The sequence below is a fragment of the Sinorhizobium garamanticum genome (assembly GCF_029892065.1).
GTDB lineage: Bacteria > Pseudomonadota > Alphaproteobacteria > Rhizobiales > Rhizobiaceae > Sinorhizobium > Sinorhizobium garamanticum.
In genome coordinates this window covers 902,891-957,636 of sequence record NZ_CP120373.1, presented here as the reverse complement: position 1 = coordinate 957,636, position 54,746 = coordinate 902,891, and the positions used below count along the sequence as shown (strand labels likewise).

Here is a 54,746-nt window from a genome sequence, read left to right as displayed (position 1 = left end):
GCAAGCGTGCTTTCCTCATCGGAATAGAACGTCGTCACCAGACCCGCGCCGGCCATATAGGCATGCTTGGTGATAAGGCGCACGAGCGGCAGCGCCGCGATCGGCGCGGTCACCACAAGGTCCTGGCTCCTCTGGAGCTGCAAGCCGACCTTGATGGCGAGCTCCGCGAGCTTTTCGAGTTTTACCGGGTCGACGGAATTCTTTGCGGATTGAATGGGGGCGTTCATCGCGGCTCCTGCTGTCCCTCTCGCGCCGTTTCCGAAGGCCAACGGCAATTGCCGACGAAACGAGCGCATGGCTTTTGCGTGCCGTCGCCGCCTTGCACGTCCGGGACGCGCGCGGTCGAGCGGTGCGCCCGTTTTAGACTGGTTCAGGCGAAAACAGAAGGCCCTTGCGGTGTAGCCCGTGTCACGCGGCGGCGCGCCTCGACCGAAGCAGCGCCGCGTCATGTTTCCTGAGAAACGCCATCAATCGCTCGGGATAATCTTCGGTTACCGCGGCTTTCACACTTGGCCGTGCGGCAAGCGCCTTCCGCCAGGCGGTCACGCGCGGCAGATTGTCAAAGATGCCCGCATCCGAAATCGTGTCGAACACGTCGAAATAGCGAAAGATCGGTGCGAAGACGGCATCGACCAGGCTGAAATCGGCGCCCGCGAAATGGGGGCCGTCGCCGAGCTCGGCTTCGACGGTCGCGAATTTCGTCTTGAGCATGCCGCGCTTGGCTTCGAGTACCTCGGCATCCTGTGTCGTTTCATAGACCCAGAGATCGGAAAGGATCGCCGATCCGAACTCCATCCAGCCGCGATGGCGCGCCCGGGTCAGCGGATCGGCCGGGTGCAGCTTCGCTCCCGGCTGGGTCTCTTCCAGGTATTCGCAGATCACCGTGCTTTCGAAGAGGATCGCTTCGCCCTCGTCCTGCGGGATGCGGAGCAGGGGCACCTTGCCGAGCGGCGAGATTTTTAGGAACCAGTCCGGCTTGTTGGCGAGATCGATGTAGACGCGTTCGAACGGCACGCCCTTTTCAGTGAGCGCGATCGCGGCGCGCTGGACGTATGGGCAGAGGTGGTGGCTGATCAGGGTCAGTGGCGCGGTCATCGTTCATCTCCCGCTGTTCGCATGAATAGATGCAATTGCATATAAACTGCCTTGCCAAATCAGTCAAGATAGATGTAATTGCATCTATGGAAGATGAACGAATGTCAGAAGGGTGCGAACCGACATTGGCGACCACGCGGGCGTGGATCGCTCTCATGCGGGCGCAGCGGCGTGTTCTCTCGGCGATCGAGAAGGATTTCAAGGAGGCAGGCCTGCCTCCGCTTGGCTGGTACGATGTGCTTTGGGAACTGGTGCGCGCCGACGCGGGTAAGCTTCGGCCGTTCGAGATCGAGGCCCGCACGCTGCTTGCCCAATATAATCTCTCGCGCCTGATCGATCGGCTGGAAAAGGAAGGCCTGGTGCGTCGGGAAGCCTTCGACGAGGATGCTCGAGGCTGCTGGGTCGTCGTGACCGAAGCGGGCCGTCAGATGCGGGCGCGCATGTGGCAGACCTATGCGTGCTCGATCGAAAGGCATGTCGGCGCAAAGCTTAACGAGGTCGAGGCGGGCAAGCTCGCCGAACTGCTTTCGCGGCTGACCTGAGACAGCCGGATCAGGCTATCAGGGGAGCGGCGATCGCTTTCAGCACCGCCTGCGCATCCTTCGGGGCAAGCAGCACCTGCAGCCCCCGCTGCCCGCCATTGATATAGACAAGCGTTTCGGCAAGCGCTGCTTCCTCGATCGCAGTCGGAACAATCTTCTTCTGGCCGAACGGACTGATGCCGCCGACATGGTAGCCGGTCAGGCGCTCGGCGTCGGCGGGCTTCATCATGTTGGCCGATTTTCCGCCGAAGGCGGCCGCCAGTTTTTTCATGCTGACTTCCCGGTCGGAAGGCACGATGCAGCAGACCGGCTTGCCATCCACCTCGGCCATCAGCGTCTTCAGCACGCGGGAAGGATCCTCTGCAAGCGCCTCGGCGGCCTGCAGGCCGACGCGCTCGGCGCCGGGATCGTAGTCGTAGCTGTGCACGGTGAAAGAAATGCCGGCCTTTGCAAGCGTCTGCGTGGCACGGGTCGTCTTCGACATCGCTGCCTCCTACGCGCCGAACCGGGCTTCGTAGAGCTCCGGCTTGAAGCCTATCAGCAGTTTGCCGTCGGCATCGAGCACCGGGCGCTTGATCATCGACGGCTGCTTGAGCATGAGTTCGATCGCCTTGTCGGCCGTCATGTCCTGCTTGTCCGCCTCCGGCAGATTGCGGAAGGTCGTGCCCGAGCGATTGAGCACCGTTTCCCAGCCGAATTCGTCGCACCAGCGCTGAAGATGCGCCCGATCGATCCCTTCTGCCTTGTAGTCATGGAACCGGTAGGCAACACCGTAGCCTTCGAGCCAGCTGCGCGCCTTCTTCATCGTGTCGCAGTTCCTGATGCCGTAGATCGTAACCGTCATACCGAATCTCTTCCCCTCTCCACCGGTGCGGGAAACACATAGCGGGGCACCGCCTCGGAGAAAAGCCCGGAAGCGGTTGCCTCAGGTTACGCCGACGTAACGGCCAGGCTTGTGGTTGATCGCAAGGATCATGTTGACGACGGAAGCGCCAACGATCGAGAGCACGAGGTTCGCCGGCGGCAGCACGAAGAAAGCGGCTGCGAGGATCGCCAGATCGACGGCAAGCTGGAAATATCCGGCGCGGATTCCCCATTTCTCCTGCAGATAGATCGCCACGATGTTGATGCCGCCGAGACCGGTGCGGTGCCGGAAGAGAACGAGCAGGCCCATTCCCATCAACCCGCCGGCGGCAACGGCAGCGTAGACCGGATCTATCCGCGCGAACTCCACCCACTGCGCCGTCAGGCGGGAAAACAGCGAGACGAGGCTGACGGCGAGGAAAGTGCGCAACGCGAACGGCCAGCCGAGCCGCCGGACGGCAAGGACGTAAAAGGGCAGATTGACCAGAGAGAAAACCAGCCAGAACCCGGCTCCGGTTGCGTATTGCAGAAGCAGGGCGAGGCCGGCGGTGCTACCGGTCAAAAGCACCGCCTTGCTGTAGATCACCACGCCCAGCGAGACCACGAGCGTGCCGGTGAGGATGGCAAGCGCATCCTCGTAAAGGCTGTGGCGCTCGGTGGGCGCCACGGCAATGCGGGCCTCTCTGTCAACCTTCATCCCCACGGTCTCCGTCAGAGGCTCGTGAAATTGCCGACGACGCCGGCGACTTCCGCCGTCTTCAGCCCGGCGATGTTGATGCGGCCAGACGTCGGCATGTAGATGGCATGCTCGCTTCTGAGCCGCAGCACCTCCGCTTCCGAGAGCGGCAGCATCGAGAACATCCCCTCCTGACCGGCGATTGCGCCGAGCGCCTGCCAGCGGGTCCTGAGTCCTTCCGCAAGCGCCCGGCGGATGCCGGTCATGCGCAGGCGCATCGCCTCGAGCTCCTCCGCCCAGTCGCGTGCGAGGTCCTTGTCCGAGAGGATCGTGCGCACGACGGCGGCGCCATGATCCGGCGGCATGGAATAGCTGGTGCGGGCGAGCCCGGCGAGGTTGGACCTGACGGTATCGGCGGAACTCGGCGAGGCGGTGAGCGCGTAGATCGCGCCGGTGCGCTCGCGGTAGAGACCGAAGGATTTCGAGCAGGAAACGGCGACGAGCGCTTCGGGAACGACGCCGATGAGATGTCTCAGGCCTGCAACGTCCTCGTTGAGGCCGCGGCCGAAGCCTTGGTAGGCGAGATCGACCAACGGCAGGAGACCGCGCTCCGCGACGAGCGCGGCGATTTCCAGCCATTGCGCTTCTGTCAGCGCGCCGCCAGTCGGGTTATGGCAGCTTGCGTGCAGCAGCACCGCGTCACCGGCCGTCGCACCCTCAAGCGCGCTGACGACATTGTCGAAGAGCACCGCCTGCGACGGAATGTCGAAGAAATCGTAGCTTGCCGTTTCGAGGCCCGCCGCCTTGAAGATTGCCGCATGGTTCGGCCAGCTCGGCAGGCCGAGCCAGATCCGCTGGCCACCCACGCGGTGGATAAGGTCGGCCGCGAGCCTGAGTGCGCCCGAGCCACCCGGCGTCTGCACGCTTGCGATACGGCTTCGTTCGACCGTGCCGCCACCGACGAGCGTCCAGAGATGGTCCAGGAAGACGTGGTCCCCTTCAGGCCCGACATAGGCCTTGGTGTCCTGCGTTTCCAGAAGCCGCTTCTCCGCCGCCTTCACGGCCCGGAAGATCGGCGTGTGGCCGGTTTCGTCGCGATAGACGCCGACGCCAAGGTCCACCTTGCCGGGGCGCTCGTCGTTTCTGTAGAGGCCGATCAGGGCCAGTAACGGGTCGTCGGGTTGACGGGCGAGAGCATCGAACATGCCAGGTTCCCTCTGGTGCTAACAATTGAGGAATAGTCGTTTTGGGCAGGCGGAAAGGCAAGCCACATGCGCGACTTGTTTGTTCCTTCAGTAAAATAGTCTGCGCGCAAATTCGACGCTGCATTTGCGAGCATCTCAAAGATCACGTACATATTTTTGCGCGAAGAGGGCAATATTCTCTTCACGTTTGCGCATATATGGATCGGGGCGAATTCGCGATGGAGCGCGTAAAAACGGAACTGGACGCGATCGACCGGCGGATCGTCCGCCTGCTCATCGAGGATGCATCGAGAAGCAACAACGAACTGGCCGAAAAGGTCGGCCTCTCGCCGGCGCCATTGTCGCGGCGGTTGGCGCGCCTCTATTCGGCGGGCGTCATCCGCCAGACGGTTGTCGTGGATCCGCGGGCGGCCGGCATCGGCTTTCAGGCCTTTGTCGAGGTGACACTGGAGCGCACCGCCAGCAAGGTGGGACAGCGTTTCATCGAACTGGTCTCGCGCATGCCGGAAGTGGTCGAATGCCATACGGTTGCCGGCGATTTCGATTTCCTGCTGAAGATCGCCGTGCGCGATGTTGCGGACTACAAGCGCCTGCTCTGGAGCGAGTTCGAGCAGATCGCCGAAATCAAGACGCTCCGCTCGACCATCCTGCTCGACAGTCCGAAGATGCAGATGGGTGTCGCGCTGTAGGCGGTAAAAAGCGCCTGACTGGCCCCACATCCCGCTGCCGCGACCTTCTCCCCGTTTTGACGGGGAGAAGGAACGATGCCGCACGCCAGTCCCCTCTCATGGCGGCGGAGAACGGAGATTTGGGGAGCGGAGCGTTGCCGCGCGTCTCCTTCGCCCCGCTTGCGGGAGAAGGTGGCCGACAGGCCGGATGAGGGGCCATTTCGGAGGGTCACGCCTCCAGCGTGCCGGGCTTGCGTTCCGCGCGTGAAGGCTCCGCACAGGCGATCTTCATCAGGTCCGAGCGGCGGCGTGCGAAGCGAGTGGAGACGCGGGTGACGATCAGCCCGTCCTGCGGCGCCCGGACCCCGAGCGCGCCGTCGGGCGTGCCGGGATTTGCGAGGATCGTCGCCAGCAGGTCTCCCGCTTTCACGCTTTCGCCGATATCGCGGTGGAACAGGATCGCGCCGGCTTGAGGCGCGCGGATCATCTCGATGTTGTCGAGCGGCACGGCCTTGCCGGCGAAGACCGGAAGATCAGGTCGCGCGCCAGCAACCACGCCGCGAGCGAGAAGAAACTGCCAGACACCCTCGGCATCCTTGCGTGCAAGTTCCGGACAGACGTCGCGCGTGCCGCGCAGTTCAACGGTTACGGAAAGCCTGCCGGGCAGCGTGGTCTTCTTCCGGCCCTCGTCCTCGTTTTTCCAGGCATGGGCGACCGCTTCCTCGAATGCGGAGCTTTCGCCGTCGGAGAGAAACACCGCTTTCATATCGAGCGCCGCGGCGAGGTCCGTCGCCTCCGGCCAGAAGGCCTCGTCGATATAGGCGTATTGCAGACCCTCGTCATCGCAGTGGAGGTCGAGCACCAGCTCGGCTCCAAGCGCCACGTGGAGCAGCTGCCGCTTCAGCCGGTCGGCCGCCGAATATCGGTCGAGGTCTTCGAGCAGGCCGTCGCGTTCGCCAAGGGAAATCAGCGGGAAGTCACGGTTGAAATTGGTGCGGGAGCCCAGATCGAAGCGACCTTGCAACTCGCCGAAGTGCGACTGGGCCGAACCGATCGGGTTTGCTTGCGGAATGACGGTGATATCGCCGAGGATTGCTCCTTCGGCATCCGCCTGGCGCAGTTTCTCCAGAAGGAAATGCAAGAGCGCCGTGCCCGGCAGCTCGTTCGCGTGAAGCGCCGCCTGGATATAGGTCCGTGGTGCTTCCGGTTTTGTCCCCTTGAACCGGAACACCGGCAGCCGCCATTCGACGCCCGGCGTGTCGCCGGCGATGATGATGTCCGAAATTTCCACTTTTGCTGTCCCTCGATAGTGCAACAGGCGATCCGTCGGATGCGGTTTATGGGACTTTGAAATGCCCAGCGCAAGTTGGAAGCCGATGCGAAAAAATCGCGAGCGGCGCTTCAGGTCGTGAGCCGCCAGCGGTGAAGATGGCGATGGCGTCCCTGGCCGTAGAGGCTATGCACCAAGACAAACTCGTGCACGGTCCAGCTTATCGGCTCCAGAAGTTCGACGTCGGCCGCAAAGACACGATCGTAGAGCAGGGTGAGATGGGGCACGAAACTCTGCCGGGGAGCTTTGGCGATCGCGGCGATCTGCCGGTGCAGCGCGACCAGAGCCTCGACACCCTCGCAGAAGGAGAGAACTACAGCGCGGCTATGTCCCGCCGGAAAACCGAGCGCTCTGTCGAGGCGGACTTCGAATGGCGAGCCCTTGATCCTGTCGCCGATCTGCCGAGCAGCCCGGATGACCTCGTCGTGCAGGCCGTCGAAGCGGCCGATGCCAGCGAGCGAAACATGAAGCCGTTCAGCCGGATATAGCCGGCCGGAGAGGCGGTATTCCTCCTTCAACCTCCGCCCAGCATTCAGGATCTTGTCGGCGGCAGCTGGCTTCGGCAGGACGGCGAAATAGAGAAGATCGTTTTGCGTTCGAGCCGGAGCAGCAGAAAAGCCGAATGAAAGCTGACTGGACATGCCCCCTCCCGATCGCGCCGCCGACAGTCGCCAGGGCTTGTTGTCGGTGTGGGAATATAATCCTACATTGAGGGTATGGTAAATCCGTAAATCTCTTTTGGCGAATTCCGCGCCGTCGTTGGCACACGAAAGGGGCCGTTCGCACCGGCCGCCTTGCCCATGTCAGTCCCCTTCGACCGTGGGCAGATCGAGAGCCGAGCGCAGCAATCCGACGCCCCGCTCGTAGAGCATCGCGTATTCAGCAGGCGCAAGAAGATCGGCGCGCGGCGCAAATCCCGGAACGACCTTGTTGAAGTGGATCGCGCCGCAGCCGGGTGTGAGACAGTCGAATTTGCCTTTGGGACACTGGTTGAACTTACAGAGGCGGCCGAGATAGCGGTTGCTTCGTGGCTCGAACAGGAAGACATCGACCTCGTTGTCCGGGACGCTCATGCCGGCTCCCGCCTCGAAGGCCTCGCGCAGGGCGCGGGAGCACACCTTGCGCAACTCGCCGAGCCGCTCCTGCGAGTCGATCCAGAGCGCCATGTCGAGATCGCTGCACTCGTGCCAGACCTCGATGCCGCGACGGCGAAACTCCCTGAACCGCGGAACCTCCTTCCAAAGCGGCTTTGCGACCGAGCCGATCACGGCGACTGCCTGAACCTCCGGGAACGTCATCCAGGCGCGGGCGATGATATCCGCCGCCAGGCGGTAATCGCGCTGGCGTTTGAGAAGGTAGCGGTTCTGGCTATCGATCTCGGCGCGCCGCAGCTTCTTGCTCCTTCATGAAACGCGGGGTCAGTCGCCCAAGCGAAACGCTGGTAACGCCAAAAGGCGAACGGCCATGCTGATCGCGAAACTTGCATCGGCGCGCAGATGGTCCTCCGCGGGCAGCATAGTGTCTAGTACACGACGCGACAGGCTCGCTGGATTATCGATGCGGCGGTAATGGGAGAGTGGATTGCGAAGCGTCATAAGCCTCTTTAGGTCGTCGGCATCCTGTTGCGTGATTAGATTGCGTGTCAGGTTACGACGCAGCGTTTCTTGAAACGAGACGCGCTCCGGAAGTTCTTCGCCGTGAATTCCAAGTTCAAGGTGGGAGGCTAGCAAATGCTCCGCGAGTCCCTGACAGAGCATTACCGTCGCTACGTAGTTACCATGAATGAAGCTCGTTCTAGCTTCATTCCAAGCCGCATACGTTATCTCCCCACCGGTGAGCAATGTTCCGTTCGAGCCGAGAGCACCCGATAAGTCAGCAAGCTGATGAAATCGCGCGACTTTCCCCGAAAGGTCGTCGTGAAGGTCGCCTAAAAGAAATCGAACAAACTGCAAGTCTTTGATTGGAGACAGAAGGTCGCCCTGATCTTCTTCACCATGAAAAGCTCCTTCTCATTCTTCAACTGATGAAGAATGCGATGCTGCGCCTGAGCCAGGTACTATAAAATCCATTTGCTAAAATCCAGCGTCGCGAGGGCGGACATGCCAAACTCATGCCGGCTCTCAGCGGTGTCGACAGGTCTATGAACCTCTTTCGATTTCCCCCGCCGGATCCTTGCCCGTCACTCCCACTCGATGGTGCCCGGCGGCTTCGAGGTCACGTCGTAGACGACACGGTTGATGCCGCGGACCTCGTTGATGATGCGCGTTGCCGCGCGGCCCAAAAATTCCATGTCGTAGTGGTAGAAATCCGCGGTCATGCCGTCGACGGAGGTGACGGCGCGGAGCGCACAGACGAATTCGTAGGTGCGTCCGTCGCCCATGACGCCGACCGTCTGTACCGGCAGGAGCACGGCAAAGGCCTGCCAGATCGCGTCGTAGAGGCCCGCCTTGCGGATCTCGTCGAGATAGATCGCGTCCGCCTCGCGCAGGATTTCAAGCTTCTCGCGGGTGATGCCGCCGGGGCAGCGGATCGCAAGGCCGGGTCCGGGGAAGGGATGGCGGCCGATGAAGCTGTCGGGAAGGCCGAGCTCACGGCCGAGCACGCGCACCTCGTCCTTGAAGAGTTCGCGCAGCGGCTCGACGAGCTGCATGTTCATGCGCTCCGGCAGGCCGCCGACATTGTGATGCGACTTGATCGTCACCGACGGACCGCCGGTGAAGGAAACGCTTTCGATCACGTCCGGATAAAGCGTGCCCTGGGCCAGGAAATCGGCGCCGCCAAGCTTCTTTGCTTCTTCCTCGAAAACCTCGATGAAGAGGCGGCCGATGATCTTGCGCTTGGTCTCGGGGTCGCTGACGCCCTCCAGCTCGCCGATGAAGCGGTCGGAGGCATCGATGTGGAGGAGGTGGAGGTTGTAATGTTCCTTGAACATGGCGACGACGCTCGCCGCCTCGTCCTTGCGCATCAGACCATGGTCGACGAGGATGCAGGTGAGCTGGTCGCCGACGGCTTCGTGGATCAGGAGCGCTGCGACTGAGGAATCGACACCGCCCGAAAGCGCACAGATCACCTTCTTGTCGCCAACCTGTTCACGGATCGCCTCGACCGCCTTTGCACGATAGGCCGACATGGTCCAGTCGCTCTTGATGCCGGCGATCTTGTGCACGAAGTTGCCGATCAGCTTGGCGCCATCAGGCGTGTGGACCACTTCCGGATGGAACTGCACCGCATAATATTTGCGCTTCTCGTCGGCGATGAAGGCGAAGGGCGCGTTCGACGAGGTCGCGACGACCTCGAAACCTTCCGGGATCGCGGTGACGCGGTCGCCGTGCGACATCCAGACCTGATGGCGAGAGCCGACCGACCAGAGACCGTCGAAGAGGGCGCATTCCTGCTCGATTTCCAGGAAGGCCCGGCCGAATTCGCGGTGATGACCGCCTTCCACCTTGCCGCCGAGTTGGGCGCACATGGTCTGCTGGCCATAGCAGATGCCGAAGACCGGCAGGCCGCTGTCGAAGATAACCGACGGCGCGCGGGGGGACCCGATTTCAAGCGTCGAGGCCGGGCTGCCGGACAGGATCACCGCCTTCGGCTTCAGGCGCTTGAAGCCGTCCTCGGCCGATTGGAACGGCACGATTTCGCAATAGACGCCGGATTCGCGCACGCGCCGGGCGATGAGCTGGGTCACCTGGCTGCCGAAATCGACGATGAGGACGGTGTCGGGATGGGCTGTCTCAGTCATAGCGGGCCTTCAAGCTTGATCATGGCGAGCGTTTAATGAAAGCCCGCCCTTGGCGCAACGATTACATTGCACCCCGACAATTTAGGACTTTCAGGCCCTGATTTCTCCGGCTTCTATTGCCGCTTCGAGCCGGTCGATCGCGGCGGCGAGCTTCTCGTCGATCACGTGCAGATATTCCTTCCAGTCGTCGACGTGCTTCAATTCCGCCTTGCCGTCCGAAATGCCGCGCAGGCCGATCAGCGGCAGGCCGAAGGATTGGCAGGCGCGCAGGACCGCGAAGGTCTCCATCTCGACCATGTCTGCGTCGATGCCGTCATAGGTCTTTCCCGAGACGATGTTGGCACCGGTCGAAAGCCGCGCCTCCTTCACGCCCGGGATGCGCAACGGCAGTTTGACGACCGCGGGAAGATCGAGGAACGGTGTCGCTCCCTTCTCGAAGCCGAGCACGGACGCGTCCATGTCGCGATAGCCGACCGACGTCGCCTGGTAGACTTCGGTCTGTTCGAGTGTGGCGGACCCCGCCGAGCCGAGCGAAACGACGAGATTGGGCAGGCTGTTGGCCGCATCGAGTTTGGCGAGCGTCTTCGTCAATGTGACGGCGGCCTCGACCGGACCGACGCCGGTCATCAGCGGCGCAATCCGGGCGCTCAGGTTGGGTCCGTATTCCGCATCGACCGCCATCACGTAAAGGATCGTCTTGCCCGCTACGGGCTTCAGTTCAAAGCTCATCCCTCGATCCCCTCACGTCCGCGCACCACCATCATGGTTCCTGTCATCGAGGCGATCAGCTTCGCCGGTCCATCGGGCCGGATGGCATAAGCCCGCCCGTCCGAAACGATGATGGTCGTGCCGGGCTTCGTCACCTCACCGCGGAAAAGGAAGCGGTCGCCGCGGCCGGGCGACAGCAGATTTACCTTGAACTCGATGGTCAGCAGCGAGGCGTCGGGGTCGATGACGGAATAGGCGGCATAAGTGCCGGCGGCGTCGAGCGCGGCGGAAATCACGCCGGCATGCAGCAGGCCGTGCTGCTGCGTCAGCTTGGGGTCGAAGGGCAGCTCGATCTCGACCGTTCCCGGTTCGATGCGTGTCAGCTCCGCGCCGATGGTGTGCATCGCCGCCTGGCGATCGAAGCTTTCCCGGATGCGGGCGTGAAAATCATGCGGCTCGTCGTCGATCAATAGAAAAAGCCTTTCCGAGGGCGGGGCCGAGCGCCCGCTTCGGGCCGACAGTGGCATGTGAGTGGAAGCAGGACAAGCGCGGGCGAGGCGGAAAATCGCAGCGCTCGGAGGCCGCCAGCCCCGACATGCGGCGCACGAACCCCCATCCGGGCGAAATATGCGGCAGTTGCAATGCGCGCTTGCTTTCGCGAAACCCGGCTGAGCCATATATGTCTGGAATGAGGAACATCAGACGCATTGAAATCCGACCGGCCGAACCCGACGATGTCCTGATGATGGCTTCGGTGCTCGTCGAAACCTGGCGGTCGACGTTTCGGGGCATCATCTCCGACGCGTATCTCGATGCGATGACGGTCGAGGATCAGGCGATCCGGCATGCGCGCCGAATGCGCGCCACGGGCGTTTTCCATATGGTCGCGGCCGATATGGCCTCGAAGAAGGTGATCGGCCTTGCGAGCTACGGGAGAGCACGAGGGATGCCGCCGGCCTTCGACCGCGAGCTCTACACGCTCTATCTCATGGAAGAATTCCAGGGCGCCGGCATCGGCTCCGCACTGGTACGCACCGTTGCGCGGCATTGCCTGGACACAGGCGCCTCGTCGCTTTTTGCCTGGGTGCTGGCGGGCAACCCAAACCGCGCGTTCTATGAACGCCTCGGGGCGCGTGTCGTCGGGCGAGGACGCGTTAGCGTCGGCGGGGAAAGCTATGACCAGGTCGCCTATCGCTGGGATGATCTCGCAATGCTTTCAGGCGCCGGAAATGCCGCGATGTGACGTCGGCCGTTCTACAGCGCCGCGCGTCTTATTTAGACGCGCAAAGGACGCTGTAGCACTTTGAATTGCTGCATGTTTTTATCCTTAAATCGGCTGCGATTTAAGGAAATATGCAGCGGCCTAGTCTGACAATATGCTGGTCCCAGGCAACGGCGCTTGTGGGGCCGTTGAAACGGCCGTTATACGAGGAGACGGCGAAGCCGTGCGTGGCCGCGGCGACGCCTGCGGCCTCCGCGACGAACTCCTCATTCAAGACGGCGCCAGTTCGGGCATCGAGCGTGACGGCGACATTGCCCTTCGGCGATGTCAGTCCGACGAGCCCTTCGCGACGGTTTACGGCGATCGCGCCGACATAGTTGGCGAGCGCCTCGGTCGTTCGCTCGGGAAGGGTGAGAAAGACAAGGTCTTCACCTCGCGACAAGTGGCCGACGAGCGGTGGCAGGTCGTTGCGCGGCCCTTCGTATTGGCAGGCGAACCAGACCCTTCCGTCGGCGCCGATGTCGACATGCCGCGTCGATAGCCGGCTAAGCTCCTTCGGCAGCACGCGCTTTTCGATGAGCGCGCCCGTGACGGTGTCGACGAGCGTCAGACTCGGCTCCATATGGTCGAGATTGAGTTTGGTGCGGCCGAAGTCCGGATGGGTCTCGATGCCGCCATTGGCGATCGCCAGCGTCCGCCGGTCGGCGGCAAGGGTCATGTCGTGCGGCCCAATGCCGTAGGTCGGAAATTCGCCGATCCGGGCAAATCCCCTCGTGCCGTCGTAAATGCCGATCATGCCGCGATTGGCGGCAAAGTCGTTCTCGGTCGCATAGAGCAAGCGCCCGTCGGCGGAGAAGCAGCCGTGGCCGAAGAAGTGGCGGCCCTCGGCGGCTGTGATTACGACGGGTTCGGCGACACCATCGGTCGAAAGGATCATCGCATAGGTGCCCGGTCGGCGGGCAAAGGCGACAGTACGGCGGCTTTCCGGCGAGAAGGCCATGCCGTGCGCCCGGGCCGGCAGCAGCGTCCGGTCGATGATTTGACCCTCTTCCGTCAGGGTCGCGACGCCGTAACTGCCGTCCGGCGTCATGAAGGCCGAGGCGAAGACGGCGTCGGCTCTTTCAAGCGCAAAAGCGCCACGCGGCGTAAGCGTCGCCACCCAGGCGGCACCTGCCATTTTGACGAAGCTGCGTCGGTCGATGAGTGCTTTCGCGGTCATGCGCATCTTGCCATAAACGGACGATGACGGCGGCGATGCGGCCGCCGATCTCGACTGGGTTTACCAGATTATCGTCTCAGAGCCAGCCGCGGCGCTTGAAATAGAGAAACGGCAACAGCGCCGACAGCACCATCATGGATAGCGCATAGGGGTAGCCGAGCTGCCATTTCAACTCCGGCATGACGTCGAAATTCATGCCGTAGATCGAGGCGACCAGCGTCGGCGGCAGGAACACGACCGCGGCGACCGAGAAGATCTTGATGATCTGGTTCTGCTCGAGATTGATGAGGCCGAGCGTCGCGTCGAGCAGGAAATTGATCTTGTTCGACAGGAACAGCGCGTGATCACCAAGCGAGGCTGCGTCGCGCTGGATCAGCTTGATCCGCTGCCGGCTCTCCTTGGCTGCCTTGCGCTGTCCGCTTCCCTCGGTCGCGACGTGATAGGCGACGAGCCTGCCGACGCTCACCAGGCTTTCGCGAATGATCGTCAGCAGGTCGCCCTTCTGGCCGATCTGCTCGATCAGCGATTGCAGGTCGCGCGTCTTCTTGGTGGCGCTGGCGTTCGACTTGCGGAAAACTTCGCGCGAGATCGCATCGACCTCGTTGCCGGCGCGCTCCAGCGCGTCGGCGGTGCGGTCGATCATCGCCTCGAGCAACCCCAGCATCACCAGTTCACCCGTTTCGCATGCCGCCCCGTTCGACCTCTGGATCCGGTTGGCATAGACCTGGAACGGCTTCGGATCGGCATGGCGTACCGTGACGAGACTCGTGCCCTTGAGAATGAACGTCACCGGCACTTTTGCCGGATAGTCGCTATCAAGTTTCGCCGCGGCTGTCATCGTCATGAACTCGGCGCCGTCCTCCTGATAGAGGCGGTCAGAAAGCTCGATTTCCTGCATCTCGTCCCGTGTCGGGATGGCGATTGCCAGCTTCTCTTCGACCAGCCGGGTTTCCTCGGCGGAAGGGTTGAAGAGGTCGAACCAGATCACCGGTTCCTGGGATGCCAGGCCGTTGAGGAGGTCGACGAGCGCGAGATGGTTGTTCTGGCCTTTGTAGATGCGCAGCATATGGGGCTCCATGGGGCGAGTCATCCGACCGCCTGGAGCCCTGATCAATCAGGACCGGACGGCCGTGAGCGTGAAGGCTCGACTTCGACTGTCGGGGTTCATTCCGGTTGATCCTTATGGTGAAACATGCCCGCGACAGCGGACACGAATTGCGCTTTGCGCCCAAACGGGCGGCTTGTCAACCGCCGGTCGGCGGCCCCCCTTCACGTTGCCGTGTCAACTTGCCGTGTGAACTCGCCATGTCAATCGCCGTCGGCAAAGGAAAAACCGGCGCCGAGGCCGATGGCGCCGCCGAACTCGCGATTGAGCCGATCGAGCAGGTCGGCGGTATTGAGCGCGATGAAGTCGAGCGTGGCACGCTGGTTCTCGTCCACAAGCGCCGCGTCGATCGGTCCTCCGATGCGGTCCGCGGCGCGGATCAGCGCCTTGAAGAGGAAATTGATCGAGCCGGCGATCGAGCGGCTGTCAGCCGGAAGCAGGCTTTCCATGCCGGCCGTATTGAAGAGCTTCTGCAAGGCCCGCAGATTGGCGGAAATGGATGGCATCGTATTGACCGAGCGCCAGTAGATGGCGAGCCTTGGACGGCCCTTGTCGGGCTTTCCGTCAACCGTGCCGGCGTAGAAGGGCCGCAGCCGCTGGTCTTTCACCATCTCGACGCTGTGGACGAGCACGCCGAGGAGCTCGGTTGCTGCTTCCTTGCTGTTCCGGAAGAGCGGATTGTCGGGACCCGGCTTCTTCCAGGCGGCCTGGATTCCGTCCGGCCTCTCCCATTCGGCGAGGATCTCGCCGGCGATCGCCCTGAGGTTCTCCGATATCGCGACGCCGTAGCGGCAGCGAAAGGCACCGTCCTTCTCGGCAAGCGTTTCCGCCCCCGTGCCGTAGAGGACGTATTCGAGCGCTCCGAGGCCCTGGACCGCGACGCTTTTTTTCTTGAGGCTCTCTGCCTGCGTTGCGCTTTCGTCTTGCTTGGCAAGAATCGCCTGCACCTGCTTGAGACCGGTGCTTTTGCGGTCGGGATAAAACAGGAAACGCTCGAAGCGGTTCTGTTCGAGGGCCGGGCCAAGGCGGATGATCTCGATCGCCGACCATCTCTGCACGACGCCCGAAAAGGCCGAGCGGGAGGCCTCGAGCGCCGCGGCAGAAGGCGCCTTGCAAAGCGCGGCGCTCGTTTCCGCAAGACCGACCGTCGCCTCCGCTAGGCCGCGATAGCCGGGGATGATGAAGTCGTCCACGGCCTTTGCCATGACGCCCGGCACGGCGGCCTCGTCAACGACGCGCGGTGACAGCGCTTCCCCTTCTTGCGCGGCCGTCGGGGTGGCGATGGCCGTGAACAGGATGACGGCCAGGGTAAGGGGAAGGCTCGGGCGCATCAGAGTGACTCCAGGAACGTGATCAGGGCTTTCCGGTCGTCCTTCGGGAGGGCGGCAAAGGCGTTGCGAGCCTTCTCCGCTTCACCACCGTGCCAAAGAATGGCCTCGGTAAGATTACGGGCGCGGCCATCGTGAAGGAAGAAGGTGTGGCCGCTGACGGTTTGCGTCAGTCCGATCCCCCAGAGCGGAGGCGTGCGCCACTCGCGGCCATCGGCGACGCCGACCTGCTGGCCGTCGGCAAGACCTTCGCCCATATCGTGCAGCAACAAATCCGAATAGGGCCAGATCAACTGAAACGCCTGCTCCTTGTGCGGTGCATCACGCCGGGTCACGAATTTAGGCGCATGGCAGGCCGTGCAGCCGGACTCGTAGAAGAGCCGCTTGCCCCTCAAGGTTTCCGGAAAGCTCGCCTTGCGGCGGGCGGGCACGGCCAGGTTCGAGGCATAGAAGGTCACCAGGCCAAGCACCGGGTCAGGCGCCTCGACGGGGCCAAGCCGTTCCTGAACGCCGGTCGGAAGCGCCCGGCAGCCGGTCTGCGCCTCGGTGCAATCGCCATGGCTGCGGTCGTTGTCCGGGCTGGAGATGCCGATATCGATGGCGAATGCGTCGGCGGCCTGTCGCCGGAGCGTCGGGTTTTGGGCCTTCCAGCCGAAACGGCCGACCATCATGGCTCCGGTTTTGGCGTCGCGGATCAGCGCAGGTCGCCCGCTGATACCGTCGCCGTCGCGGTCCTCCGGATCCGAGCGCGCGAAAATGTCGGCCTCGTGGATCGCCTCGATCAGTCCGAGACCGATCATCGGGGAAGCGACGCGCGGCGAGAGCGTCGTTGTCGGATCGAGCGGGCCATAGCCGAGGCCGGCGACCGCGTAATGCGGCTTCCGCAGGGAAACCGTCTCGCCATCCGCAAGCCTCACCTGCTCTTCCGTATAGGTAATCGCGACGCGCCCTTCGGCGCTAAGCCCCGGCACGGCGCTGTCCTGAAGCTGCGCACCGTAGGCGGGATCGGGAAAATTGAGTGCGGTAAGGGAAGCGATCATCTCCCGTTCGGCGTCGTCACGCGGCGCACGCGCAAGGCGATAGAACATCGACGTCGAGTCGGACGCGCCTTCCGGCGGCCGGCCGCGCCCGTCGCGTGGATGACAGCTCTCGCAGGAGCGGGCGTTGTAGAGCGGGCCTAGCCCGTCGGAGGCTTGCGTCGAGGAGGGCGACGAAACCCAGAGCTTCTCGAAGAGCGCCTTGCCGAGCTTGAAGTTCTGCTCGGCCTCGAAGGGCAGGTTCGCCGAAAACTGGGAGAAGATTTGCCGATCGATCGGCGCAATCGTCGTTGCGGCGCCGGCGGAAAGGGCCTCGAACTGTTCGGCCTTGGAGAAATCCGTCGCCGGCCGCGTGACGGTCAGCACACGCTCGCGGTCGTGCTCGGAAAGGTCTTTGCGTGAGGGGCGAGAGGAGATCTGGCTGTCTGCGATCTGCCTGGCGCTGCACCCCCCTCTGCCCTGCCGGGCATCTCCCCCACAAGGGGGGAGATCGGCAAGCGGCGATGCCCCGCTCAAGCCATTAACCTGCGCGTCTGTCGTTGAATTCGACCCCGGCATCTGGGCGCTTACTGTCAGGCAGGATCTTGCTACTGGCCAATCTCCCCCCTTGTGGGGGAGATGCCCGGCAGCGCAGAGGGGGGTACCCACACCCGCGCTCCCGATTTCAGCGGTTGCAGTCTTGTTGGATTCCGCCCTAGCGACGAGATTTATATCGTCGCCTATCGCCGCTGCGGTGAGACCGAGGGCGGCGAGCGGCAGCGCTAGGAGGCGGGAGGTCACATGCATTGGACTTGGGCCGGGCCGCACCCCTTCGGAACGGCCCGCCTTTCGGCTTATTGGAAGACGGCGCTAGGATTATCCAGGCTGTCGGAACCTTCAAGCTCGATCGTGCCGAGATCGAGCGAGGCGATGACGCGTTCGACGGTCTTCGCCTGCGCGATCAGGCCGTCGATCGCGGCCTGGACGGTGGCGTTACCCTCGGCATTGCCTTCGCCAATCATCTGGTCATAGGCCTCGACCGTTTCGGCGCGCTTCGCCATCGCCTGCATCTTTTCGACGGTGGCGGCGAGGTTGTCTTTCAGTTCCTTGTCCAGCGCCGCGTCCTTCGCGGCGACGAGTTCGGAAAGTGAGGGACCGGTGAGCTTCGTGCCGTCGACACGGGTGTATTCGCCGGTATAGGCGGACTGAATGCCGATCGCGTCATGGAGATGCGAGTTGTGCGTGTTGTCCGAGAAGCAATCGTGCTCTTCTTCCGGATCATGCAGCAGCAGACCGAGCTTCATGCGCTCGCCGGCGAGTTCTCCGTAGGAAAGCGAGCCCATGCCGGTGAGGATGGCGGCGAGGCCGGCCTTGGGATCGGATTCGACCGCCTTGGTGGCGGCGCCATCCGGCGTCCAGTTGGCGACCATTTCCTTCAGATCGGAAACAAGCAGGCTGGAGGCTGCCTTCAGGTAGGCGGCGCGGCGATCGCAGTTGCCGTTCGTGCAGGCCTTGGTGTCGAAGTCGGTATAGGAGCGGTTGCCAGCGCCCGCCTCGGTGCCGTTCAGGTCCTGTCCCCAGAGCAGGAATTCGATCGCGTGGTAGCCGGTCGCGACGTTCGCCTCGATGCCACCTGCTTCCTGCAGCGCCCCCGACAGGAATTCCGGCGTGATATTCGTCGCGTCGACGTCGTTGCCGTCGATCTTGATCGTCTTGTTGGCGATCACGTTGGCGACGAAAAGAGCGTTCTCGTCGCTTTCGGTGCCGTAGCTCTGATCGACATAGTCGATCAGTCCCTCGTCGAGCGGCCAGGCATTCACTTTGCCTTCCCATTCATCGACGATCGTATTGCCGAAGCGGTAGACCTCGGTTTCCTGATAGGGGTTGCGCGCCTTGAGCCACGCCTCGCGCGCGGCCTTCAAGGTTTTCTCACTCGGGCTTGCGATCAACGCGTTGACGGCCTTGTCGAGTGCTTCGGCCGTCGTCAGGGCGTCTTCGTATTTGGCGTGGGCAACGGCAGCGTAGTGCTTGACGACCGCAGCGGCGTCGGTGGCGGCATTCGCCGGTTGCAAGGCCAGTGTAGACGTTGCCGTCATGAGCGCCAGCGCGGCGGCGCGGATGAAATTCTTGGTCACGACCCTCTCCTTTGCTTCTCCTGCAGCGCCGCGCGTCCCTATGAGGCGCACAAAGGTCGCTGTAGCACTTTGCATTGCTGCACGGTTCTACCCTTGAATCGGGTCCGGTTAGGAAACATGCAGTGGGCGGCGAGCAAACGTCTCGGAAGCCCGCAAAAGCCCACATGTCATGGACCAAAAGTAAACTTGTGTCAAAGTGTATAGTTTAGAATGTTTTCAATCTTTTCCCGGCGCGGCGCGCGGAAGCCGGCCGGCGGTCTGGCGCTAGCTCCTTCGGCCCATAAGGCAGAAGAAGAAGCCGTCGGTTCCCGTCGAGGCCGGCGTCAGCGTGACCGTCTTCATGTCCGCGGACCATGGTTGTGGCTTGTCACTACCGAAGAGCGTCGCCCATGTATCGGCGGCAGAGAGGATCTCGAATTCCGGATTGTCCTCGCAGAAACCGTAGACCTGCGACTCGTTCTCCTCGGGAAGCACCGAGCAGGTCACGTAGATTAGATACCCGCCCGGCCGGACGAAGTGGGCGGCGCTTGCAAGTGCTTCCTCCTGCTGGGCCAGCCTCTCCTCCAGGTTCTTCTGCGTAAGCCGCCATTTCGTGTCCGGGCGGCGGCGCCACGTACCGGTCCCGGTGCAGGGCGCATCCACAAGCACGCGATCGAAGCGCCCGGTAAGCGGCGCCAGGGATTCCGCCGATTCATGCACCTGCACATTGCGGGTGCCGGCGCGCTTCAGCCGCTCGATGATCGGCGCCAGCCGCTTGCGATCGGTATCGTAGGCATGCACCTGGCCCTTGTTGTTCATCGCTGCCGACATGGCGAGCGTCTTGCCGCCGCCGCCGGCGCAGTAGTCGAGCACCTGCTCGCCCTCCTGCGGGAAAGCGAGATCGGCGACGATCTGCGAGCCTTCGTCCTGAACTTCGAACCAGCCCTTCTGGAAGGAGATCTCCGCTGTGACGTTCGGAAGGCGCGAAGCGCCTTCGCCGGCCGGGATGCGCACGCCGTGGCGCGCAATCGTTGCCGGTTCGGCGCCGCTTCGTTCGAGCGCCTTCAAGACCTTCTCACGGTTCGCCTTCAGCGTGTTGACGCGCAGGTCCAGTGTCGGCCGCCCGGCAAGCGCCCGAGCCTCTTCGAGCCAATGGTCGGAGAAGTTCTCCTCGAAAGAGGCCTGCGTCCATTCCGGAATATCTGCCTGCACATGCTTGGGGGCATCTTCGAGCCGACGCTCGGCAAAGGCCTTCATCATTTCCGCCGAAGGCGCCTCGGGTGCGAACTTGTCGTCGGCGAGCTCCGCGGCAAGCGTGTCGGGGGTAAAGCCCCATTGCCGATACATGACCGCGTGGCCAAGCGCGGCGGCGCTGTCGCTGTCCATCAGATATGCGTGGGAGAGCTTCATCCGCAGCGCGTCGTAGACGATGTTGCCGATGGCGGCACGGTCGCCCGATCCGGCGAAGCGGTGCGATAGGCCCCAGTCCTTGAGCGCGTCGGCGACGGGTCGCTTCCGTTTCTCTATGTCGTCAAGAACCTCGATGGCTCCGGCGAGCCTTCCGCCCAATCGCATTTTCGATGAACTCCTTTTTCGCCGTGGTAGCGGCGATGGCACCGAAGAGCAAGACGGAAGCGGTATAAACGGGAGAGACCGCCTACTGCATGTTTCCTTAAATCGTAGCCGATCTGAGGACAAAAACAGGCAGCAATTCAGCGGCCTTTGCTTCTGGTAAGACGCGCGGCGCTGTAGTCTCCATAAACAAATCCGCCCGGTGCGAAAATCGGGCGGAAGTATTGGCGCATCAGGAATTGATGACGCGGTAACAGATGCTGGCGGTTCCGGAGCGGATCATGCCAATCTGCGAAGCTGCGGCCTTGGAAAGATCGATCACCCGACCACGAATGAAGGGACCTCGATCGTTGATGCGAACGACGACGGTCTTGCCGTTGCGCTTGTTGGTGACCGCGACCTTGGTGCCGAACTTGAGGCTACGATGGGCGGCGGTGAGGCGTGCGGCGTTCATTCTTTCGCCGGACGCGGTCTTGGAGGTCAGTGCGTACCAGGATGCACCGCCGCAAGCGGACCCTGCTGCCTGACTATCGGATGCCGAGACCAACCCCATCCCGACGGTGAATAGCACTGCTGCGGCAGCAGTCTTAATGTTCGCTGGTTTCAAGCGACGACCCCCACGGTTTGAAAGTTTAGTTAATTTCCCTGCTGATCGAGCTAATTGAGGCGAATAATGGCAAAACCGTGCTTCAACCGTTAACCGTCCATTAGGAATTGTTAAAAAGTAGTGAAAATTTAAAATGTAAGATTGTTTGAATTATTTTAAGGCTTCGTGCGAAGTTCTTTGGAATCAGGGATTAAACGTCAGATGGGGTCCCGCGCCGAGTGCAGACTCCCTGTGGCGGAAAAAAATCATTTAAAATTTCGATTTGTATGATTTTCCACGATTCTCGTTCGTCGAAATCCTTCGACTATCGCGTAGGTTGTATAAATGGGCGAAGTATAGGCCAAATATGGGCTAGCGTTAGGCAGTCAAACAAAAGTCGTGCTCACCGTTACTATCGGATGATCTGAAGACATGCTTTCATCCGAACGGAGGTATTCTGAATACACGAATTGTGGTGGAGTCTACTTCCCACGCCAGGCGCCTGTTTCCCACAACTGTGCAAGCGACGCGCGATAGTTCGGGAAGGCGAATTGGAAGCCGGCCTCGCGAAGGCGGGCATTCGAGACGCGCTTGTTCTCGCCGTAGAAGGAGCGCGCCATCGGCGACAGTTCGGCGGTCTCGAAAGGAATCTCCGGTGGCGGCTCGACACCCATTAGCCGGGCGGCTTCCGCTACCACATCCTGCGGCGCGGCCGGTTCATCGTCGGTGATGTTGAAGATCCCACCCATGCCGCGGTTGGCGAGGAAGGCGGCAGCCGATCCGATGTCTTCGACGCGAATGCGGTTGAAGACCTGGTTGGGTTTCACCAATCGGCGTGCCGTGCCTTCGGCGAGGTTGCGAAAGGCATTGCGGCCCGGGCCGTAAATGCCGGCAAGGCGCAGGATCGCGACGGGAATTCCGCGCTGGGTGCCATAGTGAAGCCAGGCATTCTCGGCCTCGACCCGTTCGACCGAACGCTGGGAAACGGGCTTGCAGGCCGTTTCTTCCGTCACCCAGGCGCCCTTGTGGTCGCCATAGACGCCGACGGTGGAAAGATAGCCGATCCAGCGAAGATTCGGCAAAAGCTCGGGCAACGGCGCGACGCCGCCCCGAAACATCGGGTCGCCGTCCCGGCCCGGGGCAATCGACTGCACGAGGTGGGTTGCCTGGCGCATCGCCTCCGCGAGTTCGGCGGATATCGCCGCTCCATCGTAGAGGAGGGGACGAATCCCGGCTCTCGTGAGGTCGGCGAGCCTTTCGGGCGAGCGGGTGGTGCCGGTCACGGACTGGGCAGCAGGCGCCAGCGCTTTCGCGATCGCCGTGCCGGAGTAGCCGGCACCAAGAATCAGGACATGCATCGGCTTACTCCTGCCATTTCCCATTCCGAAAGAACGTCGTTGTCGGTTTCCGGCCCGCACTGCCCGGCAAAGGCGACAAGTTGGTCGCGCGGCAATAGCCGCGAGAGCGCCCAGATAGCCATGCCTCTTACCGTTGGGGAAGCGTCGTGCGCCAATGCCTTGCAATGCGGTATCAGGTCTTTTTCACCGGAATTGCCGGCCGCGATCAAGGCGTTTCTGACGAAACGGTCGCGGCCGATGCGTTTGACCGGAGAACCGGAGAAAAAGGCGCGAAACGCCGCATCATCCAAGGTCAGGAGGAAACTCAACTCCGGCTCCTTCAGGTCGTCGCGCGGCCTGAGCTTCATTTCAGAGGCCGAGCGCGCGAACTTGTTCCACGGACAGGCCGCAAGACAGTCGTCACAGCCATAGATCCGGTTGCCGATCAGAGGGCGGAGCTCAGGCTCGATCGGACCCTTGTGCTCGATCGTCAGGTAGGAAATGCAGCGCCGGGCGTCGATCTGGTAGGGCGCCGGAAAGGCGCCGGTCGGGCAGGCGTCGAGACAAGCGCGGCAGGAGCCGCAATGGTCGCGCTCGGGCTCGTCGAGATCGAGATCGGCGGTCGTGAAAATGCTGCCGAGAAACAGCCACGAACCGTATTCGCGGCTGACGAGATTGGTGTGCTTGCCCTGCCAGCCGATACCGGCCTTCTCGGCGAGCGGCTTTTCCATGACCGGGGCTGTGTCCACGAAGACTTTCACGTCCTCACCGGCACGGGCGGCAAAGCGCGTCGCGACCTCCTTGAGCCGCCCCTTGACGACATCGTGATAATCGCGGTTCTGCGCGTAGACGGAAATCGCCCCGCGGTCCGGCCTGTCAAGGATTGCGCGCGGATCGTCCTCGGGACCGTAGTTCATCCCGAGCATGACGATCGAGCGGACGTCGCTCCACAGTACACGCGGATCGGACCGGCGTTCCGCCGTTTCGGCGAGCCACTCCATCGTGCCGTGAGCGCCTTCGGCCAGAAACTGTCTCAGACGCGCCGGCGCCTCCGGAATGGCGTCCGGTCGCGTGATGCGACAGATATCGAAGCCCTTGTCCGCCGCCTCGCTCTTCAGAAACGCGGTCAGTGTGCTGCGCTTCCTGCCCTGGTTTTCCGCTCTAACGGCGTCGCCAGGCATTGCCTTGTCCTCAAAAATCGAGGTCCGCATAGTGCGAGACCGGTGTGATACCGCGCACCCGCTCCCCGAGCAGCGGCCGGAAAGACGGGCGGGATTTCAATCGCTGGTACCACTCCTTGGCCGTCGGCGCCTCGGACCAGTCGATCTCGCCGAGGTAATCGAGCACGGAGATCGCAGCCGCCGCGGCGAGGTCGGCATAGGAGATGCGTTCGCCCGCGAGCCACGGGCGCGAGCCGGCGAGCCAGGAGAGATATTTCATGTGCTGGCGGATATTGGCGCGCGATGTGCGCAGGATTTTGGAATCCGGTGCACCACCGCCCTGATCGGGGGTCATCTGCAGCTTGAAGATGCGTTCGCGCACCAGCGGGCGCGTCACATCGGCTTCCATCTTCTGCAGGAACCATTCGGTGAGCCGGCGAATCTCTGCGCGCTGGAACGGATCCTCGGCGAGCAGCCGGCGATCGCGCTTCAGGATGCCGTTCGTTTCGTCCAGATATTCCGAAATGATCGTCGCACCGCAGAGCGCGCGCATGCTGTCGTCCACATAGACCGGCAGCGTGCCCGCCGGATTGAGGGCCAAAAAGTCCCGCCGGTTTTCCCAGGGCTGCTCCTCGCTCAGCTCGGTCTGGTAACCGTATTCCGAGAGAATCAGGCGTACGAACCGGGAGGCGGAGGACATGGGGTGGTGATACAGTGTCGGCATCGAGAGTCGCGCTTCGTAGATCTTTTTTCAGGGAGCGTCAGCATCGTGGCACATGTGTCTGGTCACGGCTTGTCATAAAAACGAGCTATAGGTAGTTCAGGTGGCAAACACAAGCAAATCGACCTTCTCCTCCCACACCCCAACACGTCAGGAACATCTTATTTATGGCGGATCAATCGATCATCAGCGCGCTCGTCCTCGGGCTCGTCGAGGGACTGACCGAGTTCATCCCCGTGTCGTCGACGGCGCATGTCCTTCTTGCCGGCCACTTCCTTGGCTTCAGGTCACCCGGAAATACCTTCGCCGTTCTCATCCAACTCGGCGCGATCCTCGCGATCCTGCTGGTCTACTTCCAGCGCCTACTCAAGATCGCGCTGGCCTTGCCATCGAGCGCCGTCGCACGTCGCTTCGTGCTCTCGGTGCTCATCGCCTTTCTTCCCGCGGCCGTCATAGGCGCCGCAGCCCATGGCTTCATCAAGTCGGTGCTTTTTGAAACACCGATGCTTATCTGCATCGTGCTGATCGTCGGCGGCCTCGTCCTCTATGCGATCGACCAGCTGCCGCTGAAGCCGCGCTACACCGACGTGATGGACTATCCGCCGTCGCTCGCCTTCAAGATCGGCCTCTTCCAATGCCTTGCGATGATTCCAGGCACGTCGCGTTCCGGCGCCACGATTGCCGGTGCTCTGCTGATGGGAACCGACAAGCGTTCTGCGGCGGAGTTTTCCTTCTTTCTCGCCATGCCGACGATGGTCGGTGCCTTCACCATCGATCTCTATAAGAACCGCGACGCTCTGTCCTTCGACGATGTGACGCTGATTGCGGCCGGCTTCATCGCCGCCTTCGTGGCTGGGGTGTTCGTCGTTCGCTCGCTGCTCGATTTCGTCTCGCACCGCGGCTTCACGCCCTTCGCGATCTGGCGGATCATCATCGGGGTCGCCGGCCTCATCGGCCTTTGGCTTCTTGGATAAGCCAAAAAATAAAGCCGCATGCGCTCTTTCGAAACGCATGCGGCTCCCTGGCCCCCGCCAAAACTAAAATATCACCGCCGCAGTGCCGTCCATCTCTTGGAGGACAGCTACGCTTTATGCGACAGGTGCCGGCTTACTCGCCGGAAAACTCGATCGACGCCGTCGTGCAGGGGTCGACGCCATAGGCGGGCGCGCATCCCTTGCTGCTGCTTGCCACGGTGCTCGGAGCCATGAACGAGCCAGCCAGAATGATCAGTGCCGCAGACGCAAAAAAGATTGCGATCGACTTGCCCATGGGACGTTATGCCTTTCGAGTGTGATGTTGGCACCGACTGCGCTCGCCGAGCGATGTGGCGCGAGGGGTGTTTATTCGCTGGACATGTCATGATCAATATCAGGACATGCTGAATCTGCGGTAAATGCTATTCGTGTTTTGCAACTGCGGCAGAACTGCAACGCTGTTGCGTCATTGCAACAAACAAAAACCGCCGGCAGAGCCAGCGGTCGCAAGCGAAGATCCGGAAGGTGAGATGTCAGGCCGCTCTTCCGCCGCGCTGATACTGCCCATGCGGGCGATAGCGCACCAAATAGCTCGGCAGGATCGAATCGAGCATCGTCGGTTTGATGCCGATTCCAGCGAGCGTGCGTCCCTCGGATTCGGCTCGTGCGGAGACGACATTGTCGGATTTGAGCAACACTACCTGATCCGCCGTGATCGGCGGCGTGATGAACGGCACTAGCGACGCGACCCTACCCATCAACGAAGCGATGCCGAAGGGCAGCGAGATGAGGCGGCGCTTGCGGTCGATCGTCTTCAGCATGAGCTCGAGACATTCGCGGAACGACAGGACCTGCGGTCCGCCGAGCTCGTAGATCTTGCCTTTCTCGATCGTGCCGTCGACGGCGCGGGCGACCGCTTCGGCGACGTCGGTCACATAGACCGGCTGAAACTTCGTGCGACCGCCGCCGACGAGCGGCAGGAACGGCGAAAACCGGGCCATTTCGGCGAACTTGTTGAAGAAGCCGTCCTCAGGTCCGAAAATGATCGACGGCCGCAGGATGATCGCTTCGGGAAGCGTTTCGAGGATCGCAGCCTCGGCGCGGCCCTTGGTGCGGGCATAGCTCGACTCGGACTTGGCGTCGGCCCCGATCGCCGAGATGTGGGTCAGTGTCGCCCCGGCTGCCCGTGCCGCTTCGGCGACCGCCCGCGCACCGAAATCCTGAACCGCGTCGAACGTGTTGCGGCCGCTCTGGAACAGGATGCCGACACAGTTGATCACATGGTCGGCACCTTCGACGGCGCGGTCGACCGATTTGCGATAGCGCAGATTGGCCTGGACGAAGGAAATCTGGCCGACATTCCCGAGCGGCTGGAGATGACCAGCGAGGTCAGGCCGGCGGACCGCGACACGAATGCGATAGCCGCGCTTGGCGAGCGCGCGCACCACATGACGGCCGACAAATCCGGATCCGCCGAAAATCGTCACCAGCGGCGGAAGGTTGGACAAGGTCATGGGAAGCGCACTCCTGATATCATTGGGAAGAATTGCTTGCTACATAGCCCATGCGGCAGGCGAGGTGAAGGCCAATCCACATGGCTGCTCGGGTGCTTTCGTGACGCCTTCTGCGGGCGTCAGACGCCTTCCACCACCACCATCTCGGCGTCGGCAACTTCCTGGCGGATGGCTGCGGCAATCTGGTATTCGGGCGAGTTGTAACAGTCGACGGCGGCCTCAAGCGAAGGGAACTCGATGACGACGTTGCGGGCGCGAACGGCGCCTTCCAGCCGGCGGAACTCGCCGCCGCGCGCGAGGAACTTGGCGCCGTATTTCTCGAAGGCCGGCTTTGCCGCCGCGACATAGTCCTTGTAGCGCTCAGGGTCCCGTATATCGACCCGAGCGATCCAATATCCCTTGGCCATGATAAGCTCCTCGTCTTTCGGTAGAATACACAGACGGGATCGTTACTTCCGGCAATTCGCGGTCAACGTCAAGCGTAGCTTCTCGCCCACGGAAGGAAGGTTGCAAAATAGCCGGAGAGCCTTCCTCCGGCGCCTGCAGATCAAGCGGAAGCCGCGCTCTCCATCTCGGACAATATCGCGCGGGCGGCAGTCAACGGCTCCGCGGCCTGGACGATCGGCCGCGCGACGACGAGATGGCTCGATCCGGCGCGAAGCGCTTCAGCCGGCGTCATTACGCGCTTCTGGTCGCCCTTGTCGGCGCCGGCCGGCCGGATGCCGGGCGTGACGAGCGCCATGTCCGTTCCGATGATCTTGCGCACAGCCGCAGCCTCCTCGGCAGAGCAGACGATGCCGCCCATTCCCGCGGCACGCGCCTGTTCGGCGCGGCGCAGCACCAGCGTGTGCGGATCGTATTCGTAACCGGCATCGATGACGTCCTGCTCGTCCATCGAGGTGAGGACCGTAACGCCGAGCAGGCAGAGGTCGGATCCGCGCGCCGCCTCGACCGCCGCCTTCATCGCCTTCGGATAGGCATGCAGCGTCAGCATCGACATGCCCATCTTGGCGATGTTCTCGACGCCCTTCGCCACCGTGTTGTCGATGTCGAGCAGCTTCATGTCGAGGAAGACCTTCCTGCCGCTTGCGGCGAGGTCGCGCGCGAATTCGAGCCCGCCGGCAAAGGCGAGCTGGTAGCCGATCTTGTAGAAGACGATGCTGTCGCCAAGTGACGAGACGATCTTTTCCGCCTCGGCGACCGTCGGAAGATCAAGGCCGACGATCAGCCGGTCGCGCGCGCTCATGGTCATGTCGAGCTCACCCCTGCCAGAATTCCATTGGCGTCCAGTCGCATGTGACGGCGCGATCCGCAAGGCGAAAAGCAAAGAGGTTGCCGCCCCCCGCGGGCTGGTCGGCATCGCGCGCGATCGCCGTGCCGGTCATGCGGCATTTGAGCAGCGTCCCGACGCCGCCATGGCCGACGAAGGCGATCGGGACAGCCGGGTCGTGGCGATCGAGAATGTAGGAAACCGCGTTCCAGATGCGCGTCTGCGCATCGATCGCCCGCTCCCACCCTTTGAAGCTTTCGTTCGGGTGGGCGAAAAACCAGTCGGCGGCCTCCTCGAACGCCTGTGGCGGCAGGAAGCCTGTCGCGGAGCGGTCGTTCTCACCCATCTCTTCGTCTGTCTCAACCGGGATGCCTGCGGCATGCGCCAGTATGGCCGCGGTCTCCAGGGCCTTCGTCTCATCGCTGGATATGATGCGGCCGAGGGAGCGGACCCACGGGTTCGAAGCCGCCGCGCGGGTGCGATCTCTGCCGAGCTCGGACAGTCCCCATTTCGGCACGGCGATTGCCGGGTCGATCTTGACTTGTGGATGGGTGAGATAAACGCCGAACACGCGACGCCCTCAATGCGCCTTGCGATAGACCCAGAGCTGAGCGGGCGGAATGTTGCGCACGACGAAGTCGAGATGCTGGATGCTGTAGCGATCGGGCATGGCAACGACGGGCGAAAGCGCGCCATAGGAAATCTGCACGACGGGTCGTCCGACCGGGATGCGCGAAAGCAGGTCTTCGATGAGTTCGACGCGGCGGTGCATCGGAAAGTTCAACAGCGGGACAGCGGACACGACGCTGTCGAATTGCCGGTCCTTCAGCGATCCAAGCGTGTGTTCGAGATCGAATGCGTCGCCGTTGATGAACTGCACGCCGGCGAAACGGGCCTTCAGCTGATTGAAGAAATCAGTCGAATATTCGACGGAGACCAGTTTTTCCGGCGCGACGCCGCGCTCGAGGATCGCCTTGGTGATCACGCCGGTTCCGGGGCCGAGTTCGAGCACCGGCAGGCCTGAGTGGGGATTGACCACGCTCGCCATCCGTCGCGCCGTGAAAGAGGAGGTTGGCAGGATCGCTCCGACGGCACGGGTGTTGCTCATCCAGCCCTTGAAGAAGCGGATTTCCTCGTCGAACTTCCGGCCGAACTTTTCCTTCACCTTCAAGCGCAATCTCATCGAACCCCCTCGCAAAATCATTCTCATTTTTGGTCGCGCGCCGCCCACGCAATGTTCTGATTCGGCAGGGTCGCGCAATCACATGGGGCATAATGTGCTCCCATCTGCGGCAAAAACAAGTCTGTCTGCGTCTAAATGCGACAGCTTATCAACAATGCGCGACCATACGTTTCATAAAGAACCCGCCGTCCAGTGTCGGCGGGTCAGCTTTTCATGCCGCGGTCGAAGCGAACCCTCACACGCGCATCGGCATCAGGACGTAAAGCGCGTCCTCGGCGGCAAGATCACGCACAAGCGTCGGCGAACCGGGATCGGCGAGCATGAAGACCGCGTCGTTGCCGGTGAGCTGGGCGGTGATGTCGAGCAGGTATTTGGCGTTGAAGCCGATTTCCAGAGGATCGCTTTCGTAGCCGACCGGCAGTTCTTCCGTAGCACTGCCTGAATCCGGATTGTTGACCGTCAGCGTCATCTGTCCGTCCGTGAGCGCAAGCTTCACCGCGCGGCCGCGCTCGGACGAAATGGTCGAGACGCGATCGACAGCCTGGGCAAAGGACTGGCAATCGACGCGCAGTTCCTTCTCGTTGTTGGCCGGGATCACCCGCTGGTAGTCGGGGAAGGTGCCATCGATCAGTTTCGAGGTCATGATGATCGAACCGATCGTCAAGCGGATCTTGGCGTCCGAGACTTCGACCGTCACGACGATGTCGGGGTTGTCGAGCAGCTTCTGCAACTCGCTGACGGTCTTGCGCGGAATGATGATGCCCGGCATGCCTTCCGAACCCGCCGGAGCCTCGACGTCGGCGCGGGCAAGGCGATGGCCGTCGGTCGCAACCGCGCGCAGTTTCAGCTGTCCCTTGTCCTCGACTGTGTGCATGAAAATGCCGTTGAGGTAATACCGGGTCTCCTCCGTCGAGATCGCGAACTGCGTCCGGTCGATCAGCATCTTGAGGTCCGTCGCCTTCAGCCGGAAGGAATGCGAGAAGCTTCCGGCCGTCAGGTCGGGGAAATCCGATTGCGGCAGGCACTGCAGCGAAAACTTCGAGCGGCCGGAGGCCACCGTCATCGCCGTGCCTTCGGCATTGGTCGCAAGCAGCACTTCGGCCCCGTCGGGGAGCTTACGGACAATATCGTAGAGGAGGTGTGCCGGAACGGTGGTGGCGCCCGCCTGTTCTACCTGCGCCGGCGTCGCCTCGGTGATCTCGAGATCGAGATCGGTTGCCTTCATTTCGAGGCTCGCTCCGTCGGAGCGCAGCAGCACGTTCGAGAGGATCGGGATCGTGTTTCGCCGTTCGACCACGCGGTGAACATGGTTCAGCGATTTCAGGAGATTGGACCGCTCGAGAGTAATGCGCATGGGATGCTACCGCTTTCAACCATTGCCCGGCGGGCGAACCCGCCGCGGCGTCAACTGCGAGTGTCCCGGCCGATCGGCCGGAAGGATGTGGACGGGCAAAATGGCAGAAAGAGAGCCGCAAAAGCAAGGGGTTTCGCCGGGAGTTTCCCCAATTGCACAAGGGTGCCGCCGCGACCCGTCCTTGCCTCAAGCCATCAGCTCGCCCATAAAGGCCGAAGCCAGCACGACGGGCATGGCGGGCGGGAAGATAAGCAATTGGAAAACACGAAATGGCCGAAGCGGCGGACAGGGAGAAACAGCGCAGCTACCGGCTGCACAATGCGAGCATACCGGCGCGTCCGCTGGAGCCGGCGCTCTATTTCGTTGCGACGCCGATCGGCAATCTCTCCGACATTACCCTCAGAGCCCTCGAGACGCTTGCCGGTGCCGACGTTCTCGCCTGCGAGGACACGCGTGTCACCCGCGTGCTGCTTGATCGCTACGGCATCGTCAATCGTCCCTTTTCCTATCACGAGCACAATGCCGAGGAGGCCGGTCCGCGGCTGCTGGCGGCGCTCGGCGAGGGCAAATCGGTGGCGCTTGTCTCCGATGCCGGCACGCCGCTCGTCTCCGATCCCGGCTATCGCCTGGCGCAGCAGGCGATTGAGGCCGGCCATCGGGTCGTGCCGATCCCGGGGGCATCGGCTCCCCTTGCGGCCCTCGTCGGCTCGGGCCTTCCGAGCGATGCTTTCCTTTTTGCGGGCTTTTTGCCGGTAAAGGACAAGGCGAGGCGCGACCGGCTCGGCGAGCTTGCCGCGGTGCCGGCGACGCTGCTCTTCTTCGAGTCACCGCATCGGATCGCGGCAACGCTCGTCGCCGCCGCGGATGTTCTTGGTACGGAGAGGAAAGCGGCCGTCTGCCGCGAGCTGACGAAGGCGTTCGAGGAATTCCGCCGTGGCACGCTCGGCGAGCTCAGCGCCTTCTACGCCGACGGCGCGAACGCAAAGGGCGAAATCGTTCTGGTCGTCGGTCCGCCGGACGCGAAGCCGGTTCCAAAGGAAGCGGATGTGGACGCTCTCTTGAGCGCGCTTTCACAAGACATGCCGATGGGCAAGGCCGCAACGGAAGCCGCCCGGCGGACCGGACTGCCCCGCAAGGAACTCTACGACCGGCTTCTCGCTCGCAAGGAACGCGATGAAGGTTGATCAGCCGGACAGTCGCAAGCTGAACGCCTTGAAGCGCGGTCACGTCGCCGAATACCGCGCGGCGCTCTGCCTGATGCTCAAAGGCTATCGCATCGTGGCGATGCGTTACCGCACCAAGCTCGGCGAGATCGACATCATCGCCCGTCGCGGCGATCTCGTCGCCTGCGTCGAAGTGAAGGCTCGCCGCGGCTTCGACGAGGCGGTCTTCGCCGTCTCCGACACGGCGCAGCGGCGGATCAGGGCTGCGAGCGATATCTGGCTGTCGCGCCAGGCGGATTTTCACCGTCTCTCCGTCCGCTACGATATTGTCGCCGTAACCCCCTGGCGCTGGCCGCGGCATCTGCCGGATGCATTTTGACCAAACGGGCAAAATTGTAATCTTGTCGACACAAAAGCGTTACCTCACTGTCATCGAAGGTTACTAGTCCACTGCCATTCCTAACGAAGGTGGAGAGGGCAATCGACCATGATCAGGAACTTCATCACTGCCGGTTTCATGCTGGCGCTTTCGGCATCCTCGTCGCTCGCGGCGACTGAAATCACATGGTGGCATGCCATGGGCGCCGAGCTCGGGCAGAAGCTCGAGGCGATCGCCACGAAGTTCAACGAAAGCCAGACCGACTATGTTGTGAAGCCGGTCTACAAAGGAACCTATCCCGAGACGCTGACGGCGACGATCGCCGCCTTCCGCGCCGGAGAGCAACCGGCCATCGTGCAGGTCTTCGAAGTCGGAACCGGCACGATGATGGCTGCCAAGGGTGCGGTCTATCCGGTCTACAAGCTGATGGCCGATCAGGGCGAAGCCTTCGATCCCAAGTCCTTCATCGCACCGGTCGTCGGTTATTACACCGATACCGAGGGCAACATCCTCTCGATGCCGTTCAACTCCTCGACGCCGATCCTTTATTACAACAAGGACGTCTTCAAGAAAGCCGGCCTCGATCCCGAAGTCGCTCCGAAGACCTGGGCCGAAGTCGAGGACTTCTCCCGCAAGATCGTCACCTCCGGCGCAGCGAAGTGCGGCTTCACCAGCGCGTGGATCACCTGGATCCAGACGGAAAACCTTTCCGCCATCCACGACCAGCCTTTCGGCACTCTGGAAAACGGCTTCGGCGGCACAGGGACGGAATTCACCTTCAACGGCCCGGTCCAGGTCAAGCACTGGGGCAACTTGAAGAAATGGGCAGACGAAGGCCTGTTCCAGTACGGCGGCCCGGTCGGCGGTGACGATGCCGCCACGAAGTTCTACGCGCAGGAATGCGCCATGACGATGAACTCCTCGGCCGGTCGCGCCGGCGTCATCAAAAACGCCAAGGACTTCACGCCCGGTTTCGCGCCGCTTCCCTACTACGATGACCTAACCAAGGAGCCGAAGAACTCGATCATCGGCGGTGCGACGCTGTGGGTTCTGAACGGTCAGAACGACGACGTCTACAAGGGTGTCGCGAAGTTCTTCACCTATCTGTCGCAGCCTGAGCTCCAAGCCGACTGGCATCAGTCCACCGGCTATCTGCCGATCACCAATGCGGTTTACGAGCTCGGCCAGAAGCAGGGCTACTACGAGAAGAACCCTGGTTCCGACGTGGCGATCCAGCAGATCACCCGCGGCACGCCCTCGGTAAACTCGAAGGGTGTACGCTTCGGCAATCTGACCCAGGCACGCGCCATCCTCGACGAGGAATTCCAGGCGCTGCTCGCCGGCACCAAGACCGCTCAGGACGCGCTCGATTCCGCCGTCAAGCGCGGCAACGAACTGCTGCGCGAGTTCGAAGCGGCTAACTAAGGTTGCACCTTACCGACGGGGAGCCGGCGATATCGCCGGCTCCCCGCATTTCGCCTTCTGGCGGGCCGAAGCGAAAGTCTACGATGGACACGAAACGCACGATCTTTCCGAACCGGGTGCTGCCCTATCTGCTTCTGGCGCCTCAACTCGTCATCACGCTCGTGTTCTTCATCTGGCCCGCGGGGCAGGCGGTGAAATCGTCCTTCGAGCGGGAGGACCCGTTCGGGCTGTCGGCAAGCTTCGTCGGCTTTCAGCACTATGCCCGGCTTCTCAAGGATCCGCTCTATCTCGACTCGCTCGGGCGCACGGCGGTCTTCGCCGTCGCCGTGACCGCGCTCTCGATGGCCCTCGGTCTCGCCCTTGCGGTAGCGGTCAATCGCCTTGTGAGAAGTGGACGCGTCTATACGACGCTTCTCGTCTGGCCCTATGCCGTGGCGCCGGTGATCGCGGGTTTGCTCTGGTGGTTCCTGTTCAATTCGACGACCGGCGTGCTTGCCTATTTCCTCGGTCAGCTCGGCATCCGGTGGGACCACAATCTGAACGGCACGCATGCGATGATCCTGATCGTCATCGCCGCCGCCTGGAAGCAGGTTTCCTACAATTTCCTGTTCTTCCTCGCCGGTCTTCAATCCGTGCCGCATTCGCTGATCGAGGCCGCGGCGATCGATGGCTCCGGCCCGGTCAAGCGGTTCTTCACGATCGTCCTGCCGCTCTTGTCGCCCACCACCTTTTTTCTCTTCATCGTCAACGTCAACTACACGATGTTCGACACGTTCGCCATCGTCGATGCCACCACGGCAGGCGGCCCGGCCCAGGCGACCACTATCCTCGTCTATAAAGTCTATAACGACGGATATCTCGGTCTCAACCTCGGCTCGTCCTCGGCCCAGTCGGTGCTGCTAATGCTGATCGTCGTGGTGCTCACCGTAATCCAGTTCCGCTATGTCGAGCGGCGCGTGCAATATTGAGGCGATGGCGATGGTCGAAAACCGCCCGTTTCTCACCTTCCTGACGCATCTGGTGCTCGTCGCCGGTGTCGTGCTCGTTGCCTTCCCTGTCTATGTCGCCTTCATCGCGTCCACCCACACGCGCGAAATGCTGGTCGGCGGCATGATCCCGCTGCTGCCCGGCGGCCATTTCATCGAGAACTATACGCAGGTGTTGAGCGCCAGCTCGGCCGCCAACGGCCTGCCGTCCTACATGCTAATGGCGCTGAATTCGCTCGGCATGGCGCTGATCATCACCTTCGGTAAGATCGTGATCTCGATCCTCTCGGCCTTCGCCATCGTTTATTTCCGCTTCCGCTTCCGCCTCCTTGCCTTCTGGATCATCTTCATCACGCTGATGCTTCCGGTCGAGGTGCGCATCATTCCGACCTACAAGGTGGTGGCCGACCTCGGCATGCTGAATTCCTATCCCGGTCTCACGGTGCCGCTAATCGCCTCGGCGACCGCCACCTTTCTCTTCCGGCAATTCTTCATGACGGTGCCGGACGAGCTCATGGAGGCCGCGCGTGTCGATGGGTCGGGCCCGCTTAAGTTTTTCCGCGACATCCTGCTGCCCTTGAGCCGCACCAACATCGCCGCCCTCTGCGTCATCCTCTTCATCTACGGCTGGATCCAGTATCTCTGGCCGCTGCTGGTTACTACCGATCCTGGCTACTACACGCTGATGATGGGGCTGAAGCGCATGGTCGCCGTCCAGGACGGCGAGGTTCAATGGCACCTGGTCATGGCCGGCGCCATCCTGGCGATGCTGCCGCCCGTTCTCGTCGTCATCCTCATGCAGCGCCTCTTCATCCGGGGCCTCACCGAAACGGAGAAGTGACATGGCCGCTATCGAAATCCGCGATGTCCGCAAGATCTATGCCGGCGGCGTCGAGGCGGTGAAATCCGTCTCGATCGATATCGCCGACGGCGAGTTCATCGTACTCGTCGGACCGTCCGGCTGCGGCAAGTCCACGCTGTTGCGCATGGTCGCGGGACTGGAGACGATGAGTGCCGGCACCGTTTCGATCGGCGGTCGCGTCGTGAACGCGATCGAGCCGGTCGAACGCGACATCGCCATGGTCTTCCAGAACTATGCGCTCTACCCGCACATGACGGTCTATGAGAACCTCGCCTATGGCCTGAAGAACCGGAAGACGCCGAAGGCCGAGATCGATGCACGCGTCGCCGAGGCCGCGCGCATGCTCGAGATCGAGCCCTATCTCGACCGCAAGCCGCGCGCGCTTTCTGGCGGTCAACGCCAGCGCGTCGCCATGGGGCGGGCGATCGTCCGCAAGCCTGCGGCCTTTCTCTTCGACGAGCCGCTGTCGAACCTCGATGCCAAGCTTCGGGTTTCCATGCGCGGCGAGATCAAGCGGTTGCAGAAGCGTCTCGGCACGACCTCGCTTTATGTCACCCACGACCAGCTCGAGGCGATGACACTCGCCGATCGCCTCGTCGTCTTGAACGGTGGCCGGATCGAACAGATCGGCCGCCCGCTCGAGGTCTATCACGCACCGGCCTCAACCTTCGTTGCAAGCTTCATCGGTTCGCCGGCGATGAACCTCGTCAAAGGCACTCTCGAAGGCAGCCGGCTCCATATCGGCACGCAGTCGTTCGACCTCGGCCGTCAGGTGCCGACGGAAGGTCCGGTGACCGTCGGCATGCGCGCGGAGGATCTGCGCCTCGCAAGCGTTGGCGAGCAGGCCTTTCTCTTCCGGGTCGATTATGTCGAGGAACTGGGAGCGCAACGCCTCGTCCACGGCGCAATCGACGAGCAGGTTGTGACTGTCGCGCTTGCGCCAGAGACGCCGCTTTCGGACGGCCTCGCCATCACCATCGCCCCCGAGCGCTTGCATTTCTTCTCGCCGGACGACGGCAGGAGGCTCGATCGCAAGCTCGAGCCGGCAACGGGCGCTGCAGCCGTCGCAACGAAAAGCGCGAAGCTGGAGCCGGTGGGGTGATTGAAGGTAGTTCCGGTACGCGCCATGCACGCGCAGGAGGGCTGCCGCGCTTGCCCGCCCGAGCACTGCAATCGGATATTTTGTTCTATTATTGTTCTTGTTTTTGAGCGCGTACCGTGCAAGATTTGATGCCGCAACCGGCGTCGGTTGTGGCGGCGCGAGGCGGGCCGCCGTGACTGGAGCGGGATGAGAAAAAGCGTGAAGCGGTTTTACGCGCATCTCCCGCTCTCACTCTAGGGGGCATCATGGTCGCGCGTGTCAGCACGGTTGCATTCCAGGGGATCGAAGGCGTTCCGGTCGACGTGCAGGTGATGGTGGCACCCGGCAAGGTCGGCATGCAGATCGTCGGGCTGCCGGACAAGGCGGTCGCCGAAAGCCGTGAGCGGGTCCAGGCGGCGCTGCATGCCTCGGGGCTGGCGCTGCCGGCAAAGCGGGTCACCGTCAATCTGGCGCCGGCGGACCTGCCGAAGGAGGGCAGTCACTTCGATCTCGCCATCGCGCTCGGGCTGATGGCGGCGCTGGGCGCCGTTCCGGCCGATGCGCTCAACGGCTACGTCGTCATCGGCGAACTCAATCTGGACGGCACCATTGCCGCCGTCGCCGGCGCGCTGCCTGCTGCCATCGGCGCCAACGCACTCGGCAAGGGCCTGATCTGCCCGGCGGAAAGCGGCCCGGAGGCGGCTTGGGCCGGGTCGGAGATCGACATCCTCGCACCGCGCAGCCTGATCGCCATCGCCAATCATTTTCGCGGCACCCAGGTACTCTCCCGTCCCGAGCCCGCCATCCGGGCCGCGGCCGCGAACCTGCCCGATCTCGCCGACATCAAGGGCCAGGAGAGCGCCAAGCGGGCGCTCGAAGTGGCCGCCGCCGGCAACCACAATCTGCTTATGGTGGGTCCGCCAGGGTCCGGCAAGTCGATGCTCGCAGCGCGGCTGCCGTCGATCCTTCCGCCACTCTCCCCGGCGGAATTGCTCGAAGTATCGATGGTCCATTCGATCGCCGGTCAACTGCCGGGCGGCAAACTTTCCGATCGGCGGCCGTTCCGGGCGCCGCACCATTCGGCCACCATGGCTGCCCTGATCGGCGGCGGGCTCAGGGCAAAGCCTGGTGAGGCGTCGCTCGCCCACCATGGCGTACTCTTTCTCGACGAGTTCCCGGAGTTTTCGCCGCAGGTTCTCGACGCACTGCGCCAGCCGCTCGAAACCTCGGAATGCATCATCGCGCGCGCCAATCACCGCGTCAGCTATCCGGCGGCGATCCAGCTCGTCGCGGCGATGAACCCGTGCCGTTGCGGCATGGCGGGTGAGCCGGGGCGCACATGCGCCCGCGGCCCGCGCTGCATGACCGACTATCAGGCGCGGATTTCCGGACCCCTGATGGACCGCATCGATATCCGCATCGACGTCCCGGCCGTCAGCGCTGCTGACCTTCTCCGCCCGATGGCGGCGGAACCGAGTGCCGCCGTTGCCAAGCGCGTCGCCCGCGCCCGCGCGCTGCAGGCGGACCGCTTCGCTGTCCTCGGTCACCCGGAGCTCACGAACAATGCCCGTGCATCGACGTCGATGATCGAGAAGATCGCCGAGCCTGACGCCGGCGGTCTGCAGCTCTTGAGGGATGCGGCGGAGAAGATGAAGTTCTCCGCGCGCGGTTACCACCGGGTGCTGAAGGTGGCCCGCACCCTCGCCGATCTCGACGAGGCAGCGACCGTCGGCCGCATCCATCTCGCAGAAGCGATCTCCTACCGCGTCGCCGGCGAGCGTCTGCCGGTGGCGGCGTAGAAGTCAACTTAAAGGACAAGGTCCGGCCGGCGGCCTGGAAGCAACTTTATGCGAAGGCATGGAGGAGCGTCGACACACTTCTATTTGGGTCTGATTCATCCCCCGCCTTCACGGCTCGAGGGTGCCCGCGTGAAGGGCGGCATGCCATGTCCGCTTGGGATCGAGGGCGGCCTTTTCGCCGTAGGCCTGCGAACCGAGCCGCACGAAGGACGCTACCGAAACCTGCGCCTTCATCGGCTACAATCTCTCCTGGATCAGCGTCTTCGCCGCCCTGATCCGCTCCTCGTCGCGCTTGTAGAAGACCCATTGCTTGATCCTCTTCGCGCGCACAAGCCCGGCCTGAGACAGAACCCGCATGTGCTCGCTCAGCGTTGCCGGGGAAATAGCGAGCTTGTCCGCTATCAACACGGCACAGACGCCATCCTCGACGAGATCCCCGTCCACTTGCGGCGGGAAATGGGCCAGCGGCTCTTTGAGCCAGGCGAGAATCTGAAGCCGCCGTTCGTTGGCGAGCGCTTTGATGATATCAACCTCTTGCATTTCGTTAATTTGCTAAGTTACGAATTAAAGTCAATAGTAGAGCGGGATAGGAAAAAGTTGCGCGATGCTCCGCCCGCATGGTCGGCTTGACGCAAAACATCGTGCTGGGAGCTTTCCATGATGATTGATACCTCCATTTCACAGACACGCATCCGGGAGGCGGAAGCTCTGATCCGTCCTTACATTCGGCGCACGCCCGTTCTCCGCGTCGACATGGCGGATTTCAGCCGAGTGCCCCTGCCTGTTGCACTCAAGCTCGAATGTTTACAGCATTCCGGATCGTTCAAGGCGCGGGGCGCCTTCACCAATCTGATCGGACGAGCCGTGCCGCCGGCCGGTGTTGTCGCCGCATCGGGTGGCAACCATGGTGCCGCGGTCGCCTATGCGGCAGGCCGCTTGGGCGTTCCCGCGACAATATTCGTGCCAAATGTGACGTCACCCGCCAAAGCAGACCGGATCCGAAGCTACGGTGCAAAGCTGGTGATCGGGGGCGAGCGCTATGCGGATGCCCTTTCGGCAAGCGAAATATTCGTGAAAGAGGCAGGTGTGCTTGCCATCCATGCCTACGACCAGGCTGAGACTCTGGTCGGCCAGGGAACCCTCGGCTTGGAGATGGAACAGGACCTGCCGGACATTGACACATTGCTGGTTGCCGTCGGCGGAGGCGGATTGATCGGCGGCATAGCAGCCTGGTTCGCCGGTCGGAAGCGAGTCATCGCGGTGGAGCCCGAAGGCTCGCCGACGCTGCGCATGGCGCTCGACGCCGGCCGGCCCGTTGATGCTCCCGCCGAAGGAATTGCCGCCGATTCCCTGGCGCCGAAGCGGGTCGGCGCACTGATGTTCCCCATCGCCCAAGCTTACGTGGATCGCTCGATCCTTGTCGGTGATGGCGAAATCAAACGGGCGCAGGCAGCACTGTGGGACACGATACGGATCGTCGCGGAACCGGGCGGTGCAGCGGCCTTCGCCGCCCTATTGAGCGGAAAATATACGCCGGAGCCGGGCGAGAAAGTCTGCGTCCTTATATGCGGGGCAAACACAACAGCGGTCCATTTCGACTGATATCTGCAGCGATTCAAAGGGCCAGGGACCGTTGCCGTTCAAAAAGCGGGTGAAAAAACAGGCCCCTTTGAATCCAGCGTGGGATTACGCCCCCAGCCCCTCGAACAGCACCGTCGAAAGATAACGCTCCGCAAACGAGGGAATGATCACGACAATATTCTTGCCGGTGTTCTCCTCGCGCTGGCCGACCTCGATCGCGGCCTGCAGTGCTGCGCCGGCGGAAATACCAACCGGCACGCCTTCAAGCCTGGCGACGAGCCGCGCGGCTTCCACCGCTTCGCCGGCGTTCACGGTGATCACCTCGTCATAGATGCTTGTGTCGAGGATCGCCGGCGCGAAGCCGGCGCCGATGCCCTGGATCTTGTGCGGACCGGGTTCGCCACCGGAAAGTACAGGGGACTCCTCCGGCTCCACGGCGATAACCTTGACCGAGGATTTACGCGCCTTCAGGACCTGGCCGGCGCCGGTGATCGTCCCGCCCGTACCGATGCCCGAGACCAGGATATCGACGCCGCCTTCGGTGTCGTTCCAGATTTCCTCGGCCGTCGTCTTGCGGTGGATCTCCGGATTGGCCGGATTTTCGAACTGCTGCGGAATGATCGCGTCGGGAAGCGTCTCGGTGAGCTCCTGCGCCTTGGCGATCGCCCCCTTCATGCCCTTGGTGCCCTCGGTCAGAACCAGTTCTGCCCCGAGCAGGTACAGCATCTTGCGCCGCTCGACTGACATCGTTTCAGGCATGGTAAGGATCAGTTTATATCCCTTGGCGGCTGCAACGAAGGCGAGCGCGATGCCCGTGTTGCCCGAAGTCGGCTCGATGAGGGTCGTGCGGCCGGGCGCGATCTTGCCTTGGGCCTCGAGCGACTCGATCATAGCGACGCCGATGCGGTCCTTGACCGAGGCGATCGGATTGAAGAATTCAAGCTTGGCGAGGAGGTTCGCTTTTACGCCCTTCTCTTTTGCGAGCTTGTCCAGGCGCACGATGGGGGTGTCACCGATCGTCTCGGTGATCGAGGAAAAGACGCGACCGCGGCCAGGCTTGCGCACTTCAGGCATTTCGTTTCTCCCTTCATTTGATGGTTATCGCGAGAATAGGAACAATGCTCGTTCCCTTCCAGAGCGTGAACGCCCTCGGTCAGGTCCGCCCGAAGGAAAAAGCGATTGCGAAACCGTTGGTTGGAGAATCTTATTTCAGTTCGCCCGGATCGCGATGTAAGCCGCCGTTCCGGCGAGAATGCCGGCTGCAGCCCGGTTCAGGGCCTTGAGCGCCTTCGGCTGCTTCAGGAGCGAACGGGCGCGGGCCGCGAGCAGCATATAGGGCAGCAGCACCGTGAGAAGGACAAGGAATGTTGCCGCCAGCAGCAGGCTGTAATCCTCGGGACCGATCGCGGTGAGATCGATGAGCGTCGGCACGAGGGCAACATAGAACAGCATCGTCTTGGGGTTGCCAAGCGTCACCATCAGCCCCGACAGGAAAGACATCGCCGCGCTCGCCGACTTTTTCGCCTGGATGTCCTGCGACAAAAGGCCGGCGGTCCAGAGCTTCCAGGCGATGTATCCGAGATAGAGTGCACCGGCGATCTTCACGATCAGAAAGGCCGTCGTGAAGGTCTGGGCGACGAAGGCGAGCCCGAGCACCACGGCCGTCAGATAGGTCATGTCGCCAAGAATTAGTCCCAGGCCCATGAAGAAAGTTTCGCGAAATCCGGAGCCGAGTGCGCGCGCAACCAGCGCCGTTATGCCGGGGCCGGGAATGGCCGCCGCGATGAAGAGGGCGCCGCTGTAGGCGAGAAGGGCCGCGAGTGTCACGATGGTTTTCCTCCAGAACGGGTGGTTTGTTTAACGCAAAGCGCCGCAAAGGAGAACCCGGCTTGATCCCGGTGGCGAGGCTTCTCGTGAGAAAATTGACTGGGTGACAAGAACGGCGTTGCTCCGATCCGGAGAGCCGTGCAGCTTCCGGAAAAATCGCGGAAGGCAATGCTCCATGCCCGAAATTCAGAACCTTGTCGGCTTTGCCCTGCTCGCGCTCGGCATGGTGCTGACGCCTGGGCCGAACATGATCTACCTGATCTCGCGCTCCATCTGCCAGGGTCCGGCGGCGGGCCTTATCTCGCTCGGCGGCGTAGCGCTCGGTTTCGTCTTCTACATGGTCTTTGCCGCGCTCGGCATCACCGCATTGCTGCTGGCGGTTCCCTTCGCCTATGACGCGCTGCGTTTCGCCGGCGCGCTTTATCTGCTCTACCTTGCCTGGCAAGCCGTGAGGCCCGGCGGCCGCTCGCCCTTCCAGGTGCGCGACCTGCCGAAGGACGGGCCGCGCAAGCTCTTCCTGATGGGGCTTGTCACCAACCTGCTCAACCCGAAGGTGGCGGTGCTCTACCTTTCGCTGCTGCCGCAATTCATCCGCCCCGAACAGGGTGATGTCCTTCTCCAGTCGCTTGTCTTTGGCAGTCTGCAGATCATGATCAGCGTCACCGTTAACGCCTTGATCGCGGTGACGGCGGGCTCGATCGCCGCCTTCCTTGCCGGCCGCCCTCTCTTCATGCTCGTGCAGCGCTGGCTGATGAGCACCGTGCTTGCGAGCCTTGCCGTCAGCATGGCGGCGGAGGCGCGCAGATAAAACGCGATATGCGGGCCACAACTTGCTTCCCGGCGCGCGCTGCGCGATCTTCTACAGCGCCGCGCGTTGTTAGACGCGCAAAGGTCGCTGTAGCATTCTGAATCGCTGGATGTTTCCTTAAATCGGTTCCTATTTAAGGAAACATCCAGGAGGCGTGGTGGAGATGATGACCATGTCCGGCAAACCAAGATCAATCAGCTTGACCCCGGCGCACGTCGCACAGGTTCACCGGGCGATTGCCGACGACGGCCCGGGTCCGGGCGCAGTGCTCCACAGCGACGCGGACTACGACGAATGGGTGGCGCGGATGATACGGAGCCATCCGGCTCCGGGGTCGCCAACGATGCTCTTCGCCTATGGATCGTTGATCTGGAAACCGGAGATCGAGCATGTCCGCGAAACGGTAGGCGTTGCCCGGGGCTGGCATCGCATCTTCTGCTTCCGAATGATCCGCTTCCGGGGAACGCCCGAACAGCCGGGCCTCATGATGGCGCTCGATCGCGGAGGGCAGTGTCGGGGTGTCCTCTACGAATTGCCGGATGACGACATAGAGCAGCAATTTGCAAAACTCTTCCGGCGCGAATTCACCTATAAACCGCCCAACAGCATGCCGCGCTGGATCAAGGTCGAGACGGCCTCCGGCCCGGTGTCGGCCTTGGCCTTCGTCATGAACCGCGCCTCGCCGCTCTATGCCGGAAGTCTCTCCCTCGAGTCTGTCGCGGAAGTGCTGGCTTGCGCATGCGGCCATGTCGGCTCAGGCGCGGAGTATCTATTGAACACCGTGACGCATCTCGAGGCCAGGGGTATCCGGGACCGTAATCTGTGGCGTCTGCAAGCGCTCGTCGCAGAGTGCATCGAGCGCAACAACAGAGCAGTGCACGCGAACGAGATAGCGAGCGCCTGACGATCAGGCGCTCGGTCTGATTGCACGCTTGAAAAGCGGGACCGACCGAAGGCTCCAGCCGAGATTCATGCCGGCCGCGGCAAGCAGGATCGCCGCCGACCCGGCGATCTGTATCGTCTCCAATTCGTGGCCGAAAGCCACGCGATCGACGAGGATCGCGGCGATCGGATAGATGAAGGAAAGCGCGCCCGTCATGTGCGTCGGGAGCCGTTGGATCGCTCCATAGAGCAGGATATACATGATGCCGGTGTGGACGACGCCGACGGCGACGAGCAACGACCATTGCCACGCGCCCTGCGGCAGCGGTGCGGACAGCGCGAAGGGCGCCAGCATCATCGCACCGGTGATGACCTGGATCAGCGCGATCAGATGCGGCGGCGTGCCCTTGAGAAGCTTGGTAAGGAGCGCGGCGATCGCGTAGAAGAAGGCTGCGCCGATGGAAAGCGCGATGCCGGCCAGATAGTGGTCGGGATCGAAGCCGCCGCCCGGCTTGGCCGAAACGATCGCCATCATTCCGACGAAGGATACCGACAGCCAGAAGAGCTTGGTGGCTGTGATCCGTTCGCCGAGAAAGAGAGCGCCGAGGCCGAGCAGCATGAAGGGCTGAGTGTTGTAGACCATCGTGGCGATCGAGATCGACGCGCGCGAATAGGCGGCGAAAAGCAGGAGCCAGTTGACAACGATGGCCACGCCGCCAAGCGTGGAAAGGAAGACGACGCGCGGCTTTAGCTGGCGGAAGTCAATGAGCCCGAGCATTGCCGCGAGCGCGATCAGCGTCAGCGCCCCGAAGACGCAACGCCAGAAGACAACACCTGTGACCGGCTGGCCGGACATCAGCACGAACCAGCCGATTGTCCCCGAAATCAGCATTGCCGCCGTCATCTCCACGCTTCCGCGCTTTAGCTCGCCGTCCATGGGTGGTCTCCTTTCTGATCGCACAACAATAATCGGCCGTTTGGCGACTTTATATGGATTCAGGAAGGGAAGTTGGTTATGATGCCTAATTGTGAAAGGCGAACCTGCTATTCTGTCTTATTGAGGGTGACTTTGATGCTGGATGATGTCGATTGCCGCATTCTCGAGATACTCGCGGCCAATGCCCGTGTGTCGCTGAAGGAGCTCGCGCAAGAGGCGGGCCTCTCCTCGCCGAGTGCGGCCGACAGGCTGCGCAAGCTCGAGGAACGCGGCGTCATCAATGGCTTCACCGTGTCCGTCAATCCGGCGCGACTTGGTTATCCGTTGCAGGCGGTGGTGCGCGTCCGGCCGATGCCCGGCATGCTGCATATCGTCGAAAAGCTCATTCAGGAAACGCCGGAGATTGTCGAATGCGACAAGATCACCGGTGACGACTGCTTCATTGCCAAGATGCTGGTGCGGGATATGGAAGAACTCGACACGATCCTCGATCGCATCGCCGAAAAGGCACAGACCAACACCTCGATCGTCAAGTCGACGCCGGTCAAGCGCCGTCTGCCGCCGCTTTAGGCCTGAGTTTACTTGGACCCGGTAGAGCCGAAGCCGCCGCCGCCGCGCGCTGTGGTGCTGGCCCCGTCCGCCTCGCGGATTGCCACCTGTGTCACGGGTGCGACCACCATCTGGGCGATGCGCATGCCGCGCTCGATAACGAAGTCCTCCTCGCCAAGATTGATCAGCAGCACCTTCAGCTCGCCGCGATAGTCGCTGTCGATCGTTCCCGGCGTGTTGAGGCAGGTGATGCCATGCTTGAAGGCAAGGCCCGAGCGCGGCCGCACCTGGCCCTCATAGCCAGCCGGAATTTCGAAGATGAACCCTGTCGGCACCAAGGCGCGTGCGCCCGGCTTGATCGTCATCGACTCGCCGGCTGGAACGGCCGCGCGCAAGTCCATGCCTGCGGCCCCCGCCGTCTCGTAGGCGGGCACGTCAAGATCCTGTGCATGCGGCAGGCGGACAAGAGTGAGGGCAGGGCGGTTTTCGAGTGGGCGCTTGATCATTCCGCCATAAGCGTCGCGAGCCCCGCTGCAGTCAATTGCATATTGGCTCCTGAGCCTGTAAAGACGCCGCAACCCACAGGAACCTCAATCATGGCCGAAAGCATTGCCGAGGCGGTTTCCCGCCGCCGCACATTTGCGATCATTTCGCACCCGGACGCCGGTAAAACGACGCTCACCGAAAAGCTCCTCCTCTTCGGCGGCGCGATCCAGCTCGCGGGCGAAGTCAAGGCCAAGAAGGACCGCATTCAGACTCGCTCGGACTGGATGAAGATCGAGCGCGAACGCGGTATTTCCGTCGTCACCTCGGTGATGACCTTCGAATACAACGACACGGTCTTCAATCTGCTCGATACGCCCGGTCACGAGGACTTCGCCGACGACACCTATCGCACGCTGACGGCGGTGGACGCGGCAGTCATGGTGATCGACGCCGCCAAGGGCATCGAGCCGCGTACGCTGAAACTCTTCGAGGTTTGCCGCCTGCGCGACATCCCGATCATCACCTTCGTCAACAAGATGGACCGCGAGAGCCGTGATCCTTTCGAGATCCTCGACGAGGTCGAGCAAAAGCTGGCACTCGATTGCGCACCGGTCACTTGGCCGGTCGGCCGCTCGAAGACGTTCTGCGGCACCTATCACCTCGCCACCAACGAGGTGCGCGGCGCCGACACGCAGGAGCGGCTTACCAAGGTCAACGATCCGGAAATGGCTTCGCATCGCCTTCCGGAAAACGAGCGTGACGCCTTCATCGAGGAAACGATGCTGGCGATCGAGGCCTGCAAGCCGTTCGACCACAAGGCCTTCCTTGAAGGCCATCTGACGCCGGTATTCTTCGGTTCGGCGCTCCGGAACTTTGGCGTGCGCGACCTCATCAATGCGTTGAGCGAATACGCGCCGCCGCCGCGCGCCCAGGTCGCCGACATCCGCACTGTCGAGGCGACGGACGAGAAGATGACGGCCTTCGTCTTCAAGATCCAGGCCAACATGGACCCGAACCATCGTGACCGCATCGCCTTCGTCCGTGTCTGCTCGGGCAAGCTCGAGCGCGGCATGAAGGCGCGGCTCTCGCGCACCGGCAAGCAGATGGGATTGACCGCGCCGCAGTTTTTCTTCGCCTCGCAGCGCCAGCTTGCCGACACGGCCTTTGCCGGCGATGTCGTTGGCATCCCGAACCACGGCACGCTCCGGATCGGCGATACGCTCACCGAAGGCGAGCCGCTTGTCTTCCAGGGCGTGCCGAACTTTGCGCCGGAAATTCTCCGCCGTGTCCGGCTCGAGGATGCAATGAAGGCGAAAAAGCTCAAAGAAGCGCTGCAGCAGATGGCGGAAGAGGGCGTCGTGCAGCTCTTCTCGCCGGAAGACGGCTCGCCGGCGATCGTCGGGGTCGTCGGCGCACTGCAGCTCGACGTTCTGAAGGAGCGCCTGCAAGCGGAATACGGCCTGCCGGTCTCCTTCGAAATGTCGCGCTTTTCCGTCTGCCGCTGGGTTTCCGCCGATCATCCGGGCGAACTCGACAAATTCATTACGGCGCGCCGCGGCGATATCGCACGCGATCTCGATGGCGACCCGGTGTTCCTGGCGCAGGACGGCTTTTCGCTGCGCTACGAGGCGGAACGCCATCCGGCGATCAGGATGGTGGCGATCAAGGAATATCACGTAGCCAAGGCGGCGTGATCGGGCCACGAATGCGGTAGCCGGCGTCGGCACAGCGCCGGCTACGATGGCGTCATCCGGAGTGCCAGGATTAGTTGGGCGACACGGACGGTGACCAACACGTAGACGGCCACCAGCAGCAGCTGCAGGGCAACGTGCCGCTTGATCTTCCCAAGCCGATGCAGTCCGTCCGCGAAGTTGAGGAAAAACAGCGCAATCCCGGTCGAGAAGACGAAGTAGCCGGCGACCGGGATACTCAACAGCCCCTTCGCATCGATGATGTCAGGATGCTCGACGGCATGCATGCCGGCCGCGATGACCAGAGTCGCGACAACCAGATTGCGGACGTGGCGAAAGATTTCCTCGAGCCCACCCCGATCGAAGAGCGCCTGCTTGAGGTTCAAAAACCATGGTCTGACGCGCTCGTGGTGCATCGCGGTTGTTGTCTCGCATTGTGGTTTGGCGCGGATGATATTGGGCTCGGCTTTGAGTCGTCAAAGAGTTTCGGCCCGTCGCGTGGACGTCGGGCCCATTTTTGGGGACGCATGTGCGCCCCGGCCTCAAATATCGAAGCGCGGGGCCGTCCGATCCAATAGGGCGCTGCTCGGAGTGACGGCCCAGACTGCACCCGTGGCTCCCGCCAGTTCGTGGACGAGCCGGCCAACGTCTGTCGCCGCGCCGGCGTGCAGCGCTTCGGCGACGACGAGTACGGTCGTCGTCTCGTCACCGACCGCTGAATAGCCGCTCTGGCGGTTGGTCCAGCGGCGCGCATGGGCTCGCCCTTCCTCGTCCGCGAAGATCACTTCGTGCTGCTCGGGATGTTCGGTTTCGCCGGAAAACGTGGTGTAGATCTCACTGCCGGAAGCGTAACGAACCTCGAGATGACCGGCCACGCTGGAAAGATCGAAGACCGCGATCGGAATTGCGTATGCGAGCGATGCCGCGTTGCAAAGGTCGATCAGCGGGTGGATCCGTGGCAGTGACCCATCCTTGCGGAAACGCCGGAGCAGCGCCTCGGAGGCCGAACGGTATTGCGTCGGCTTCAAACCCATGCGCGAGAAAGCGCGTCGCCAGGCCTGGATCTCTGGAAAATCACCCTCCGAGCTTGCTGCGAGCCGTGCTTTCGCTACGGCCTCGAAACCGGCAATGTGCGCATCGACGGAGACGTCTCGGTGGATGCCTTCAGCGTGAAGAACTCCAGCGGAAAGTCCGGAAAAGTCGCTCCAGATGTCGCTTGCATGGCGGAAATACATTGTTGCTGCCTCTCTGGTGTGAACGGCGTTTCGGGAATGAAGGTTGCCTTATCCAGCTTCCGAGCGGTTTTGCTGGGTGCTCGGCAACCGAAGACCCAGGCTGAGGACGGCCGCGAGCACGCAAGCGATGCCGATCAGCTGATTGGCGGAAATCGGCTCTCCAAGCATGGCAAAGGCGAGGAGAACGGCTGAGACAGGGGCAAGCGCCGTGAACACCGAGGCCTCCGTGCCGCTCACTTGGGCCTGTCCCGCATACCAGAGCAAGAAGCCGCCGACCGTCGGGACAAGTGCGTAGTAGCCGACCGCGATGAGCGATTGCGTGGTTACCGCAGCCGTCTGTGGAATTTCGAGCAGGGCAATCGGTGCCGAAACAGCGACGCCGAGACCGGCCATCAGCGTCGACAGGGCGAGGGGGGAAATCGCCGTCGTCAGGCGCTTGTTGATGAGAATGAAGAGGCCTTCGCAGATGACGGCGCCAAAGACCAGAATGTTGCCGAGGAGCGAATGCGCACCACCGCTATCCGCCCGGAAGACGATCGAAAGGACGCCTGCGGCGGCGAGGGCGATCGCAATCAGGATGGAACGATCCGGCCGTTCGCCGAGAACGACAATGGCGATCGCTGCCGAAACGATGGGCAGCGTACCGATGATGACGCCGGCATCGGCTGCGGGTGTCAGCCGCAGGCCGGAAATCAGCAGCGTCGTATAACCGACGCTGCCGGCGCCCGCCTGGATGAACAGGATGAGCCATTCACGCCGTTGCAGCCTCGGCCATGGCGTCGCGGTCGCGCGCATCAGCACGAGGAAGAGCGGAAAGGCAAGGGCGAAGCGCAACGCCGTGGCCGTGAACGGCGGCAGGCCGGACGCTATGATCTTGCTCGCGATAACCGTGCTGCCGACGAGTGCCATCGCGAGCGACAGATAGGCATAACCCTGAAATTGCTTCGACATGACCGCCAATCCTCGCGTGAGGGCTGCAGAAAACCCGATCGACGATCGGCGGTCTTGAACGGAATTGCAGGTATCAGCCCAAGGCTGTGACATAGGCGCCCGGCGAAACGCCGTAGGTGCGGACGAAGACGCGCGTCATGTGGCTCTGGTCGGCGAAGCCGCCGGCGATCGCCGCTTCCGCGAGCGGGGTGCCTTCGGCGATCAGGCGCCGGACGATGTCGATCCGCCGCTGAACGAGATAGGCGTGGGGCGTGAGGCCGGTCGCCTTCGCAAATCCCCGCACCAGCTGGAATCGACTGAGGCTGCTTTCGCGCGCCAGATCAGCCAGTGTGATGGAAGCCAGCGGGTCGTCATCGATCAGGCTGCGCGCTGCCGCGATCGATTCCGGCACTTTGCGTGCGCCGCGTGGGACGAACCGCATCACCTCGGCAAAAAGCATCAGAACGAGCTCGTCCCAGCGAACGGTCACGTCGCCGCCTCCCGAGGTGGTCGCGATCGCGAAGAGTTCGCGGAAACGCGCAGCAAGGGCGGCGTTTCGGGTGACCGGGTTCGCGAACTCGCACATTCGCCGTCTGCCCTCGCTGATGTCGCTGACGGCGGCTTCGACGATTGCCGGATCGAGATAGAGCATCCGCCAGGAACGACCGGCATCGCCGATCGGCGAGCCGTCGTGGACCTCGTTGGGGTTGACGGTGATCACGTCGCCGCGCCTGGCCTCAACAGGCCCGCGTCCGCTCAGCGATTTTTGCGCCCCTTGGTAGATAAGGCCGATGCCGAACTGATCATGCGTGTGGCGCGGAAAGCTGTGGTTTGTGGCCGCTTCGACCGCATCCACGCCGGCGATCCGGCGACGCAGCATTCTGAACTGGCCCTTCGTCATGCCGTTAGTCCCGCGGCTCGCCCGGCAGCTTGCTGACGTCAACCCAAGGCAGGGCGGACGAGCACCAGATCTGCGACCGCGGCGCAAGCGCGCGCCGCTGGTTGATCGTGCCAAGACGGATGCCGATCTCCTCGGCGTCCTCGTCCGTGCCCGTCGTATAGATCGGCGAGCCGCATTCAGGGCAGAAGAACTGCAGGCGCTTTCGCCCATTCTCGGCGATCTTGACGTAAAGTTTCGGCTCGGCGCCGGTCAGATGGAAGGACGTCCGCGGCGTGCTCGCGGTGACGCGATAGGCCGAGCCTGTCAGTTGCTGGCAATCGGTGCAATGGCAGATCGACACGTCGTCCGGGTCGATCTCCGCCTCGTAGGTGACATAGCCGCAATGGCATTGACCATCGATCCGCATCGGCCGCTCCTCGCACGGTTTCGTTTGAGGGGTTACGATAGACCAGCCGGCGCAAACGTCCAGAGAGTCTCCTCAGATGCCGGTGAACAACCACTCATGTTCCTTGGCGTTATGGAACTTCCAAATCCGCTTCGGTCCCGCCATGACGTTCAAATAATAGACGTCGTAACCGTGAACGGCCGCGACAGGGTGATAACCCTTCGGCACAAGCGTGACGTCGCCGTCCTCCACCGCCATCGTTTCGTCGAGCGAGCGATCGTCCGTGTAGACGCGCTGCATCGCAAAGCCCTGCGGCGGATTGAGGCGGTGGTAATAGGTTTCCTCAAGATAGCTTTCGGCCGGCAGGTTGTCCTGATCGTGCTTGTGCGGCGGATAGGATGAGGTGTGCCCGCCCGGCGTAATCACCTCGACGACGAGCAGCGACTGTGCCGATCCGTCGTCCTCCGGCATGATGTTGGTGACATAACGGGTGTTGGTGCCCTTGCCGCGCGTCATCTGCGGGTGCGTGCCGGGACGGATGACCTTGGCCTTGAAGCCCTCGCCACCGGGCGCGGAGCAGATCGCAAGATCGAGGTCGGTCGTCGCCTCAGCCCGCCACTTGCTGCCCTTCGGTACATAGACGGCATAAGGCTGTCCCTCGAAGGGCGTCATGCGCTCGCCGAGTTCGCCGAAGTCTTCACCGTCGACGGAAATCTTCGCCTTACCGCTGACGAGAACGAGGCAGAGTTCCTTCTCACCGGCTTCGCCCGCCGTCGCTTCGCCGGACTTCAAGCGGTTGAGGGCGAAACCGACATAGGTCCAGCCGGCGCTCTCGGGCGTGATTTCCTGCATCAGCCCGGATTGTGCCTTGGGTTTGACGAGCAATTTGGACATATGACGGTCTCCTGTTTGTTCGATCGGGGCGGCTCGGCGCTTAAGCCCCTCTCCTCGGGTTAACCCGAGGACTAGCTCTCTCCCCGCAGGCGGGGAGAGGGGGCCGGGCGGTGCGGCATATGCTCCTCCCCGCCAGCGGGGAGAAGATGGCGGCAGCCGGGTGAGGGGCGCCGCCTGCTGTGTCGGATAAGAGGGGTTACTTATCCAGCCCCGCTTCTTTCGCAAACGCTTTCAGCGATTTCAGCCCGAGCGACTGGTACTCGAACGGATTGCGCACGGCCGAGTCCTGCTCCGCCTCGATCACCAACCAGCCATTATAGCCGTGTTCGGCTGCGATTTTCAGCACGGGCAGAAAGTCGACGCCGCCTTCGGAGTCGCCCGGCACCGTGAAGACGCCACGGCGCACGCCCTCGAGGAAGGAGAGGCCCTGGCTCTCCACTTCCTTGCGGATCGCGGGACGGACATTCTTGCAATGGATATGGCGAACGCGATGCATGTATTTCCGCGCGACTTCCGCCGGATCGGAGCCGCCGAACCAAGCGTGGCCGGTGTCGAGCAAGAGCTTCGTCGCTGGTCCCGTGTGCTGCATCAGCAGATCGATCTCCTCGCCGGTCTGGACGATCGTGCCCATGTGATGGTGATAGACGAGATCGATGCCCTGGTCGGCGCAATATTGAGCGATCGCTTCAAGATCGGCGCCGAACTTCTTCCACTGGTCCGCCGGCAGCACCGGCTTGTCATTGGCGACCGATTTCGAATCGTCGCCGTGAATGGCATTGGAGGTTTCGCAGACGATCGCCACCTTGCAGCCATTGTGCTTCAGGAGATCGAGATGCGGCTGGATCGCCTTCTTCTCGGCTTCGACATCATGCGTCAGAAGGTTGGTGGAGTGCCAGCCGGAGACGAAGACGAGGTCATAGGAGGCGAGCTTCTGCTTCAGCGCCTCCGGGTCGGAGGGCATCTTGTGGCCCTTCTCGATGCCGTCGAAGCCGATCTTCTGGCAATCGGAAAGGCAATCCTCGAGCGTCAGATGCGCGCCGATCGAATGGTCGTCGTCATTGCTCCAGGCAATCGGGTTGGTTCCGTAGCGGATCATGTCTTTCACTTTCTGTTTCGTCGTCTGCTTGAAGCGGATGCTTCGTGTCTCAGTGCGGAAGGGATGTGGGCGACTGCGCCCCTCATCCGGCTGCCGCCACCTCCTCCCCGCGTGCGGGAAGGGATATGCCGCGCCCCTCAAGTCCCCTCTCCCCGCCTGCGGGGAGAGGGTTAGGGTGAGGGGTCATTAGACGGAGAGCGGCGCCCGCGTGGAAACGCGAGCGCCGATCGTTGAATTCACCCGAAGCGCTGCGATTGGAGCGCCTTCTCATACCCCTCGCGGGCCGCCTTCACCTGCTCGCGATCCGAAACCTCCGGAACCGCGACATCCCACCAATGGCCGCCCGCCTCGGTGGCTATCAGCGGATCGGTATCGATGACAATGACGGTCGTGCGCTGTTCCTCCGCCGTTTCGGCGAGAGCGGCTTCGAGTTCCGGAATCGAGGCGACCTTGCGGGTGACCGCGCCCATGGCGCCGGCATGGGCGGCAAAATCGATGCCCGGCAGCGTCACGTGATGCGTGTCCTTCAACAGATTGTTGAAGTTGGCGCCGCCGGTTTCCATCTGCAGCCGGTTGATGCAGCCATAGCCGGCATTATCGAGCAGCACGATGGTGATTTTGGCACCGAGCATGATCGAGGAGGCGATCTCTGAATTCAGCATCATGTAGCTGCCGTCGCCGACCATGACGACCACGTCACTGTCGGGCTTGGCGAGCTTGACGCCGAGGCCGCCGGCCACTTCATAGCCCATGGTCGAGAAGCCGTATTCCATATGATAGCTGCCTGGCGCGTCCGCCTGCCACAGCTTGTGCAGTTCGCCAGGGAGTCCGCCGGCCGCACAGACGAGCGTCGTCTTGTTGCCGCCGCGCGCACGCTGGACGGCGCCGATCACTTGGGCGTCCGAGGGAAGCGCCGCATTGGTGGTGGCCGTCGCCTTGTCGGCCGCGGCCAGCCACTCGGCCTTGCCAGCCTTGGCCTTCTCGGTCCAGGCACTGTCGGCCTTGTAGCCGCCAAGCCCGCCGGAAATCCGATTGAGGCCGGCCCGCGCATCGGAAATCAGCGGCAGGGCATTGTGCTTGCCAGCGTCGAAGGGTTGCACGTTGAGGCCGATGATCTTCAGCCCATCGTTCTTGAAGAGCGCCCAGGAACCGGTGGTGAAATCCTGGAGCCGCGAGCCGACGGCAAGCACCACATCGGCCTCCTCGGCGAGCGCGTTGGAGGCGGACGTGCCGGTGACGCCAACCGATCCCATGTTGAGCGGGTGGGAATGCGGCAGCGAGGATTTTCCGGCCTGGGTTTCCACCACGGGAATGCCGTGCTTTTCGGCAAAGTCCGCGAGCTCCGCGCTTGCTTCCGAATAGAGCACGCCGCCGCCAGCGATGATGATCGGTTTCTTGGCGGACCTGAGCAACGCGATCGCCGCAGCCAGCTCGTCGAGATCGGGCTCGATCCGCCGGGGCACCCACACCTTCTCGTCGAAGAAGGATTCCGGATAGTCGTAGGCTTCCGCCTGGACGTCCTGGCAGAGCGAGAGTGTGACCGGGCCGCAATCGGCCGGGTCGGTCAGAACCTGCATGGCGCGACGCAGCGCCGGCATGATCTGTTCCGGCCGGGTGATGCGGTCGAAATAGCGCGAGACCGGGCGGAAGCAGTCGTTCGCCGAGATCGTGCCGTCGCCGAAGCTCTCCACCTGCTGCAGCACCGGATCGGGCCGGCGGTTGGCGAAGACGTCGCCTGGCAGAAGGAGAACCGGCAGGCGGTTGACATGGGCGAGCGCCGCCGAGGTGATCATATTGAGCGCGCCGGGGCCGATCGAGGTCGTGCAGGCCATGAAGCGGCGGCGGAAGCTCGCTTTGGCAAATGCAATCGCCGCGTTCGCCATGCCTTGCTCGTTCTGCCCGCGGTAGGTCGGCAGCGTTTCCCGCACGGAGTAGAGCGCCTCGCCGACACCGGCGACGTTGCCGTGGCCGAAGATGGCGAAGACGCCGCCGAAGATCGGCACGCGCTCGCCGTCGATGATCGTCATCTGTTTGGTCAGGAACCGCGCCACGGCCTGGGCCATGGTGAGGCGCACAGTTTTGTGGCTCATTTTCTGTTTCCTCCTCGTGAGCGAAGTTCTTGCTTCGCCCTTTCCGCTGCATTGTCGCCCGCGCGATCCTATGCAGCCTTTGTTTCACCCAGTTGCAGCCAGAGATCCACCAGCGCCTTGAACCTTGCCGCCATGTCGGCGATCGCCTGCTCGTCGGTCATGGTGCCGGCAAACCAGGCCTTGCTGGCGTCGGCGAAGATCGTCCGACCGACCGCAAAGCCCTTGACCGTCTTCGACGTCCGCGCGGCGGCAAA

At 62.6% G+C, this 54,746-nt stretch carries 61 protein-coding genes (2 of these 61 running past the window's edge); 16 read left to right on the top strand and 45 right to left on the bottom strand.

The genetic code is table 11. The features are described 5' to 3' along the window. Both PZN02_RS04615 and PZN02_RS04610 read right to left on the bottom strand, forming a co-directional pair. Positions 1-227, bottom strand: the 5' end (the start) of a protein-coding gene (locus PZN02_RS04615; protein ID WP_280660436.1) for an aminopeptidase. The gene continues 1,030 nt to the left of window position 1, outside the view; the window shows 227 of its 1,257 coding nt (coding positions 1-227); it begins with the start codon at positions 225-227; its stop codon lies off the left edge, out of view. Between the two features lie 181 nt (positions 228-408). Then, positions 409-1,095 (bottom strand): glutathione S-transferase family protein, encoded by a 687-nt coding sequence (locus tag PZN02_RS04610; protein WP_280660435.1) that lies wholly within the window; start codon positions 1,093-1,095, stop codon positions 409-411. 86 nt (positions 1,096-1,181) lie between these two features. Between PZN02_RS04610 and PZN02_RS04605 the strand changes: the two genes are divergently transcribed. Then, on the top strand, positions 1,182-1,637 hold the full coding sequence (locus PZN02_RS04605; RefSeq protein WP_280660434.1) for a MarR family winged helix-turn-helix transcriptional regulator: 456 nt from the start codon (positions 1,182-1,184) through the stop codon (positions 1,635-1,637). Between the two features lie 10 nt (positions 1,638-1,647). On the opposite strand, the gene ybaK is transcribed toward PZN02_RS04605, so the two are convergent. The 4 genes from ybaK to tatA all read right to left on the bottom strand — a co-directional run bounded on the left by ybaK (position 1,648) and on the right by tatA (position 4,382). Then, on the bottom strand, positions 1,648-2,121 hold the full coding sequence (gene ybaK / locus PZN02_RS04600) for a Cys-tRNA(Pro) deacylase (protein WP_280660433.1): 474 nt from the start codon (positions 2,119-2,121) through the stop codon (positions 1,648-1,650). 9 nt (positions 2,122-2,130) lie between these two features. Continuing rightward, the gene (locus PZN02_RS04595) at positions 2,131-2,481 is read right to left on the bottom strand and encodes an ArsC family reductase (protein WP_280660432.1); all 351 of its coding nucleotides are present in this window, start codon (positions 2,479-2,481) and stop codon (positions 2,131-2,133) included. An 81-nt stretch (positions 2,482-2,562) separates the two neighbouring features. Then, on the bottom strand, positions 2,563-3,198 hold the full coding sequence (locus tag PZN02_RS04590; protein ID WP_280660431.1) for a YitT family protein: 636 nt from the start codon (positions 3,196-3,198) through the stop codon (positions 2,563-2,565). A 14-nt stretch (positions 3,199-3,212) separates the two neighbouring features. Next, a complete protein-coding gene (gene tatA / locus PZN02_RS04585; protein ID WP_280660430.1) occupies positions 3,213-4,382 on the bottom strand; it encodes a tyrosine aminotransferase in 1,170 nt (389 codons plus the stop codon). A 218-nt stretch (positions 4,383-4,600) separates the two neighbouring features. Between tatA and PZN02_RS04580 the strand changes: the two genes are divergently transcribed. Then, positions 4,601-5,071, top strand: coding sequence for an Lrp/AsnC family transcriptional regulator (locus tag PZN02_RS04580; RefSeq protein ID WP_280660429.1), 471 nt, complete (start codon positions 4,601-4,603; stop codon positions 5,069-5,071). 208 nt (positions 5,072-5,279) lie between these two features. Here PZN02_RS04580 and PZN02_RS04575 read toward each other — a convergent pair whose 3' ends face one another. The 7 genes from PZN02_RS04575 to PZN02_RS04545 all read right to left on the bottom strand — a co-directional run bounded on the left by PZN02_RS04575 (position 5,280) and on the right by PZN02_RS04545 (position 11,234). Beyond that, positions 5,280-6,341 carry a succinylglutamate desuccinylase/aspartoacylase family protein gene (locus tag PZN02_RS04575; RefSeq protein ID WP_280660428.1) on the bottom strand — a complete coding sequence of 354 codons (1,062 nt, stop codon included), beginning with the start codon at positions 6,339-6,341 and terminating at the stop codon, positions 5,280-5,282. 110 nt (positions 6,342-6,451) lie between these two features. Continuing rightward, entirely contained in the window at positions 6,452-7,021 is a 570-nt protein-coding gene (locus PZN02_RS04570) for a 2'-5' RNA ligase family protein (RefSeq protein WP_280660427.1), read from the bottom strand. Between the two features lie 162 nt (positions 7,022-7,183). Next, positions 7,184-7,771, bottom strand: coding sequence for a hypothetical protein (locus PZN02_RS04565; protein WP_342394715.1), 588 nt, complete (start codon positions 7,769-7,771; stop codon positions 7,184-7,186). Positions 7,772-7,798: 27 nt separating this feature from the next. Continuing rightward, a complete protein-coding gene (locus PZN02_RS04560; RefSeq protein WP_280660425.1) occupies positions 7,799-8,332 on the bottom strand; it encodes a hypothetical protein in 534 nt (177 codons plus the stop codon). Positions 8,333-8,559: 227 nt separating this feature from the next. Beyond that, entirely contained in the window at positions 8,560-10,122 is a 1,563-nt protein-coding gene (gene guaA, locus PZN02_RS04555; RefSeq protein ID WP_280660424.1) for a glutamine-hydrolyzing GMP synthase, read from the bottom strand. A gap of 90 nt (positions 10,123-10,212) precedes the next feature. Continuing rightward, on the bottom strand, positions 10,213-10,851 hold the full coding sequence (locus PZN02_RS04550; RefSeq protein ID WP_280660423.1) for a 5'-methylthioadenosine/S-adenosylhomocysteine nucleosidase: 639 nt from the start codon (positions 10,849-10,851) through the stop codon (positions 10,213-10,215). Then, a complete protein-coding gene (locus PZN02_RS04545) occupies positions 10,848-11,234 on the bottom strand; it encodes a PaaI family thioesterase (RefSeq protein ID WP_380785582.1) in 387 nt (128 codons plus the stop codon). Before PZN02_RS04545 ends, PZN02_RS04550 begins: the two co-directional genes overlap by 4 nt. A 284-nt stretch (positions 11,235-11,518) precedes the next feature. Here PZN02_RS04545 and PZN02_RS04540 point away from each other — a divergent pair, with 284 nt between their 5' ends. Next, positions 11,519-12,073 carry a GNAT family N-acetyltransferase gene (locus PZN02_RS04540; protein ID WP_280660422.1) on the top strand — a complete coding sequence of 185 codons (555 nt, stop codon included), beginning with the start codon at positions 11,519-11,521 and terminating at the stop codon, positions 12,071-12,073. Positions 12,074-12,173: 100 nt separating this feature from the next. Here the strand turns inward: PZN02_RS04540 and PZN02_RS04535 are convergent, their stop codons facing one another. The 10 genes from PZN02_RS04535 to PZN02_RS04490 form a co-directional block, all read right to left on the bottom strand. After that, entirely contained in the window at positions 12,174-13,271 is a 1,098-nt protein-coding gene (locus PZN02_RS04535) for a DUF1513 domain-containing protein (protein ID WP_280660421.1), read from the bottom strand. A 76-nt stretch (positions 13,272-13,347) separates the two neighbouring features. Further along, a complete protein-coding gene (locus PZN02_RS04530; protein WP_280660420.1) occupies positions 13,348-14,337 on the bottom strand; it encodes a magnesium transporter CorA family protein in 990 nt (329 codons plus the stop codon). A 242-nt stretch (positions 14,338-14,579) separates the two neighbouring features. Then, positions 14,580-15,707 carry an imelysin family protein gene (locus tag PZN02_RS04525; RefSeq protein ID WP_280660419.1) on the bottom strand — a complete coding sequence of 376 codons (1,128 nt, stop codon included), beginning with the start codon at positions 15,705-15,707 and terminating at the stop codon, positions 14,580-14,582. Next, on the bottom strand, positions 15,707-17,299 hold the full coding sequence (locus tag PZN02_RS04520; protein WP_425336269.1) for a di-heme oxidoreductase family protein: 1,593 nt from the start codon (positions 17,297-17,299) through the stop codon (positions 15,707-15,709). Before PZN02_RS04520 ends, PZN02_RS04525 begins: the two co-directional genes overlap by 1 nt. A 275-nt stretch (positions 17,300-17,574) precedes the next feature. Continuing rightward, the gene (locus PZN02_RS04515; protein ID WP_280660417.1) at positions 17,575-18,855 is read right to left on the bottom strand and encodes an imelysin family protein; all 1,281 of its coding nucleotides are present in this window, start codon (positions 18,853-18,855) and stop codon (positions 17,575-17,577) included. Positions 18,856-19,119: 264 nt separating this feature from the next. Beyond that, positions 19,120-20,409, bottom strand: a complete 1,290-nt coding sequence (locus PZN02_RS04510) for an RsmB/NOP family class I SAM-dependent RNA methyltransferase (RefSeq protein ID WP_280660416.1) — start codon at positions 20,407-20,409, stop codon at positions 19,120-19,122. Positions 20,410-20,638: 229 nt separating this feature from the next. Then, positions 20,639-21,013 carry a septal ring lytic transglycosylase RlpA family protein gene (locus PZN02_RS04505; RefSeq protein WP_280660415.1) on the bottom strand — a complete coding sequence of 125 codons (375 nt, stop codon included), beginning with the start codon at positions 21,011-21,013 and terminating at the stop codon, positions 20,639-20,641. A 461-nt stretch (positions 21,014-21,474) separates the two neighbouring features. Then, positions 21,475-22,350 (bottom strand): SDR family oxidoreductase, encoded by an 876-nt coding sequence (locus PZN02_RS04500; RefSeq protein ID WP_280660414.1) that lies wholly within the window; start codon positions 22,348-22,350, stop codon positions 21,475-21,477. After that, positions 22,338-23,510: a tRNA epoxyqueuosine(34) reductase QueG gene (gene queG, locus PZN02_RS04495; RefSeq protein ID WP_280660413.1), complete on the bottom strand. Its 1,173-nt coding sequence runs from the start codon at positions 23,508-23,510 to the stop codon at positions 22,338-22,340. The genes PZN02_RS04500 and queG overlap by 13 nt, the downstream gene beginning before the upstream one ends. A 10-nt stretch (positions 23,511-23,520) precedes the next feature. Continuing rightward, the gene (locus tag PZN02_RS04490) at positions 23,521-24,213 is read right to left on the bottom strand and encodes a glutathione S-transferase family protein (RefSeq protein WP_280660412.1); all 693 of its coding nucleotides are present in this window, start codon (positions 24,211-24,213) and stop codon (positions 23,521-23,523) included. A gap of 164 nt (positions 24,214-24,377) precedes the next feature. Between PZN02_RS04490 and PZN02_RS04485 the strand changes: the two genes are divergently transcribed. Then, the gene (locus PZN02_RS04485; protein WP_280660411.1) at positions 24,378-25,184 is read left to right on the top strand and encodes an undecaprenyl-diphosphate phosphatase; all 807 of its coding nucleotides are present in this window, start codon (positions 24,378-24,380) and stop codon (positions 25,182-25,184) included. Positions 25,185-25,317: 133 nt separating this feature from the next. Here the strand turns inward: PZN02_RS04485 and PZN02_RS04480 are convergent, their stop codons facing one another. From PZN02_RS04480 to dnaN, 7 genes are all read right to left on the bottom strand, one after another. Continuing rightward, positions 25,318-25,479 (bottom strand): hypothetical protein, encoded by a 162-nt coding sequence (locus tag PZN02_RS04480; RefSeq protein WP_136506661.1) that lies wholly within the window; start codon positions 25,477-25,479, stop codon positions 25,318-25,320. Positions 25,480-25,717: 238 nt separating this feature from the next. Then, a complete protein-coding gene (locus PZN02_RS04475; RefSeq protein ID WP_280660410.1) occupies positions 25,718-26,698 on the bottom strand; it encodes a complex I NDUFA9 subunit family protein in 981 nt (326 codons plus the stop codon). A gap of 119 nt (positions 26,699-26,817) precedes the next feature. Beyond that, positions 26,818-27,105 (bottom strand): DUF1330 domain-containing protein, encoded by a 288-nt coding sequence (locus PZN02_RS04470; protein WP_280660409.1) that lies wholly within the window; start codon positions 27,103-27,105, stop codon positions 26,818-26,820. 140 nt (positions 27,106-27,245) lie between these two features. After that, the gene (gene pyrF / locus PZN02_RS04465) at positions 27,246-27,950 is read right to left on the bottom strand and encodes an orotidine-5'-phosphate decarboxylase (protein ID WP_280660408.1); all 705 of its coding nucleotides are present in this window, start codon (positions 27,948-27,950) and stop codon (positions 27,246-27,248) included. Positions 27,951-27,957: 7 nt separating this feature from the next. Next, entirely contained in the window at positions 27,958-28,539 is a 582-nt protein-coding gene (locus PZN02_RS04460; RefSeq protein ID WP_280660407.1) for a histidine phosphatase family protein, read from the bottom strand. A gap of 9 nt (positions 28,540-28,548) precedes the next feature. Beyond that, complete coding sequence (pmtA, locus tag PZN02_RS04455; RefSeq protein ID WP_280660406.1) at positions 28,549-29,151, bottom strand: phospholipid N-methyltransferase PmtA; 603 nt, start codon at positions 29,149-29,151, stop codon at positions 28,549-28,551. Positions 29,152-29,386: 235 nt separating this feature from the next. Next, positions 29,387-30,505 (bottom strand): DNA polymerase III subunit beta, encoded by a 1,119-nt coding sequence (gene dnaN / locus PZN02_RS04450; RefSeq protein WP_280660405.1) that lies wholly within the window; start codon positions 30,503-30,505, stop codon positions 29,387-29,389. A 269-nt stretch (positions 30,506-30,774) separates the two neighbouring features. Between dnaN and rsmI the strand changes: the two genes are divergently transcribed. From rsmI to PZN02_RS04415, 7 genes are all read left to right on the top strand, one after another. Next, on the top strand, positions 30,775-31,689 hold the full coding sequence (gene rsmI / locus PZN02_RS04445) for a 16S rRNA (cytidine(1402)-2'-O)-methyltransferase (RefSeq protein WP_280660404.1): 915 nt from the start codon (positions 30,775-30,777) through the stop codon (positions 31,687-31,689). Next, a complete protein-coding gene (locus PZN02_RS04440) occupies positions 31,679-32,047 on the top strand; it encodes a YraN family protein (RefSeq protein WP_280660403.1) in 369 nt (122 codons plus the stop codon). Before rsmI ends, PZN02_RS04440 begins: the two co-directional genes overlap by 11 nt. A 108-nt stretch (positions 32,048-32,155) precedes the next feature. Continuing rightward, the gene (gene ugpB, locus PZN02_RS04435) at positions 32,156-33,472 is read left to right on the top strand and encodes a sn-glycerol-3-phosphate ABC transporter substrate-binding protein UgpB (RefSeq protein WP_280660402.1); all 1,317 of its coding nucleotides are present in this window, start codon (positions 32,156-32,158) and stop codon (positions 33,470-33,472) included. An 83-nt stretch (positions 33,473-33,555) separates the two neighbouring features. Continuing rightward, complete coding sequence (gene ugpA / locus PZN02_RS04430; RefSeq protein ID WP_280660401.1) at positions 33,556-34,440, top strand: sn-glycerol-3-phosphate ABC transporter permease UgpA; 885 nt, start codon at positions 33,556-33,558, stop codon at positions 34,438-34,440. Between the two features lie 10 nt (positions 34,441-34,450). Next, on the top strand, positions 34,451-35,299 hold the full coding sequence (ugpE, locus tag PZN02_RS04425; RefSeq protein WP_280660400.1) for a sn-glycerol-3-phosphate ABC transporter permease UgpE: 849 nt from the start codon (positions 34,451-34,453) through the stop codon (positions 35,297-35,299). A gap of 1 nt (position 35,300) precedes the next feature. After that, on the top strand, positions 35,301-36,422 hold the full coding sequence (locus PZN02_RS04420; RefSeq protein WP_280660399.1) for a sn-glycerol-3-phosphate import ATP-binding protein UgpC: 1,122 nt from the start codon (positions 35,301-35,303) through the stop codon (positions 36,420-36,422). A gap of 245 nt (positions 36,423-36,667) precedes the next feature. Continuing rightward, positions 36,668-38,200, top strand: a complete 1,533-nt coding sequence (locus PZN02_RS04415; protein ID WP_280660398.1) for a YifB family Mg chelatase-like AAA ATPase — start codon at positions 36,668-36,670, stop codon at positions 38,198-38,200. A gap of 108 nt (positions 38,201-38,308) precedes the next feature. Here the strand turns inward: PZN02_RS04415 and PZN02_RS04410 are convergent, their stop codons facing one another. Together PZN02_RS04410 and PZN02_RS04405 are read right to left on the bottom strand one after the other, a co-directional pair. After that, positions 38,309-38,434 (bottom strand): hypothetical protein, encoded by a 126-nt coding sequence (locus PZN02_RS04410; RefSeq protein ID WP_280660397.1) that lies wholly within the window; start codon positions 38,432-38,434, stop codon positions 38,309-38,311. A gap of 3 nt (positions 38,435-38,437) precedes the next feature. After that, entirely contained in the window at positions 38,438-38,740 is a 303-nt protein-coding gene (locus PZN02_RS04405) for an ArsR/SmtB family transcription factor (RefSeq protein WP_280660396.1), read from the bottom strand. Positions 38,741-38,857: 117 nt separating this feature from the next. On the opposite strand from PZN02_RS04405, the gene PZN02_RS04400 reads away from it, so the two are divergent. Next, complete coding sequence (locus PZN02_RS04400; protein WP_280660395.1) at positions 38,858-39,802, top strand: threonine/serine dehydratase; 945 nt, start codon at positions 38,858-38,860, stop codon at positions 39,800-39,802. Positions 39,803-39,886: 84 nt separating this feature from the next. Here the strand turns inward: PZN02_RS04400 and cysK are convergent, their stop codons facing one another. Further along, on the bottom strand, positions 39,887-40,855 hold the full coding sequence (gene cysK, locus PZN02_RS04395; RefSeq protein WP_280660394.1) for a cysteine synthase A: 969 nt from the start codon (positions 40,853-40,855) through the stop codon (positions 39,887-39,889). Positions 40,856-40,990: 135 nt separating this feature from the next. After that, positions 40,991-41,608: a LysE family translocator gene (locus tag PZN02_RS04390; RefSeq protein WP_280660393.1), complete on the bottom strand. Its 618-nt coding sequence runs from the start codon at positions 41,606-41,608 to the stop codon at positions 40,991-40,993. Between the two features lie 175 nt (positions 41,609-41,783). Here PZN02_RS04390 and PZN02_RS04385 point away from each other — a divergent pair, with 175 nt between their 5' ends. Both PZN02_RS04385 and PZN02_RS04380 read left to right on the top strand, forming a co-directional pair. Further along, positions 41,784-42,416: a LysE family translocator gene (locus PZN02_RS04385; RefSeq protein ID WP_280660392.1), complete on the top strand. Its 633-nt coding sequence runs from the start codon at positions 41,784-41,786 to the stop codon at positions 42,414-42,416. 172 nt (positions 42,417-42,588) lie between these two features. Next, positions 42,589-43,320, top strand: a complete 732-nt coding sequence (locus PZN02_RS04380) for a gamma-glutamylcyclotransferase (protein ID WP_280660391.1) — start codon at positions 42,589-42,591, stop codon at positions 43,318-43,320. Between the two features lie 3 nt (positions 43,321-43,323). Here the strand turns inward: PZN02_RS04380 and PZN02_RS04375 are convergent, their stop codons facing one another. Continuing rightward, positions 43,324-44,235, bottom strand: a complete 912-nt coding sequence (locus PZN02_RS04375; RefSeq protein WP_280660390.1) for a DMT family transporter — start codon at positions 44,233-44,235, stop codon at positions 43,324-43,326. Between the two features lie 135 nt (positions 44,236-44,370). On the opposite strand from PZN02_RS04375, the gene PZN02_RS04370 reads away from it, so the two are divergent. Continuing rightward, positions 44,371-44,805: an Lrp/AsnC family transcriptional regulator gene (locus tag PZN02_RS04370; RefSeq protein WP_136506692.1), complete on the top strand. Its 435-nt coding sequence runs from the start codon at positions 44,371-44,373 to the stop codon at positions 44,803-44,805. A gap of 8 nt (positions 44,806-44,813) precedes the next feature. On the opposite strand, the gene dut is transcribed toward PZN02_RS04370, so the two are convergent. Next, positions 44,814-45,290: a dUTP diphosphatase gene (dut, locus tag PZN02_RS04365; protein WP_280660389.1), complete on the bottom strand. Its 477-nt coding sequence runs from the start codon at positions 45,288-45,290 to the stop codon at positions 44,814-44,816. A gap of 90 nt (positions 45,291-45,380) precedes the next feature. Here dut and PZN02_RS04360 point away from each other — a divergent pair, with 90 nt between their 5' ends. Next, complete coding sequence (locus PZN02_RS04360) at positions 45,381-46,964, top strand: peptide chain release factor 3 (RefSeq protein ID WP_280660388.1); 1,584 nt, start codon at positions 45,381-45,383, stop codon at positions 46,962-46,964. Between the two features lie 41 nt (positions 46,965-47,005). Here PZN02_RS04360 and PZN02_RS04355 read toward each other — a convergent pair whose 3' ends face one another. From PZN02_RS04355 to PZN02_RS04315, 9 genes are all read right to left on the bottom strand, one after another. Beyond that, positions 47,006-47,377, bottom strand: a complete 372-nt coding sequence (locus PZN02_RS04355) for a hypothetical protein (RefSeq protein WP_280660387.1) — start codon at positions 47,375-47,377, stop codon at positions 47,006-47,008. Between the two features lie 126 nt (positions 47,378-47,503). Continuing rightward, entirely contained in the window at positions 47,504-48,196 is a 693-nt protein-coding gene (locus PZN02_RS04350) for a B3/B4 domain-containing protein (RefSeq protein ID WP_280660386.1), read from the bottom strand. A 48-nt stretch (positions 48,197-48,244) separates the two neighbouring features. Further along, a complete protein-coding gene (locus tag PZN02_RS04345) occupies positions 48,245-49,147 on the bottom strand; it encodes a DMT family transporter (RefSeq protein WP_280660385.1) in 903 nt (300 codons plus the stop codon). 73 nt (positions 49,148-49,220) lie between these two features. Then, entirely contained in the window at positions 49,221-50,027 is an 807-nt protein-coding gene (locus PZN02_RS04340) for an AraC family transcriptional regulator (protein WP_280660384.1), read from the bottom strand. A 4-nt stretch (positions 50,028-50,031) separates the two neighbouring features. Continuing rightward, on the bottom strand, positions 50,032-50,433 hold the full coding sequence (locus tag PZN02_RS04335) for a GFA family protein (protein WP_280660383.1): 402 nt from the start codon (positions 50,431-50,433) through the stop codon (positions 50,032-50,034). Between the two features lie 72 nt (positions 50,434-50,505). After that, on the bottom strand, positions 50,506-51,306 hold the full coding sequence (gene iolB / locus PZN02_RS04330; RefSeq protein ID WP_280660382.1) for a 5-deoxy-glucuronate isomerase: 801 nt from the start codon (positions 51,304-51,306) through the stop codon (positions 50,506-50,508). Between the two features lie 196 nt (positions 51,307-51,502). Beyond that, positions 51,503-52,402 (bottom strand): myo-inosose-2 dehydratase, encoded by a 900-nt coding sequence (iolE, locus tag PZN02_RS04325; RefSeq protein ID WP_280661385.1) that lies wholly within the window; start codon positions 52,400-52,402, stop codon positions 51,503-51,505. A gap of 236 nt (positions 52,403-52,638) precedes the next feature. Next, positions 52,639-54,492: a 3D-(3,5/4)-trihydroxycyclohexane-1,2-dione acylhydrolase (decyclizing) gene (iolD, locus tag PZN02_RS04320; protein ID WP_280660381.1), complete on the bottom strand. Its 1,854-nt coding sequence runs from the start codon at positions 54,490-54,492 to the stop codon at positions 52,639-52,641. A gap of 68 nt (positions 54,493-54,560) precedes the next feature. Then, on the bottom strand, positions 54,561-54,746 hold the end of the coding sequence (locus PZN02_RS04315) for a bifunctional 5-dehydro-2-deoxygluconokinase/5-dehydro-2-deoxyphosphogluconate aldolase (protein WP_280660380.1). The gene runs 1,767 nt beyond the window's last position; 186 of the gene's 1,953 nt are visible here — the last part of the coding sequence; its start codon lies beyond the right edge, outside the window; its stop codon occupies positions 54,561-54,563.

Bases quoted from the DNA above. Each gene is read 5' to 3' on its own strand.
- PZN02_RS04485 (WP_280660411.1), top strand. From the start codon at position 24,378: ATGGCGGATCAATCGATCATCAGCGCGCTCGTCCTCGGGCTCGTCGAG.
- ugpA (WP_280660401.1), top strand. From the start codon at position 33,556: ATGGACACGAAACGCACGATCTTTCCGAACCGGGTGCTGCCCTATCTG.
- iolB (WP_280660382.1), bottom strand. From the start codon at position 51,306: ATGTCCAAATTGCTCGTCAAACCCAAGGCACAATCCGGGCTGATGCAG.
- PZN02_RS04440 (WP_280660403.1), top strand. From the start codon at position 31,679: ATGAAGGTTGATCAGCCGGACAGTCGCAAGCTGAACGCCTTGAAGCGC.
- PZN02_RS04400 (WP_280660395.1), top strand. From the start codon at position 38,858: ATGATGATTGATACCTCCATTTCACAGACACGCATCCGGGAGGCGGAA.
- PZN02_RS04335 (WP_280660383.1), bottom strand. From the start codon at position 50,433: ATGCGGATCGATGGTCAATGCCATTGCGGCTATGTCACCTACGAGGCG.
- PZN02_RS04375 (WP_280660390.1), bottom strand. From the start codon at position 44,235: ATGGACGGCGAGCTAAAGCGCGGAAGCGTGGAGATGACGGCGGCAATG.
- PZN02_RS04595 (WP_280660432.1), bottom strand. From the start codon at position 2,481: ATGACGGTTACGATCTACGGCATCAGGAACTGCGACACGATGAAGAAG.
- PZN02_RS04480 (WP_136506661.1), bottom strand. From the start codon at position 25,479: ATGGGCAAGTCGATCGCAATCTTTTTTGCGTCTGCGGCACTGATCATT.
- PZN02_RS04420 (WP_280660399.1), top strand. From the start codon at position 35,301: ATGGCCGCTATCGAAATCCGCGATGTCCGCAAGATCTATGCCGGCGGC.
- PZN02_RS04355 (WP_280660387.1), bottom strand. From the start codon at position 47,377: ATGCACCACGAGCGCGTCAGACCATGGTTTTTGAACCTCAAGCAGGCG.
- PZN02_RS04475 (WP_280660410.1), bottom strand. From the start codon at position 26,698: ATGACCTTGTCCAACCTTCCGCCGCTGGTGACGATTTTCGGCGGATCC.
- PZN02_RS04530 (WP_280660420.1), bottom strand. From the start codon at position 14,337: ATGCTGCGCATCTACAAAGGCCAGAACAACCATCTCGCGCTCGTCGAC.
- PZN02_RS04570 (WP_280660427.1), bottom strand. From the start codon at position 7,021: ATGTCCAGTCAGCTTTCATTCGGCTTTTCTGCTGCTCCGGCTCGAACG.
- rsmI (WP_280660404.1), top strand. From the start codon at position 30,775: ATGGCCGAAGCGGCGGACAGGGAGAAACAGCGCAGCTACCGGCTGCAC.
- PZN02_RS04580 (WP_280660429.1), top strand. From the start codon at position 4,601: ATGGAGCGCGTAAAAACGGAACTGGACGCGATCGACCGGCGGATCGTC.
- PZN02_RS04380 (WP_280660391.1), top strand. From the start codon at position 42,589: ATGTCCGGCAAACCAAGATCAATCAGCTTGACCCCGGCGCACGTCGCA.
- PZN02_RS04405 (WP_280660396.1), bottom strand. From the start codon at position 38,740: ATGCAAGAGGTTGATATCATCAAAGCGCTCGCCAACGAACGGCGGCTT.
- queG (WP_280660413.1), bottom strand. From the start codon at position 23,510: ATGCCTGGCGACGCCGTTAGAGCGGAAAACCAGGGCAGGAAGCGCAGC.
- PZN02_RS04490 (WP_280660412.1), bottom strand. From the start codon at position 24,213: ATGCCGACACTGTATCACCACCCCATGTCCTCCGCCTCCCGGTTCGTA.
- PZN02_RS04540 (WP_280660422.1), top strand. From the start codon at position 11,519: ATGAGGAACATCAGACGCATTGAAATCCGACCGGCCGAACCCGACGAT.
- pmtA (WP_280660406.1), bottom strand. From the start codon at position 29,151: ATGAGATTGCGCTTGAAGGTGAAGGAAAAGTTCGGCCGGAAGTTCGAC.
- guaA (WP_280660424.1), bottom strand. From the start codon at position 10,122: ATGACTGAGACAGCCCATCCCGACACCGTCCTCATCGTCGATTTCGGC.
- PZN02_RS04535 (WP_280660421.1), bottom strand. From the start codon at position 13,271: ATGACCGCGAAAGCACTCATCGACCGACGCAGCTTCGTCAAAATGGCA.
- PZN02_RS04500 (WP_280660414.1), bottom strand. From the start codon at position 22,350: ATGCATGTCCTGATTCTTGGTGCCGGCTACTCCGGCACGGCGATCGCG.
- ugpB (WP_280660402.1), top strand. From the start codon at position 32,156: ATGATCAGGAACTTCATCACTGCCGGTTTCATGCTGGCGCTTTCGGCA.
- PZN02_RS04470 (WP_280660409.1), bottom strand. From the start codon at position 27,105: ATGGCCAAGGGATATTGGATCGCTCGGGTCGATATACGGGACCCTGAG.
- tatA (WP_280660430.1), bottom strand. From the start codon at position 4,382: ATGTTCGATGCTCTCGCCCGTCAACCCGACGACCCGTTACTGGCCCTG.
- iolE (WP_280661385.1), bottom strand. From the start codon at position 52,402: ATGATCCGCTACGGAACCAACCCGATTGCCTGGAGCAATGACGACGAC.
- cysK (WP_280660394.1), bottom strand. From the start codon at position 40,855: ATGCCTGAAGTGCGCAAGCCTGGCCGCGGTCGCGTCTTTTCCTCGATC.
- PZN02_RS04345 (WP_280660385.1), bottom strand. From the start codon at position 49,147: ATGTCGAAGCAATTTCAGGGTTATGCCTATCTGTCGCTCGCGATGGCA.
- ybaK (WP_280660433.1), bottom strand. From the start codon at position 2,121: ATGTCGAAGACGACCCGTGCCACGCAGACGCTTGCAAAGGCCGGCATT.
- PZN02_RS04350 (WP_280660386.1), bottom strand. From the start codon at position 48,196: ATGTATTTCCGCCATGCAAGCGACATCTGGAGCGACTTTTCCGGACTT.
- PZN02_RS04410 (WP_280660397.1), bottom strand. From the start codon at position 38,434: ATGAAGGCGCAGGTTTCGGTAGCGTCCTTCGTGCGGCTCGGTTCGCAG.
- iolD (WP_280660381.1), bottom strand. From the start codon at position 54,492: ATGAGCCACAAAACTGTGCGCCTCACCATGGCCCAGGCCGTGGCGCGG.
- dut (WP_280660389.1), bottom strand. From the start codon at position 45,290: ATGATCAAGCGCCCACTCGAAAACCGCCCTGCCCTCACTCTTGTCCGC.
- PZN02_RS04525 (WP_280660419.1), bottom strand. From the start codon at position 15,707: ATGCGCCCGAGCCTTCCCCTTACCCTGGCCGTCATCCTGTTCACGGCC.
- PZN02_RS04605 (WP_280660434.1), top strand. From the start codon at position 1,182: ATGGAAGATGAACGAATGTCAGAAGGGTGCGAACCGACATTGGCGACC.
- dnaN (WP_280660405.1), bottom strand. From the start codon at position 30,505: ATGCGCATTACTCTCGAGCGGTCCAATCTCCTGAAATCGCTGAACCAT.
- ugpE (WP_280660400.1), top strand. From the start codon at position 34,451: ATGGTCGAAAACCGCCCGTTTCTCACCTTCCTGACGCATCTGGTGCTC.
- PZN02_RS04550 (WP_280660423.1), bottom strand. From the start codon at position 10,851: ATGAGCTTTGAACTGAAGCCCGTAGCGGGCAAGACGATCCTTTACGTG.
- PZN02_RS04590 (WP_280660431.1), bottom strand. From the start codon at position 3,198: ATGAAGGTTGACAGAGAGGCCCGCATTGCCGTGGCGCCCACCGAGCGC.
- PZN02_RS04610 (WP_280660435.1), bottom strand. From the start codon at position 1,095: ATGACCGCGCCACTGACCCTGATCAGCCACCACCTCTGCCCATACGTC.
- PZN02_RS04520 (WP_425336269.1), bottom strand. From the start codon at position 17,299: ATGCCGGGGTCGAATTCAACGACAGACGCGCAGGTTAATGGCTTGAGC.
- PZN02_RS04340 (WP_280660384.1), bottom strand. From the start codon at position 50,027: ATGACGAAGGGCCAGTTCAGAATGCTGCGTCGCCGGATCGCCGGCGTG.
- PZN02_RS04385 (WP_280660392.1), top strand. From the start codon at position 41,784: ATGCCCGAAATTCAGAACCTTGTCGGCTTTGCCCTGCTCGCGCTCGGC.
- PZN02_RS04545 (WP_380785582.1), bottom strand. From the start codon at position 11,234: ATGCACACCATCGGCGCGGAGCTGACACGCATCGAACCGGGAACGGTC.
- pyrF (WP_280660408.1), bottom strand. From the start codon at position 27,950: ATGACCATGAGCGCGCGCGACCGGCTGATCGTCGGCCTTGATCTTCCG.
- PZN02_RS04360 (WP_280660388.1), top strand. From the start codon at position 45,381: ATGGCCGAAAGCATTGCCGAGGCGGTTTCCCGCCGCCGCACATTTGCG.
- PZN02_RS04510 (WP_280660416.1), bottom strand. From the start codon at position 20,409: ATGCGATTGGGCGGAAGGCTCGCCGGAGCCATCGAGGTTCTTGACGAC.
- PZN02_RS04415 (WP_280660398.1), top strand. From the start codon at position 36,668: ATGGTCGCGCGTGTCAGCACGGTTGCATTCCAGGGGATCGAAGGCGTT.
- PZN02_RS04370 (WP_136506692.1), top strand. From the start codon at position 44,371: ATGCTGGATGATGTCGATTGCCGCATTCTCGAGATACTCGCGGCCAAT.